General features: G+C 69.0%; 35 protein-coding genes and 3 pseudogenes. 18 read left to right on the plus strand and 20 right to left on the minus strand.

Annotated elements, in window-relative coordinates:
* Window positions 1–51: 51 nt before the first annotated feature.
* From ACJ8AT_RS16415 to ACJ8AT_RS16450, 8 genes and pseudogenes are all read right to left on the minus strand, one after another.
* Window positions 52–1,083 carry an L-erythro-3,5-diaminohexanoate dehydrogenase gene (locus ACJ8AT_RS16415; RefSeq protein WP_407738680.1) on the minus strand — a complete coding sequence of 344 codons (1,032 nt, stop codon included), beginning with the start codon at window positions 1,081–1,083 and terminating at the stop codon, window positions 52–54.
* A 96-nt stretch (window positions 1,084–1,179) separates the two neighbouring features.
* The gene (locus tag ACJ8AT_RS16420) at window positions 1,180–1,764 is read right to left on the minus strand and encodes an aspartyl/asparaginyl beta-hydroxylase domain-containing protein (protein WP_407738681.1); all 585 of its coding nucleotides are present in this window, start codon (window positions 1,762–1,764) and stop codon (window positions 1,180–1,182) included.
* 15 nt (window positions 1,765–1,779) lie between these two features.
* On the minus strand, window positions 1,780–2,787 hold the full coding sequence (locus tag ACJ8AT_RS16425) for an alpha/beta hydrolase (RefSeq protein ID WP_407738682.1): 1,008 nt from the start codon (window positions 2,785–2,787) through the stop codon (window positions 1,780–1,782).
* Window positions 2,788–2,812: 25 nt separating this feature from the next.
* Window positions 2,813–3,832: a uracil-DNA glycosylase family protein gene (locus tag ACJ8AT_RS16430; protein WP_407738683.1), complete on the minus strand. Its 1,020-nt coding sequence runs from the start codon at window positions 3,830–3,832 to the stop codon at window positions 2,813–2,815.
* 153 nt (window positions 3,833–3,985) lie between these two features.
* Window positions 3,986–5,230: a bifunctional phosphopantothenoylcysteine decarboxylase/phosphopantothenate--cysteine ligase CoaBC gene (coaBC, locus tag ACJ8AT_RS16435; RefSeq protein ID WP_407738684.1), complete on the minus strand. Its 1,245-nt coding sequence runs from the start codon at window positions 5,228–5,230 to the stop codon at window positions 3,986–3,988.
* A gap of 1,054 nt (window positions 5,231–6,284) precedes the next feature.
* Window positions 6,285–6,359 (minus strand): annotated as a pseudogene (locus ACJ8AT_RS16440) (hypothetical protein); the annotation flags it as partial.
* A pseudogene (locus ACJ8AT_RS16445) lies at window positions 6,328–8,250 on the minus strand (carboxypeptidase regulatory-like domain-containing protein); the annotation flags it as partial. The pseudogenes ACJ8AT_RS16445 and ACJ8AT_RS16440, both read right to left, overlap by 32 nt.
* Before the next feature lie 172 nt (window positions 8,251–8,422).
* Entirely contained in the window at window positions 8,423–9,457 is a 1,035-nt protein-coding gene (locus tag ACJ8AT_RS16450; protein WP_407738685.1) for a hypothetical protein, read from the minus strand.
* 74 nt (window positions 9,458–9,531) lie between these two features.
* Here ACJ8AT_RS16450 and ACJ8AT_RS16455 point away from each other — a divergent pair, with 74 nt between their 5' ends.
* Entirely contained in the window at window positions 9,532–10,698 is a 1,167-nt protein-coding gene (locus ACJ8AT_RS16455) for an oxygenase MpaB family protein (protein ID WP_407738686.1), read from the plus strand.
* Here ACJ8AT_RS16455 and ACJ8AT_RS16460 read toward each other — a convergent pair.
* The 3 genes from ACJ8AT_RS16460 to ACJ8AT_RS16470 form a co-directional block, all read right to left on the minus strand.
* Entirely contained in the window at window positions 10,693–12,081 is a 1,389-nt protein-coding gene (locus ACJ8AT_RS16460; protein ID WP_407738687.1) for a ribonuclease H-like domain-containing protein, read from the minus strand. The genes ACJ8AT_RS16455 and ACJ8AT_RS16460 overlap by 6 nt on opposite strands.
* A gap of 12 nt (window positions 12,082–12,093) precedes the next feature.
* On the minus strand, window positions 12,094–14,508 hold the full coding sequence (locus ACJ8AT_RS16465) for a DEAD/DEAH box helicase (protein ID WP_407738688.1): 2,415 nt from the start codon (window positions 14,506–14,508) through the stop codon (window positions 12,094–12,096).
* Between the two features lie 63 nt (window positions 14,509–14,571).
* Window positions 14,572–17,016: a transglycosylase SLT domain-containing protein gene (locus ACJ8AT_RS16470; protein ID WP_407738689.1), complete on the minus strand. Its 2,445-nt coding sequence runs from the start codon at window positions 17,014–17,016 to the stop codon at window positions 14,572–14,574.
* A 352-nt stretch (window positions 17,017–17,368) separates the two neighbouring features.
* Between ACJ8AT_RS16470 and ACJ8AT_RS16475 the strand changes: the two genes are divergently transcribed.
* The 5 genes from ACJ8AT_RS16475 to ACJ8AT_RS16495 are packed head-to-tail and all read left to right on the plus strand — an operon-like array spanning window position 17,369 to window position 22,860.
* Window positions 17,369–18,019, plus strand: a complete 651-nt coding sequence (locus ACJ8AT_RS16475; protein ID WP_407738690.1) for a serine O-acetyltransferase — start codon at window positions 17,369–17,371, stop codon at window positions 18,017–18,019.
* Window positions 18,020–18,033: 14 nt separating this feature from the next.
* Complete coding sequence (gene nadE / locus ACJ8AT_RS16480) at window positions 18,034–19,008, plus strand: NAD(+) synthase (RefSeq protein WP_407738691.1); 975 nt, start codon at window positions 18,034–18,036, stop codon at window positions 19,006–19,008.
* A gap of 2 nt (window positions 19,009–19,010) precedes the next feature.
* Window positions 19,011–21,023 (plus strand): asparagine synthase (glutamine-hydrolyzing), encoded by a 2,013-nt coding sequence (gene asnB, locus ACJ8AT_RS16485; RefSeq protein ID WP_407738692.1) that lies wholly within the window; start codon window positions 19,011–19,013, stop codon window positions 21,021–21,023.
* Window positions 21,020–22,576: a class I adenylate-forming enzyme family protein gene (locus ACJ8AT_RS16490; protein ID WP_407738693.1), complete on the plus strand. Its 1,557-nt coding sequence runs from the start codon at window positions 21,020–21,022 to the stop codon at window positions 22,574–22,576. The genes asnB and ACJ8AT_RS16490 overlap by 4 nt, the downstream gene beginning before the upstream one ends.
* A 14-nt stretch (window positions 22,577–22,590) precedes the next feature.
* Window positions 22,591–22,860 (plus strand): acyl carrier protein, encoded by a 270-nt coding sequence (locus ACJ8AT_RS16495; RefSeq protein WP_407738694.1) that lies wholly within the window; start codon window positions 22,591–22,593, stop codon window positions 22,858–22,860.
* A gap of 24 nt (window positions 22,861–22,884) precedes the next feature.
* On the opposite strand, the gene ACJ8AT_RS16500 is transcribed toward ACJ8AT_RS16495, so the two are convergent.
* Together ACJ8AT_RS16500 and ACJ8AT_RS16505 are read right to left on the minus strand one after the other, a co-directional pair.
* Complete coding sequence (locus ACJ8AT_RS16500; protein WP_407738695.1) at window positions 22,885–24,159, minus strand: Stp1/IreP family PP2C-type Ser/Thr phosphatase; 1,275 nt, start codon at window positions 24,157–24,159, stop codon at window positions 22,885–22,887.
* 120 nt (window positions 24,160–24,279) lie between these two features.
* Window positions 24,280–24,897, minus strand: coding sequence for a hypothetical protein (locus ACJ8AT_RS16505; protein ID WP_407738696.1), 618 nt, complete (start codon window positions 24,895–24,897; stop codon window positions 24,280–24,282).
* Between the two features lie 92 nt (window positions 24,898–24,989).
* Here ACJ8AT_RS16505 and ACJ8AT_RS16510 point away from each other — a divergent pair, with 92 nt between their 5' ends.
* From ACJ8AT_RS16510 to ACJ8AT_RS16545, 8 genes are all read left to right on the plus strand, one after another.
* Window positions 24,990–25,628 (plus strand): BMC domain-containing protein, encoded by a 639-nt coding sequence (locus tag ACJ8AT_RS16510; RefSeq protein WP_224242749.1) that lies wholly within the window; start codon window positions 24,990–24,992, stop codon window positions 25,626–25,628.
* Between the two features lie 64 nt (window positions 25,629–25,692).
* Window positions 25,693–25,995 carry an ethanolamine utilization microcompartment protein EutM gene (eutM, locus tag ACJ8AT_RS16515; protein WP_407738697.1) on the plus strand — a complete coding sequence of 101 codons (303 nt, stop codon included), beginning with the start codon at window positions 25,693–25,695 and terminating at the stop codon, window positions 25,993–25,995.
* A gap of 56 nt (window positions 25,996–26,051) precedes the next feature.
* The gene (locus ACJ8AT_RS16520; RefSeq protein WP_407738698.1) at window positions 26,052–26,342 is read left to right on the plus strand and encodes a EutN/CcmL family microcompartment protein; all 291 of its coding nucleotides are present in this window, start codon (window positions 26,052–26,054) and stop codon (window positions 26,340–26,342) included.
* An 8-nt stretch (window positions 26,343–26,350) separates the two neighbouring features.
* Complete coding sequence (locus tag ACJ8AT_RS16525; RefSeq protein ID WP_407738699.1) at window positions 26,351–26,539, plus strand: hypothetical protein; 189 nt, start codon at window positions 26,351–26,353, stop codon at window positions 26,537–26,539.
* Between the two features lie 41 nt (window positions 26,540–26,580).
* Window positions 26,581–28,110 (plus strand): aldehyde dehydrogenase family protein, encoded by a 1,530-nt coding sequence (locus ACJ8AT_RS16530; protein WP_407738700.1) that lies wholly within the window; start codon window positions 26,581–26,583, stop codon window positions 28,108–28,110.
* Complete coding sequence (locus tag ACJ8AT_RS16535; protein ID WP_407738701.1) at window positions 28,103–28,669, plus strand: BMC domain-containing protein; 567 nt, start codon at window positions 28,103–28,105, stop codon at window positions 28,667–28,669. The genes ACJ8AT_RS16530 and ACJ8AT_RS16535 overlap by 8 nt, the downstream gene beginning before the upstream one ends.
* A 214-nt stretch (window positions 28,670–28,883) precedes the next feature.
* A complete protein-coding gene (locus tag ACJ8AT_RS16540; RefSeq protein WP_407738702.1) occupies window positions 28,884–30,422 on the plus strand; it encodes an ATP-binding protein in 1,539 nt (512 codons plus the stop codon).
* 103 nt (window positions 30,423–30,525) lie between these two features.
* Window positions 30,526–31,947 (plus strand): DUF3943 domain-containing protein, encoded by a 1,422-nt coding sequence (locus tag ACJ8AT_RS16545; protein ID WP_407738703.1) that lies wholly within the window; start codon window positions 30,526–30,528, stop codon window positions 31,945–31,947.
* Between the two features lie 29 nt (window positions 31,948–31,976).
* Here ACJ8AT_RS16545 and ACJ8AT_RS16550 read toward each other — a convergent pair whose 3' ends face one another.
* Window positions 31,977–32,546 carry a DUF4136 domain-containing protein gene (locus tag ACJ8AT_RS16550; protein WP_407738704.1) on the minus strand — a complete coding sequence of 190 codons (570 nt, stop codon included), beginning with the start codon at window positions 32,544–32,546 and terminating at the stop codon, window positions 31,977–31,979.
* A gap of 120 nt (window positions 32,547–32,666) precedes the next feature.
* The gene (locus tag ACJ8AT_RS16555) at window positions 32,667–34,577 is read right to left on the minus strand and encodes a glycoside hydrolase family 15 protein (RefSeq protein ID WP_407738705.1); all 1,911 of its coding nucleotides are present in this window, start codon (window positions 34,575–34,577) and stop codon (window positions 32,667–32,669) included.
* Here ACJ8AT_RS16555 and ACJ8AT_RS16560 point away from each other — a divergent pair.
* A complete protein-coding gene (locus ACJ8AT_RS16560; RefSeq protein ID WP_407738706.1) occupies window positions 34,576–35,286 on the plus strand; it encodes a hypothetical protein in 711 nt (236 codons plus the stop codon). The two genes, ACJ8AT_RS16555 and ACJ8AT_RS16560, sit on opposite strands and share 2 nt — an antisense overlap.
* A 6-nt stretch (window positions 35,287–35,292) precedes the next feature.
* Here ACJ8AT_RS16560 and ACJ8AT_RS16565 read toward each other — a convergent pair whose 3' ends face one another.
* Window positions 35,293–36,435, minus strand: a complete 1,143-nt coding sequence (locus ACJ8AT_RS16565) for a chemotaxis protein (protein ID WP_407738707.1) — start codon at window positions 36,433–36,435, stop codon at window positions 35,293–35,295.
* 25 nt (window positions 36,436–36,460) lie between these two features.
* Window positions 36,461–37,525, minus strand: a complete 1,065-nt coding sequence (locus ACJ8AT_RS16570; RefSeq protein WP_407738708.1) for a hypothetical protein — start codon at window positions 37,523–37,525, stop codon at window positions 36,461–36,463.
* 193 nt (window positions 37,526–37,718) lie between these two features.
* Here ACJ8AT_RS16570 and ACJ8AT_RS16575 point away from each other — a divergent pair, with 193 nt between their 5' ends.
* The gene (locus ACJ8AT_RS16575; RefSeq protein ID WP_407738709.1) at window positions 37,719–37,895 is read left to right on the plus strand and encodes a hypothetical protein; all 177 of its coding nucleotides are present in this window, start codon (window positions 37,719–37,721) and stop codon (window positions 37,893–37,895) included.
* Window positions 37,896–37,916: 21 nt separating this feature from the next.
* Window positions 37,917–38,888 carry a hypothetical protein gene (locus tag ACJ8AT_RS16580; protein ID WP_407738710.1) on the plus strand — a complete coding sequence of 324 codons (972 nt, stop codon included), beginning with the start codon at window positions 37,917–37,919 and terminating at the stop codon, window positions 38,886–38,888.
* Between the two features lies 1 nt (window position 38,889).
* Here ACJ8AT_RS16580 and ACJ8AT_RS16585 read toward each other — a convergent pair whose 3' ends face one another.
* Window positions 38,890–39,486: an outer membrane beta-barrel protein gene (locus ACJ8AT_RS16585; protein ID WP_407738711.1), complete on the minus strand. Its 597-nt coding sequence runs from the start codon at window positions 39,484–39,486 to the stop codon at window positions 38,890–38,892.
* Window positions 39,487–39,828: 342 nt separating this feature from the next.
* Between ACJ8AT_RS16585 and ACJ8AT_RS16590 the strand changes: the two genes are divergently transcribed.
* On the plus strand, window positions 39,829–40,491 hold the full coding sequence (locus tag ACJ8AT_RS16590; RefSeq protein ID WP_407738712.1) for a DUF4142 domain-containing protein: 663 nt from the start codon (window positions 39,829–39,831) through the stop codon (window positions 40,489–40,491).
* 137 nt (window positions 40,492–40,628) lie between these two features.
* Here ACJ8AT_RS16590 and ACJ8AT_RS16595 read toward each other — a convergent pair whose 3' ends face one another.
* The gene (locus ACJ8AT_RS16595; RefSeq protein WP_407738713.1) at window positions 40,629–40,847 is read right to left on the minus strand and encodes an MbtH family protein; all 219 of its coding nucleotides are present in this window, start codon (window positions 40,845–40,847) and stop codon (window positions 40,629–40,631) included.
* 40 nt (window positions 40,848–40,887) lie between these two features.
* Window positions 40,888–41,067 (minus strand): annotated as a pseudogene (locus ACJ8AT_RS16600) (hypothetical protein); the annotation flags it as partial.

A 41,067-nucleotide genomic window follows, 5' to 3' on the forward strand; every position in this document is an offset into this window, starting at 1 on the left:
ACTGAGATGCGTTCACAGGGCCTTGGGCTCGCACCAGACAACCTCGCACCATCAGACGTAGCGCGTCTCAAACAGCTTGCGCAGGGCGGGCTCGGAGCGCAGCAGGTCCAGCGTGAGGTCTGCGTGGCCGGGCGCGTAGCCGTTGCCCACCAGCATGGTCACGTCCTTGCCCACGCCCTCCGCTCCGAGCGCCGCCGCCGTGAAGCTCGTCGCCATGGAGAAGAAGATGACCGTGCCCCCGTCCTTCACGGACAGGATCGAGGCCATCTCCGTATTGCCCACGGAGGCGCAATTGATGACGAGATCGCACAGCGCGCCACCCGTGGCCTGGGACACTGCCTCCATCACGTCCACCGCCTGCGTGGCATCCACCTTCAGCGCCGTATCGCACAGGCCAATCCCGGACAGCGCGGACAGCGCCTTCTCGGAGATGTCGAGCGCCAGGACCTTCCCCTTCCCCTTCAGGTCTCGCCGCGCTTGGGCCAGGCAGAGCGCTCCGCTCTTGCCCGCTCCCAGCACCGCCACTGTCATCCCCGGCCTCACGTAGCGCGCCACCAGCGCTGGAGCGCCGCATACGTCCAACGCCGCCAGGGCCAGCGTGTCCGGCATGTCCGAGGGCAGCTTCGCGTAGATGCCCGAGGCGAACAGGATGGCGTGGCCCCGGATGTCCACCCGATCAATCTCCGGGTGCACCGCCTTGATCTCCTCGATCACGAGCGGCGTCAGCGACAGGCTCACCAACGTGGCGATGCGATCGCCCGGCTTCAACGTCTCGCGCGCCGGGTGCTTCGGGCCGATCTCCTTCACCCGTCCCAGCAGCATGCCTCCCGAACCCGTGACGGGGTTCTGCATCTTGCCCCGCTCCCGGACGATCTCCTGGATGCGCGCGGCGATGCGCTCGGGCGCTCCGCCCACCTCTTCCTTGATTTGCTTGAAGGAGGCGGCGTCGATGTTGAGGCTCTCCACGTCGATGAGTAGCTCCGCCTCGCGGCTCGGCAGCGACGGGTCCAGCTTGCGCGCCCGTTGCGGCAGCACGCCCTTCTCACCGACAACCCGAGACAATCCGTAGAGATCGATGCTCATGTTCCCGTCTCCCTCAAGGCCCGGCCAGTGAGGCGGCTCGCGCTCACCCGCGCCGCTGGCTGGCTCTACCTGCTCCCTCAATGGATGGCCAGCGCTTCACGATCCCCGCTCCCAGGTTTCGGGCCCGAGCTGCTGGCGAATCCCAGGGCCATTGACGACATCAATCACCAGGTGGACCCGCTCCGTCGGACCATGGTTGAACACCTCGTGGTCCTTGCTCGTGTTGAGGTACCACAGCTCGCCCGGCCGCATGTCGATGCGCCGATCCTCCAGCAGGAACTCCACGCCCGCGTGCGTGGTGACTGGAATGTGCAGCCGGAGGATGGGCAGCTCCCATCCGTAGAGCCGATCCCGGTGCCTGCCAATGTGGCCCCCCACCTCGAGCTTCATGAAGCGCACCCGGAGCTTGGGCGCCTCGAACGCTTCGAGCAGCTCACGCACGTAGGGACAGGCAGCTCCCACCAGCGTTGGCGCGCACTGCTCCGCCAGCCACTCGCTGACGTGCACGTCCACGGCCTCGGGGCTCATGCTCCCGTGCAGCGTGTGCAGGGGTATGGCCGACCACTTGAAGTACTTCCCCTTCTCGGGCTTGGCGATCCAGCTCGCCGCCGACACGGCGGCCTCCAGCTCGGCGCACAGCCGGACCGTGTCGAACCTCCGCTTGAAGAGGATGGCGTCCATCCCAGCTCGGAGGCCCTACTCCCGCGCCATGCGCGGCACCAGGAACCCCAGCGAGCGCTCGAAGCGGTAGGCCACGCCCGTGTGCGAGTCCTCGAACTCCTCGTGGCACAGCTCCACGCCGCTCGCCTTGAACTCCTCGGCCAGCATGCGCGTGCCCCAGCGCAGGTTGAACTCGTCTCGCGTGCCGCAGTCCAGGAACACCGACTTCACCTTGCGGAACGCATCCAGGAACTTCGGCACGAAGCGCACCGGATCGTGCACCAGCCACCGGTTCCACACGTCCAGCTTCAGCCGCGCCGTCTGCGGATCGAACGGGAGCTCGATGTTCAGCGGCTCGCCCTTCTTCGGCGAGTACGCCGCCGCCATCGCCAGCACGTTGATCACCGTGAAGTCCTCGCCGCGCGGCTTCGTCTCCCGCGAGCGCTTCTTGAAGTCCTGGTACCAGGCCTCCACCCCGCCCGCCTTCAGCAGCGCGCTGGCCGCCTTGGGCAGGTCCGGCATGTAGCAGTATTCGAAGTAGCAGTCCCCCGCGTGGCTCCCCAGGTGGCTGAACAGCTCCGGGTGGTAGCGCCCCATCACCAGCGCGCCGTAGCCGCCCGAGCTGTGCCCCACCACCGCTCGCGAGGCCGCCTTCGCCAGCGTCCGGTACGTGCGGTCCACGAAGCCCACCACGTCCTTGGCCACGTAGTCCCGGTAGCGCCCGATCGCGTCACTGTTGATCCACTGGCTCCCCCCGAGCGCCGTCCACCCGTCCGGGAACACGCCGATGACGGGGGGAATGGTCCCCGCCTCGATCATCGCGTCCAGCCGGTCCAGCGCGCTCAGGCCGAACGCGGAGACGTTCGTCCACGAGGCCCCACTGTTGGAGAAGGAGTGCAGGAAGTAGACGACAGGGTAGCGCTGCGTGCCCTCGCCGTACCCGGGCGGCAGGTACACCCTCAGCTGCCGGCGAGCCACGTCCGCCAGCGGGTTCGACTCCAGCGCGGGTGCCTGCAAGTCGCGCGTCTCGAGCACTCCCTTCATCCGTGCATCCCCCTCAAGGCCCCGCTCAGGAGCGGGAGCCGGGTTGCTTACCGAAGATCTTCATCACCTGCTGCAAATCTTCCCACGCCTTCTTCTTCTCTTGGGGACTTCGCAGCAGGTACGCGGGGTGGAAGGTGGGCATCAGCTTCACCCCCTGGTACTCCCGCCAGTTCCCCCTCAGCCGTGTAATGGGCGTGGGGTCCCGAAGCAACGTCTGCGCCGCGAATTTCCCCAGCGCCACGATCACCTTGGGCTGCAACGCCAGCAACTGCGCGCGCAGGAACGGCTCGCAGGCGGCGATCTCGTCCGGCTCCGGGTTGCGGTTGCCCGGCGGCCGGCACTTCACCACGTTGCAGATGTAGACCTGGTCCCGGCTGAAGCCCATCGCCTGGATCATCTTCGTCAGCAGCTCGCCCGCCGGACCCACGAAGGGCACTCCCTGCAGATCCTCTTGCTCTCCCGGGCCCTCGCCCACGAAGACCAGCTCGGCGCGCGGGTTGCCCACTCCGAAGACGATGTTCTTGCGCCCCGTGCACAGCTTGCAGCGGCGGCAGTCGCCCAGCTCGCGCCGGATCTGATCCAGCGTGGGGCGCTCGCCCTCCACCACCCCCGGCAGCGGTCCCGGGTACGGCGGAGCCTGCTGCGGCACGTCAATGAGCCTCTCGCTGCTTGCCTCCGCGGCGGGACGGGCCGCCGGGGCGCGAGCGGGAGTCTCGGCTGGCGGAGCCCGGGGAGCCGGGGCCGCGCTCGGAGCTGCCGGGGGAGCGGAGGACCGGGTGGGAGCGGACTCCGGACGAGGTGTGGGACGTGGGTCCGGTGTGGCAGACGCCGTGGGTGCAGGCGCGGCAGGAGCCTCCGCGGCTGGCGGAGACTTCGCGCCCCGAGGAGGCATCATCGCTCTCAGTGAAGCCGAGCGCTCGGCGGCCTGCTTCGCCGCGTCCACGAGCAGCACTCGGCCTCCCGTCTCCTCCTGCCACAGCAGGTGGCGACGCAGGTCCTCAACGACTTCACCCAGCTCCTCGGTGGATTCGCGCGGGTCGTTCACGTTAGCCCGATGGGTAATGGAGGCAGTGCCTCCGGTTCAATGAGCCAGCCTGGGCCCGCTCCCGCACGCTTACCGCACGGGCGAGCACGGCGCCACGGTCAACGGCACCCATCCTATAGGTAGGCGGGCTCGTTTCCAACGTGCCACGTCACTTCACGCTCCGGTCGCCTGCTGCCCGGCCGGCGCGGGAGCCAGGCTCAGGAGCAGCTCCAGGATGCCCTGGGCGACCTCGCGCTTGGTGCCGTCCAGGTCCTTCTGCACACCCGAGCGCATCAACACGGTCACCCGGTTGGTGTCCGTCCCGAAGCCCGCGCCCGGCGCCGTCACATCGTTGGCCACGATCGCATCCAGGCCCTTGCGCTCCAGCTTCTCCCGAGCGTGCTCCAGCACGCGCTCGGTCTCCGCGGCGAACCCCACCACCAGCGGCCGCTTCCGCGCTCCCGCCACCTTGCGCGAGGCCTCCGCGAGCACGTCCGGCGTGCGCACCAGCTTCAGCACCTCCGGGCTCTCGCCCTTCTTCACCTTCTGCGGGGCTCGCGTCTCCGGCCGCCAGTCGCTCACCGCCGCCGAGGCGATGAACAGGTCCACGGACTCCACCCGCGAGAGCACCTCGCGCGCCATGTCCTCCGCGCTCACCACGTCCACCACCTCGAGCCCCGTCCGGTCCACCGCGCCCACCGGCCCCAGCACCACCGTCACCTTCGCCCCGAGCGCCCGCGCCGCCTCCGCCAGCGCCAGCCCCATCTTCCCCGTCGAGGGATTCGAGATGAACCGCACTGGATCCAGGAACTCCCGCGTGGGCCCGGCCGTGATCAGCACACGCTGGCCCGCCAGCGGCCCAGTGCCCAACCGCGCCGCCGCCGCCGCCACGATCGCCGGCACCTCCGCCAACCGCCCCGCGCCCACGTCGCCGCAGGCCAGCATCCCCGCTCCCGGCCCCACGAACGCGAAGCGCGGATCCGCGGCCAGCGCCGTCACGTTCTCCTGCGTCAGCCGGTTCTCCCACATGGCCACGTTCATCGCCGGGGCCAGCAGCACGGGGCCGCGGAACGCCAGCAGCGAGGTCGTCACCGCGTCCCCGGCCATCCCCACTCGCACCCGCGCGAGCAGATCCGCCGTCGCGGGCGCCACCACGTACAGCTCCGCCCAGCGCGCCAGGTCCAGGTGCCCGAAGTTGCCTTCCTGGTTGGGATCGAAGTAGTTCGTGAGCACCGGGTGCCCGCTGAGCGCCTGGAAGGTCAGCGGCGTGACGAACTCCTTGGCCGCCTCCGTCATGGCCACGCGCACCTCGGCGCCGGCGCGCCCCAGCTCGCGCACGAGCTCGCACGCCTTGTACGCCGCGATGCCTCCGCCCACTCCCACGACTACCCGGCGGCCCTGCAGTGCCGATGCGTCCATGGGACTTCCTTATGCGCGAGCGGGCGGGCTCGCAACCTCACAGCGCTTCTTCACCTCAAGAGCGAGATTTCTCCCGAGCCCGGCACATCCACCGTCCGCACCACCGCGCCGTCCGGCGTCTCCGAGTGGAAGTTCGCCCACACCACCGTGTAGTGCCCCGGCGGCAGCCCCTGCAGCGTCACCCGCTCGGAGCGCGGCTGGTAGATCATCTGCCCGTAGCTGGCGTGCATCAGCTCCATGGGCGGACTGCCCACCGAGGACATGTCGCCCGCCACCACCCAGAGCGCCTTGCCTCGCTCGGGCTTGAGCACCACGTTGATGGACCCCGAGCCCGGCACCGGCCCGATGTTCAGCCGCTGCTCGGCGCCCTGGATCTGCACCAGCAGCGCCGGCTCTCCGACGAACTCGCGGTCCGCGCCCAGCATGAAGCGGTAGTTGCCCGGAGACAGGTCCGTGCTGAACGAGCCGTCCGGTCCCGTCACCACGATGACGGGATCTCCGCGATCGGAGTTCACGCCCTCGAGTTGGAAGCCCGCCGCGGGCTGGCCGCTTGGCAGGTACACCGAGCCCGTCACATGCGTCGCGGGCCGCAAGGTCAACTCCACCGGTGCCTCGTTCCCGCGGGTGATGGACTGCGTCGCGCTCAGCCGGCCCTTGCGCGCGGACACCGAGAACTGCGCCACATAGGGCGGGCTGGAGAGCGTGAAGTGTCCATCCGCCCCGGAGAGCACGGACTCGTCACACACCTCGCACGTCACCACCGCGTCGGCCACGGGACTGCCGCTCTCGTCATGCACCAGCCCGGTGAGCGTCGGCGCCCGCTGCATCACCAGATCTCCCAGATCCGGCGCCACGGGCCGATCCACCATCAGCGGCTCGTACCCCGGCGCGTCCACCGAGACGATGATGCGATCTCCCGCCACGGCCAGGGCCACCTCGAAGCGCCCATCGGGAGAGGACACGTCATGCTCGTCCAGGCGGAAGCGCTTCACGGGCGCCCCATCGTCGCCCACCACGCGCCCCCGGAACATCGGACGCCGCTTGAGCACGACCTTCACGGGCGGGCCTCCGGGGCTGCCCTCGGCGTGGTCCACCTGATCGTAGCCCGGGTGCCGGGCCTCCACGCGGTAGGTGCGATCCGGACGCAGCGCGCGGATCTCGAAGTGCCCGCGCCCATCGCTCGCCACCGGCTCCGCGCCGCGAGGCATCACCACCAGGGTGGCTCCGGCCACGGGCGCGCCCTGATCATCCACCACGTCTCCCGAGAGTGAGGCTCCCGGCTTGAGCTCGGCGGTGACCTTCACCACCTGCCCGTCTTCCACCTGCACCTGCTTGCGCTCCGAGGGCAGGTAGTCCGGGTGCGAGGCCACCATCCAGTAGGAGCCCGCCGGCAGGCCTCGCATGGGCACCACGCCGTCCGGCCCCGAGGGCCGATCGCTGCGGAAGATGCCCTGCTGATCCACCCAGAGGACGACATCCGCGCCCTCGACCCGGCGGCCCTCGGACGTCACCGTGACTTCCATCGCCGCGGCCGGCTCCAGCTCCAGCCGCACTCCGGACGCGGGCGCCGTCACCTTCACCTTGCCGCCGCCCCACTCCGAGTGGTGCGCGTGCAGCTCATACAGGCCCGGCGTGGGCACCTGCGCCGTGAACCGCCCGTCCACGTCCGCGATCACGTTGTCGCCCGTGGGCTGGATCAGCACCGAGACATTGGGCGCGGGCCGCCCGTACTCGTCGATCACCTGCCCGGAGATGAGGATCGCCCGCGTCATCTCCAGCTCGAGCGACGTCTCGCCGGCCTTCACTCGGGCGGGGATGTCCACGTCCTTGAAGCCCTCGGCTTGCCCGAGCAGCAGGTAGTCGCCCACGCCCAGCGGCCCGAACTCCACGAGCGCTCCCGTGGAGGCCTTCACCTTGCGGATCACCTCGCCCTTGGACGTGCGCAGCGTCACCTCGGGCTGGGGCACGGGCTGGCCCGCATCGTCCACCACCGTGACGAGCAGCCGCCCCGCCTCCTCCAGCTCCACCGTCACCTGGGTGAGCTTGTCCTCCAAGGTGAGGATGCGCGGCGCCGAGCCCAGGCTCCCCGCCTCGGCGGAGATGACCACCTCGTCCGGGTACAGCCCGGTGAAGCGCGCCGGCTCGCCCTGCGTGCGCAGCTCACGCGCGAGGTGATCTCCCTTCAGCCGCACCGTGGCCGCCACGGGCGCGCCGTTGTGCACCACCTTCACTTCCAGCGTCCGCGCGGGCGTCAGCTGCAAGCGCACCGGCTGCGGGCCCGCCTCCACCTGGGGCTCCACCGCGGGCAGAAAGCCCTCCGCGCTGGCGACGATGTAGAAAGGCCCCTCGCCCAGCCCATTCAGCGTGAAGAAGCCCTCCCCTCCCGCCACCGCGGTGTCTGGCAGCGACGTACGGCGGGACACCGCGTAGACATGCGCGGCCGCCACCGGCTGCCCCGCGTCATCCACCACCTGCCCGGTGATGCTGCGAAGGGCGGGCAGGTACAGATCCACCGGCTCGCCCGGAGCCGCGCGCTGCCGCATCGCCACGCCGTAGCCCGCCGCCTTCGCCCACACCGAGAAGGACACACCCGCCAGGTGCTGAAAACGGAACCGGCCCCCTGAGTCCGTATGCTCGGTCGCCCGGGGAGTCAGGAAGCCGTGCTGCTGCTCGAAGAAGGCCAGCGTCTGCAGGCCGCTCTCGCGCGCCGGGCAGGAGAGCAACGGCAAGCCGCACTCCTCGCAGCGCACGGAGGTGATCGTCTTCTGCGCGCTCGCCGCGAGGAACACCTCCGCGCCGGCGATGGGGTGTCCGGTCGCATCCAGCACCCGGCCCGTGAGCCCCAACCCCTCGGCGTCTCCGGAGGAGATCTCGACCGCCTGGAACTCAGGCAGCGCACGCGCCGCGGGGGCCTCCGGCGCTGAGGCTCGGGCAGAGTGCGCGGGCTCCGGCCGCAGCCAGAACACGGCCGCGCCGACCACCAGCAGAGACGCAGCTCCTATGACGAGCCATTTGCGCATCGGATACCAGGCCGGACCTTAATCCGCGGCGAGCCCCCGAACGTCCCTTCTTTGCTGGAAATTCCCTGCTCGTCACCCTGTGGACTCCATGCACTTTCGGACACAGCCGCCCTTTAGGGCACAGCCTCCCACACACCGCGCGACGGAGCGGGTCGCCCGGGCTCAGACCTCCTCAGGGCTTCCGCGCGGGTGAGTAGCGCTCATCCGGCGACAGCGCCGCGAGCAGCGTCGAGAGTGGGACGGACTTCGACTCCTGCCGGAGCTCCACATCACGGAAGAAGACGAGCGGATCGGTGGGCTCCGGCGAGTCCAACCGGATGACCAACCAGGCGTTTCCCCCCGGCAGGCTGCCCGCTCCAAGCTCCGGGCCATCGGACACGTGAACGGGCCCGAACTCAAGCCAGTTCACCTCGAAGGTGGGCAGAGCGCCTCGGAAGCGAGCATCCGGCCACTGGGTGTCATACAGAAAGCTGCGAATCGGCTCCGGGATCTCCCGGCCCACATGCAGCTTGGGCCTCAGCGGAGACACCCACCGATAGACGCCCCCGAGCCGGGCGATCTCCTTCTGCACCTGGGGCGAGGGCTTGCCCGCGTTGTGCGATGTCGCCATCACCCGGGCCGACGCCGGGCTCCCGAAGGCCCACCCCTTCTGCGCCGTGGCGCTCGAGGGTGCCTGCTGGGCCGCGGCAGGCGGAGGCGGCTTCACCAGAGTCGCCAGGACGGCCAGAGCCGCGCTCGCGTTGACCATAGTGCCCACGAACAGCCAAACCGCCATGCCTTCGGACTCAGCGCGGCCCGCAGTCACCGACTGCAGCTGCAACAGCACCCACCCTGTCGAAGCCGCCAGCAGCCCACTGGGAATCAGGACTTCCAGGAACGCACTCCACCGCAACCGCTGCCCGACATTCGAGCGGATCGCGCCGAAGAGCACAACGAGCGGCACAAACCAGAATCCGATGAAGCCGCCCACGAGCCCCTCGAGCAACCCGCGAAGGTCAATGTCGAAGATCCCCGTGTCTCCCCAGCTCTTGCCCAACGCTCTGCCCACCCACGCGAGCGCATAGCCCGCGCCCTCGCCGAGTGCGCTCGCGATGAGCAGCCACGCCCACAAGCTCCCGATCGATCCCAGCCGGCGATGTGCGAACAGGAGCGCGCTGGCGTACACCACGAGCGCCAGAACGCTCGGGAGAAAACTCACGGTAGGCATTGGCACCTTCTCCCCTCTGTCACGCACTCCCGGGCGTGTGCCACACTAATCGAGCATCCCTCTTCTTTCGAAGGATGTCCGACCTGGGGGGCGACATGGTGGAGCAGCGCTGGACGAATGATTTCCTGGATGCCATGCGGGAGCAGTGCGACCCCCTGGCGGATGAGGCGGTTCGCACCCTGTTCCAGGAGGGAAAGGTCCCCGCGGCCAACGCGCTGATGAAGCAGCTCGTGGTCAACGAGAACGTCTCCGTGGAGCTGCTCGCGCCGCCGCTGCGCAGCTACTTCGAGCGCAGCGGCCAGCTGCCCACCTGGATGGACGCGGATCTCGTCCGCCAAGGCGAGGAGCTCTTCGAGCGCTATGGGCCTCACATCGTCACCGCGCTCTTCTGCGCGTCCCTGCCCTCCTGCTACGCCGCCGCGAAGGGCGTCCAAGTGCTCCATCTCACGGCGCGGCTGGAGACCGACTCCCACCGCCGGATCGTCGAGACGGCGCAGCTGATCGTGGACGTCATGTCTCCCGGAGGACTGGCGCCGGGAGGCCGCGGGCTGAGATCAACCCAGAAGGTGCGCTTGATGCACGCCGCCGTGCGCCACCTGATCCGGCAGAGCGGGAAGTGGAACCCCGCGTGGAATCAGCCCATCAACCAGGAGGACCTCGCGGGCACGCTGCTCACCTTCTCCACCGTCGTGCTCCAGGCCTTGGCGAAGATGGGCTGCGAGCTCTCGGAGGCCGAGCGCCGCGCCTACTACCACGCGTGGCGCGTGGTGGGCTTCGTGATGGGCATCGACGAGCGCTTGCTGCCGGAGGCGCTGGATGACGGCCTTCGCCTGCAGGGGCTCATCCAGCAGCGCAACTACGGAGCCACTCCCGAGGGGCATGCGTTGACGAAGGCCCTCGTGGAGCTGCTGGACCGCATCACTCCCGGGAACCTCTTCGACGGCATGTCCATCACGCTCATCCGCCACCTGCTGGGCGATGGCGTCGCGGATCTGCTCGCCGTGCCTCCCTCGGACTGGACGCGCGTGCTCGTCGGGCCGCTGCGGATGCTCGGCTGGGTGGGGGATGAGCTGGTGGACCTGCACGGGCCGCGAGCGGTGAAGCTCGTGGAGCTGATCGGCCGCAAGATCCTGGAGGGGCTCGTCTGGGTGAACCGCGGACCGGAGCGGCTGCCCTTCCGTCTGCCCACGCAGCTTCGCGAGTCCTGGAACGTGCGCGGCTGGGAGCGTGCCAAGCTATAGGCCCGCGCGAGGCAGCGGCGCGCCGGGGACCCGCGTGGGCTGTCTGGCGCCTCGGGCGAGCTTGCGCTCCAGGCGCGAGATGCGGTGGCGCTGATCCTCGGCGGGCTCGGCGGTGGTGGTGAGCCGCGCGTGGTGCAGCGCCCGAGCCACATCCTTGATCGAGTGCTCGTACAGCTTGGAGAGCGCCAGGTGGAGCGGCGCGGCCTGGGCCCCTCGGGCCGAGGTGAGGGCCTGCTCCAGCAGCGAGACCGCCGACTTCGCGTCTCCCGAACGGCGTGACAGGCGGGAGGCCAGCGTGAGCGCCTCAACGCTCACCGTGCCCCCACCCTTCGCGGCGGCCCGAGCGAAGGACTGGGCCCGCTCGTAGTCGCCTGCTCGCAAGGCCACGCCCGCGAAGCCCAGCAGATCTCGCGGGTCCTCCTCCTCCGAGCGATTCGAACGGAAGCGCCGCACCAGCTCGCCCAGCAGCGCCGCCAGGAGCAGGAGATCGTTCGCGTTGTGCTCCAGCACCGGCGTGAGGGCCGCGCTGCTCCCGCCGCGAAGGAAGCGGAAGTAGAGGTCCGGGATCAGCGCCCCATCCACGTCGCCGATTCGGCGGTGCCCGAGGATGTGCTCCTCCAGCTGCACCAGGCGCGTGCCAGAGCCGCGGTGCTTGAAGACCCGCCGCGAGCAGTGCAGCAGATCCAGGTGTGGCAGCTCTGCGGGCACGGGTACTCGGTTGAGCACGAAGCGCGTGCGCAGCAGCGGCCAGTCGAAGCTCTTCCCGTTGAAGGTCACCAGACAGGAGGACTCCGCCATGCGCTCGGCCAGCATCCGGAGCATGGGGCCTTCCTCTCCCAGCCGGCGAAGGAAGAGTTGCTGCACTCGAAGCGAGCGCTCCTCGAACCACGCCAGACCCACGAGAAAGGGCACGGTGCCCGTTCCCCCCGCCAGCCCCGTCGTCTCTGTGTCCAGGTAGAGCACTCGCCGGAAGTCCACGCCCGCAAGTCTCGGGTCCAGCGCGAGGCTCGCCACCAGCGGAGCCTCCACGTCCCAGGCGCCCACCAGCGGAGCCGAGCCATGGAGATGCTCCGGCGGCAGCACGCGCTCGGCGATGTGGACCAGCCCATGAGCCGTCATCCGTGGCTCGGCCGGGAGCGGGCCCGGAGGCGGCGTGACCGTCGCCCTCCGACGCCCCGTAGAGGAGTCCTGCCGCTCGGACCAGTCGCTGAGCATCCGCTTCAGCGCCGCGATGCGAGGATCCTGGGACTTCGGCGCTTCAGGCCCGGCAGACACCGGCGCAGCAGGAGCAGGCTCCGGCTCGGGAGCCGCAGGCGGCGCCTCCGCCGGCTTGCTGCCGGGGCCGACGCTGGAGAGCCGTGCCAGCTTGCGCTTCAGATCCACCAGGCACCTCGCCTACTGCGTCCGCACTCCGAGCGCCGACAGAATCTCCAGACCCAACGCCTTGCGAGGATGGGGCTCTGCTCGCACACCTCCCGGCAGTGAGCCCGCGGCGGGGCCAATGCACGCGGGACAACCATCCTCACACGGGCACGCCTCCAGGAGCCGCTGCGCCCGCCATAGCAACTCCTGGCGCTGATCAAAGAGCCGCGCGGCCAGCCCGACTCCGCCCGGCACGTTGTCATAGAGGAAGATCGTCGGATCGAACCCTACCGCCCCATCCTTGCGCGGAGGCCCATCAGCGTCGTCCTTGCTTCCAAGCGTCTTGCCCAGATCGCGCGGATCGATCATCAGCCCCACGCAGGCCACGGTCCGCAGCGCGTTGGCGAGCCCACGCAGAGCGTCGATGACCGCGGGCCGCGGCGCGTTCATGGAGCGCACCACCGTCTCCGGGACGGTGAGCCAGAGCGACGTGGTGTGCATCTGCATCTCGGGCAGGTTCACGTCGCCGTAGCCCACGTTCTCGTGGGTGTGGAACTTGATCTTCTTGTAGCCCACCACCTTCTCGATGACGCTCACCTCGCCGAACCCCGAGCGCAGCTCCGCGCCCATGGGCGCCTCCTGGTCGCGCTGGATGACGTTCACCCGGACGTAGGTCATCGCGTCGGTGAAGTAGTCCGGCGCCACCTTGCGCACGTAGGCCTTGTGGTTGTCGTAGTCGAAGCGCTCGACCTGATACTGCTCGGCCTCGTGCTGGTAGATGGCCTGCTCGTGCAGCATCGTGTGCGCCGAACGGAAGTCCATCTCCGCGAGCGTCCGGTCGGTGCCCAGCTCGATGATGACCACGTTGTCCCAGCCCACGCTGCGCAGGGAGACGTGGTTGGCGGGGTACGCATCCGCCGACCAGTGGAACACCTGTTTGCCCTCGGGGCCCGGTGACGGGTGCACCACCTGGTGCTGCGTGAGGAACCCGAGCGCGTCCGTGGTGGCCTCGGCCGGCACGTCCCCGAAGGAGTCCCCTTGCTCGAAGGGCAGCTCGAAGGCGGCGCACTTGAGGTGCTGGACCAGGATCTCCACGTTGTCCGGATCGATGCGCGCGTGCTCCACCGGAGCGCCAATCAGGTGACGCGGATCCGCCGCGAGGTATTGATCCAGCGGCGCACTCGAGGTGACGAGGAGCGCGAGGCTGCCCGCCCCTCGGCGCCCAGCCCGGCCGAAGCGCTGCATGAGCGCCGCCACCGAGCCTGGGTAGCCCGCGCACACCACCGCGTCCAGCGAACCGATGTCGATGCCCAGCTCCAGCGCGTTGGTGGCCACCACGCAGCGCACCTCGCCCGCGCGCAGGGCGGCCTCGGTGGCCCGGCGGGTCCCCGGCAGGTAGCCGCCGCGGTAGCCCTGGATCAGCGCCGGGTCCAGCTTCTCCTCGACGAACCGATCCCGGAGGTACTTGAGCATCACCTCCACCGAGTTGCGCGACTGGCCGAACAGCAGCGTGGACACGTTGGAGCGCACCAGATCCGCCACCAGCCGCACCGCGCTCTTGAGGTAGCTGGCGCGGATGCCCAGCTCCGCGTTCACCACGGGCGGGTTGTAGACCATGATCCGGCGCTCGCCCGAGGGAGCACCGCTCTCGGACACGAGCGCCACCTCGCGGCCCAGCATCCGCTCGGCGTGCGCCTTCGGGTTGCCGATGGTCGCCGAGGCGAAGATGAAGACAGGCGACGAGCCATGGAACCGCGCCACGCGCTGGAGCCGGCGCAGCACGTTGGCCAGGTGCGAGCCGAAGACGCCCCGGTACGTGTGCAGCTCGTCGATGACGACGTAGCGCAGGTTGGAGAAGAGCCGCGCCCAGTTCGCGTGGTGCGGGAGGATGCCCGTGTGCAGCATGTCCGGGTTGGTGAGCAACACGCCGCTGCGCTCTCGGGCCGCCCGGCGCGCATCCGCCGGCGTGTCTCCATCGAAGGTGATGGCGCCGTGCTCCAGCCCCGCCTCGCGCAGCAGCACGCGCAGGGACTCCTCTTGGTCGCGGGAGAGCGCCTTGGTGGGAAACAGGTAGAGCGCCCGCGCCTGAGGCTCGCGAGCGAAGCGCTCCAGCAACGGGAGGTTGTAGCAGAGGCTCTTGCCCGAGGCCGTCGGCGTGGCGATGACCAGGTTCTTCCCCGAGCGCGCCAGCTGGAAGGCCTCGGCCTGGTGAGAGAAGAGCTGCTCGATGCCTCGGCGCTGGAGCGCTCCACGCACCGCGGGTGCCACGTCCTCGGGAAGCGAGGCGTAGACGCCCTCCCGAGCCGGGGTCACCTCATCCAGCGCGAAGCAGGGCCAGAGCTGCTTGTCAGCGCGCCACCCTTGGAGCACGGCATCGAGCCCGCGAGGCCCTGCCCAGGGGATGCGCCGAGCGCCCGCGAAAGCTGCCTCTTCCTTCTCAGGCTTCATGGGGTCGGGCACTGTACAGACGTGCACCCCACGGAAGCAACTGGAGTTCCCGCCGTCCCGGGTTCACCTCTGGGCCGGTGCGGAGACGCCGCCGGCCTCTGAGTCGCGCGCCGCCACTCCGGTGCCCTTGGCGGGGCTCGCGGTGCTGATCTGCAGCAGCGGAGACTGGGTCGTGTAGAGCAGCTTGTAGGCGTTGTAGCTCCCGAGCACCTTCTTCACGTAATCGCGCGTCTCCTCGAAGGAGATGTGCTCGACCCACTCATCGAGGTCCGCCTGCGGCAAGGCCTTCTGCCAGCGCTCCACCGCCTCGGGCCCCGCGTTGTAGGCGGCCACCGCGAAGGCGGTATTCCCGCCGAAGTGCTTGAGGAGCTGACGGAGGTAGGCGGCGCCCAGGCGGACGTTCTGGGCCGGATCCAGCAGCGCCTGCTCCCCCACCTTGGGAATCTTGAGCGAGGCCGCCACCTCCTGCGCCGTATCCGGCATGAGCTGGGTGAGCCCGAGCGCCCCCGAGGAAGAGCGGGCCCGGGGGTTGAAGCGGCTCTCCTGCCAGATCAGGCCCTGGAGCAGATCCGGATCCAGGCGGTTGGCCTTGGCCTGGCGCTCGATGAGCGAGCGATACGCGAGCGGCCACGTGGCCTCCCAGATGGGCCGGGACACGGGGCTCAGCGGACCACTCATCGCGTCCCCCAGCGTGGAGCGAGCCACCTTGCGCGCCGCCCAGCCCCGCCCGGTGTGCTGGAGCACCTGGTAGAGCAAGCGCGCCGGCCCCTCCGGGAGCGCTCGCTGATCCACCGCGAGCAGCTCATCCACGGCGCCGGGCATCCCCAGCCGGATGAGCTCCACGCCCGCCGCGAAGTGCGAGTCCTTCGCGAGCCGCCCGAGCGGCAGCGGCCAGACCACGCTGGGATCCGCGCCGGGCTCCGAGGCGGGCTCCACGCTGGAAGCCAGCGTGGTCTCGGGGACGGCGGGCGACGCGCGGACCAGCCGCCCCGGAGCCAGCAGCGCGAGGCGCGAGCGAGCCAGCATCCCGTACCAGATGGCAGGGCGCTCGGTGGCGATGCGCTCATAGGTAGCGAGCGCGGTCTCCACCTGGTTCTGGCTCTCCATCACGCGCGCATACCAGTACCGGGCGCGCCAGAGCGCCTCGTCCGTCCGCGCGGCGGGCGGGAGCTTCTCCACGGCTTGCAGCGAGGCCAGCGCCGCCTCCTTCTCGCCGCGGCGCTGGTGGAGCCAGAACGCCCGGAACAGCGCCTCGGACGCGAAGTTGCCGCCGGGGTAGCGCTGAGCCAGCTCCTCATAGCGGGCCAGGGCGGTGTCCGGCTGTCCCCGGCGCTGGAGGAACCACGCCTCGAAGAAGAGCGCGTCATCCGCGTAGCCGTGCTCCGGATAGTCGCGCGCCAGCGTGTCGTAGGTGGCGATGGCGGCGTCCGGATCCATCACCGACTGCGAGTAGCCCAGCAGGAAGAGCGCCTGGGGCCGCACCTCCGGCAGGTTGCACTGCTGCACCACGGGCGTGAGCACCTGGATGGCCTTGCGATGCTGGCGCTCCTTCCGCAGGGCCTCGCCGTAGATGAGGCGCGCGTTGCAGGCCAGCGGGTCAGGCAGCGCCACATGGGGGAGCACCCCGTCGAGCAGCGCCATCGCCGAGTAGTTGTGGTGGATCTCCAGGAGCGCCTCCGCCCGGCGCACCTTCCACTTCAGGGGCAGCGACAAGCCCCGCAGCCGCTTCTGAGCCTGCTCCGCCTCGCGAGACAGGGGGCTGGTGGCCCACACCTCCAGCAGCGCCCGGTGCTCCGCGTTGTACTGGCCCTGCTTGCGCGCCAGATCGCACGTCGCCATCAGGGCCTGCATGCGGATGGAGTCCGGCCCGCGCGCCTTGCGGCTCTCGATGAGCTCCGAGAGCGCGCTCAGCGCTCCGTTGATGTCACGCCGCCGCTCGAGCACCCGGGCCAGGCTGAACCGCGCCTCGGGATAGAGCGTGGAGTCCGCGCTGACGGCCCGGTACTGGGTGGCCGCCAGCTCCAGCTTGCGCAGCTCCTCGTTGGCCTGGGCCGCGCGCAGCAGACAGTGATCACGCAGGGGCCCATAGTCCTCCGCCAGCGCGGCGAACTCGTCGGCCGCGGTGGCGTAATCCTCCATGTTGAACGCGCTCTGGGCCTTCAGGAAGCGGACCGGGAGCGTGGCCTCTTCAGCCTCGAGCAGCGCCCGCGTGCGGCGATAGCGAAACCGCTCGTACTCGGCCCGCGCCTTGGCGAGGTTTCCTTCCGCGAAGTAGGGCGCGAGCTGCTCCAGCCCGAACGTCGCCCCGTTGAGTTCGCCCGTGGAAGGTTGCGCGGTGGGAACGTCGAGCAGTTGCTCGAGCTGCTCCTCGGAGAGCACCCCGTCCGAGGGCCCCTCCTCACCGCCAGCCTGCGCCCACGCCGCCCTGCCCCCAAGCACGCCCACCCACGCCAACAGCACCACCGCGGTCCCCGAACAAAGAGAGGAGCCCTTCCGCGCGCGACCCATTCCAACCATGACAGCCCCCGCCCGTAGTCCTGGGCTGACATGGATGAACACGAGTGGCGCGACCGGAATTGGGGCCCGCGCGGAGAATTCTCGCGTCGTCGTCCAGAAGATACGCAGCGCCAAGAGCCGCACTGCCGGTGCACAAAACACGACGGCTCACGGTGACGCGTTCCCTACCTCCACCTCGCGCCAGGGCTGGCTTTGTGAGCCCTCGAACCAAACATGCCTCCCTCAGGGCTGTTTTTATCGAGGCACATGTTCCCTACCTTGCGCAGGTCGCTGGGGGGTCTCAGACATGGATGCATTATCACTGTGGAGCCTGGGACGAAGGCTGGCGCAATGGCGCGTGCCCTTGGCTTCGCGAATCGTGCGCAAGCTGGGGACCCTGCTCTACAGCGCATATCTCCCCGACGAGGCGGAGATCGGCGAGCACACGGTGCTCGGGTACAGCGGCATCGGGGTCTTCATCCATCCCCGAGCGCGCATCGGCCGGCACTGTTTGATCTCGCATTTCGTCTCCCTCGGAGGCATGGGCGGCAAGGAGGGAGCACCGGTCCTCGGGGACTACGTGCGCATCGGCACGGGGGCGCGGATCCTGGGCCCGGTCCGGATCGGTGACTTCGCGGTGGTGGGCGCCAACTCGGTGGTGGTGCGCGACGTGCCCGCGGGCACGGTGGTCTTCGGCATCCCGGCCCGGGTGGTGCGGACCTTGTCGGATCCCGCCGGGGACTACGAGCGGGAGACGGGGCTGCCCGTCGCGGTGGCGGATCGTGATCGCGCCCCGAGGCCCCGGCCCCAGCGCTCCAGGCCGCCCGGCGCATCCGTGTCCGGGCGCAACGAGCTCCGGACGGATGAGGATCCAGGCCTGTTCGACATCGGCGCACCACTGCTCTCCGAGCAAGAAGCACCGGCCCCCAAGCCCCCGCCCGTGCCCCCCCCGGAGTCCGTCACGCTGGAGTGGCCCGCCGGCGAGCCCTCCCCTCCGGATTCCCCCACGACCTGAGAAAGGACACCCCCATGCTGTCTCCCCAGATGCTTGCCATCAACGCTCCCGCGGTCGTGGAGCAGATCTCTCAATCCATCCGGACCCAGGTGCTCGGCACGCTGCGCCGGCGCGGAGTCGTGGTGGGGCTGTCCGGAGGCGTGGACAGCGCGGTGGTGGCGGCGCTGTGCGTCCGCGCGCTCGGGCGCGACAAAGTGCTCGCGCTGTTCATGCCCGAGCGGGACAGCTCGGAGGACGCGCTCCGCCTGGGACGCCTGGTGGCGGACAGGCTGGGTGTGGAGTCGCTGGTGGAGGACATCACCGCGGCCCTCCACGGCGTGGGCTGCTATCAGCGCCAGCAGGAGGCCATCCGCCAGGTCTTCCCCGAGTACGACGAGGGGTGGCGCTGCAAGCTGTCCCTGCCGCCCGTCCTCGAGGGGGAGCGCCTCAACGTCTTCCAGCTCACCGTGCAGGGACCGGACGGCGCGCAGCAGACCCGCCGGCTGCCCGCGAGCGCCTACCTCCAGCTGGTGGCGGCCACCAACTTCAAGCAGCGCCTCCGCAAGATGATGGAGTACTACCACGCGGATCGCCTGCACCGCGCCGTCGCGGGCACTCCCAACCGGCTGGAGTACGACCAGGGCTTCTTCGTGAAGCAGGGGGATGGGGCGGCGGACATCAAGCCCATCGCGCACCTCTACAAGAGCCAGGTGTACGCGCTGGCCGAGTACCTGGTCCTGCCCGAGGAGGTGCGCAGCCGCCCGCCCACCACGGACACCTTCTCGCTGCCGCAGACCCAGGAGGAGTTCTTCTTCTCGCTGCCGTACTCGCAGATGGATCTGTGCCTCTTCGCGCATGACCACGGCTTGCCGGAGGAGAAGGTCGCGAATGCGCTCGACCTGACGGTGAAGCAGGTGTCCGCGGTGTACCGGGACATCGAGGCCAAGCGCCGCGCCACCCGTTACCTGCACGCGCCGCCCCTGCTCGTCCAGCCACGGCAGGAGGGCTGAGCATGTGCGGCATCGCGGGAGTGTTCTCACTCGAGGAGGGGCTGCCTCCACCGACAGTCGAGCAGCTCGGCCGGATGGCGGCGGCGTTGCGGCACCGGGGGCCCGATGCGTCCGGCCTCTTCCGCGATGAGCGTACCGGCCTGGCGCACACGCGGCTGGCCATCGTGGATCCGGCGGGTGGGCAACAGCCCCTGGGCAACCCCGAGGGCACGGTGTGGCTCGTCTTCAACGGTGAGATCTTCAACCACGTGGAGCTGCGCGGAGAGCTGGAGAAGCAGGGCCACACCTTCCGGACGCGCTGCGACACCGAGGTGGTGCTGCAGGCCTACGAGCGCTGGGGGCCCTCGGCCTTCGAGCGCTTCGAGGGACAGTGGGCCGTGGCGCTGTGGGACTCGCGCGAGCGGAGGCTCGTGGTCTCGCGGGATCCGCTGGGCATCCGGCCCCTCTACCTCTGTGTCCACCGAGGGCGGCTGTACCTCGCCAGCGAGGTGAAGGCCCTCTTCGCGGCAGAGCCCTCCCTGCGGCGCGAGCTGGATCCCGTGGGCCTGGACGAGACGTTCACCTTCTGGAGCACCGTCGCGCCGCAGACCGTGTTCCGCGGCATCACCGAGCTGGAGCCGGGCCACACGCGCATCTACAGCGCCAGCGGGGTGCGGGATCATTGCTACTGGCGGCCTCGCTTCCCGCCCGAGGTGGAGCCGTTCCCGGGCTCGCTCACCGAGGCCGCGGAGGCCGTGGGTCAGGCCCTGCGCAACGCGGTGCGATTGCAGGTGACACGCGCGGATGTGCCCGTGGGCAGCTACCTGTCGGGAGGCCTGGACAGCTCGCTGGTGGCGGCGATGGGCCGCCAGATGGTGCCTGGGCCCTTCTACACGTTCTCGCTGCGCTTCGCCGACGCGGAGTTCGATGAGACGGAGTACCAGCGCCTGGTGGCGCAGCGAATCGGCAGCGAGCACCGGGAGCTGCTCGTCTCGCGAGCGGACATCGCCCAGGCCTTCCCGCAGGTCATCACTCACACCGAGCGCCCCCTGCTGCGCACCGCGCCCGTCCCCCTGTACCTGCTGTCTCAGCTGGTAAGGGACTCGGGGCTCAAGGTGGTCCTCACCGGCGAGGGCGCTGACGAGGTCTTCGCCGGCTACGATCTCTTCCGCGAGGCGAAGGTGCGCCGCTTCTGGGCGCGGCAGCCCCACTCCACGCTGCGGCCCCTGCTGCTGTCGCGGCTCTATCCGTACCTGGCTCGCTCTCCGGTGAACGAGCGCGCCATGGCGCAGCGCTTCTTCGGGCGCAACCTCGCGGGCTGGCGCTCGCCAGGGTTCTCTCACGAGCCGCGCTGGAACACGACCTCGGCCCTCAAGCGCCTCTTCAGCCCCGGGACTCGGGAGGCCTTGCAGGGAGTGAACGCCATCGATCGCCTGCGGAGCTCCCTGCCCGCGGCCTTCGAGCGCTGGGAGCACCTCGCGCAGGACCAGTACCTGGAGATGCGCACCCTGCTGTCCGGCTACCTGCTGTCCGCGCAAGGCGATCGGGTGCTCATGGCCCACTCGGTGGAGGGGCGCTTCCCCTTCCTGGATGCCAGCGTGGTCGCGCTGGCCGCGGCGCTGCCGCCCTACTTCAAGCTGCGCGGCCTGGACGAGAAGCACGTGCTCAAGCGCGCGGGCCGAGCCTGGCTGCCGCCCGCGATCCTGGAGCGAAAGAAGCAGCCCTACCGCGCCCCGGACGCCAGCTGCTTCTTGGAGCCTGTGGCGAGGGGATGGGTGGAAGAGCTGCTCTCCGAGCACTCGCTCGCGGACAGCGGGCTGTTCGAGCCACGCGCGGTGGAGCAGCTCTGGCGCAAGTGTCTGGCCCAGGGAGACCGAGCCCCCCTGTCCAACGCGGACAACATGGCCCTGGTGGGCGTGCTCTCCACCCAGCTCCTCCACTTCCAACTGGTGCGCCGCGCTCCCGACTGGAGCGCCACCGCCCGCCCCGACTCGCTGACGGACCTCCTGACCCCATCGATGAGAGCAATCCCATGACCGAAGCCATCCCCCTCCTCCATGACTACCTCAGCCACTCCGCGCGGCGCCTACCGGGCAAACTGGCTCTGGTGTGCGGCGATCGCCGCCTCACCTACGCCGAGCTCGAGCTGCGCTCCAATGCCCTGGCCCATGCGCTCGTGCGCCGAGGAGTGACGCGCGGAGACCGCGTCATCGTCTTCGCGGAGAACACCGTCGAGGCCGTGATCTCCTTCTGGGCGGTGCTGAAGGCCAACGCGGTGGTGGTGATGGTCAACCCGCAGACGCGTGCGGACAAGCTGACCTACTACCTCAACGACTGCCGCGCCGCCGCGCTCATCTCCGAGGCACGCCTCTCCTCCGAGTTCCTCCCCGCCATGGCTCGGACGCGCCACCTGCGCGCCGCCATCATCGCCGGCACCCTGCCCCCGCCATTGGTGGACGGCTCCGCGCCGCTGACGTCCTGGGAGGATGCGCTCTCCGGCGAGATCTCCGCCGTCCCACTCCCACGCCAGTGCATCGACATGGATCTGGCCGCCATCATCTACACCTCGGGCAGCACCGGCGAGCCCAAGGGGGTGATGCTCACCCACCGCAACATGCTCACCGCCGCCACCTCCATCTCCACCTACCTGGGGATGGTCGAGGACGACGTGGTGATGAACGTGCTGCCGCTCGCGTTCGACTACGGCCTCTATCAGCTCATCCTCACCACGCGCGTGGGAGCACGGCTGGTGCTCGAGCGCTCCTTCGCCTTCCCCGCCCGGGTGCTCACGAAGCTCGTGCAGGAAGGGGTGACGGGGTTCCCCGGCGTGCCCACGATCTTCTCCATCCTCGCGGAGATGAAGGGCCTGTGGGGTCAGGACTTCTCCCGGCTGCGCTTCGTGACGAACACCGCCGCGGCGCTCTCGCTCAAGCACATCCGCATGCTGAAGGAGCTCTTCCCCCACAGCCGCATCTATTCCATGTACGGGCTCACCGAGTGCAAGCGCTGCACGTACCTGCCGCCCGAGGATCTGGAGCGCAAGCCCACCAGCGTGGGGATCCCCATCCCCAACACCGAGGTGTGGGTGGTGGATGAGCACGGCCAGCGGGTGGAGCCGGGCCAGATCGGCCAGCTCGTCGTGCGAGGCGCCACGGTGATGCGCGGCTACTGGGAGAAGCCCGCCGCCACCGCCGAGCGCCTCAAGCCCGGCCCGCTCCCGGGCGAGTCCGTCCTCTACACGGGAGATCTCTGCCGCATGGACGAGGAGGGCTACGTCTACTTCGTCGGGCGCATGGACGACATCATCAAGTCCCGCGGCGAGAAGGTGGCGCCCAAGGAAGTCGAGTCCACGCTGATGAACATCCCCGGCGTGAAGGAGTCCGCCGTCATCGGCGTGCCGGACCCGACGCTCGGCCAGGCCGTGAAGGCGTTCGTGGTGCTCGAGCAGGGCGCCACGCTCACCGAGAAGGAGCTCCAGCGCGAGTGCCTGCGCGCCCTGGAGCCCTACGCCGTGCCCCGCTACATCCAGCTCGTCCCTCAACTGCCGAAGACGAGCACCGGGAAGATCAAGAAGACGGAACTGAGCTGACGGAGGACACCGGTATGCAAATCCAACGCGTGCTGTGGCAGTTCATCACCACCAACTTCTATCCGGGCGAGAACTTCGTGCTCACGGATGACGTGTCCCTGCTCGACTCGGGGCTCATCGACTCGACAGGCGTGCTCGAGCTGATCACCTTCCTCGAGGCCGAGTTCGGCATCACCATCGACGACACGGAGGTGGTGCCCGAGAACCTGGACTCGCTCGGCCGCATCACCGCGTTCGTGGCGAGCAAGCAGGCCGCGCGGGCCCCACGCGCTCAACTCGCGTGAGGCCACCGGCGGCCACGCCGAGGCTCACTCCTCGGCGAAGGGCTGGACGGACTGCGCCACGGCCAGCTCCTGGCGAGCCTCGCTGAGCTCCGAGTTCGTCGCGCGCAGCCGGTCCGACAGCACCTGCACGAAGCTCCAGAGCATCTTCACCGCGAGGATGGACTCGCGCTTCATCAGGCTCATCAGGTCCGGCCGGGAGATGACCATGGTCCGCGTGGGCTCGGTGGCGCGCACCGTCGCCGAGCGCGGCGCGTTGTCGATGAGCCCCATCTCGCCGAAGTGCCCACCGGCGCGCAGCTCCGCGATCTCCACGCCGTTCTTCTCGATCACCACGCGGCCGCGGATGACGACGAACAGCTCCTCGCCCGGCTGGCCCTCCACGACGATCTCCCGCCCCGCGGGGAAGGTGCGCGTGGTGGCGATGGACAGCACCGCCGTCTGCTCCTTGTAGGTGAGGTGCCGGAAGAGCGGGATCTTCCGCAGCGCCTCCATGCGCGACTGCGCCTCGCTCGTCTCCTCGCTGGCCACCGCGCCGTCGCCGGCCACCTTCACCACCACGGCGGTGATGTTGTCCTTGCCGCCGCGCTCGTTGGCCGTGTCGATCAGCTTCTTGGGCAGCTCGCCCGCCGCCACGGTGCTCACCAGCGGCAGCATCTCCTCGTCCTCGATGTAGCCGTGCAGGCCATCCGAGCAGAGGATGAACACGTCGCCCGGCATCAGGTCGACGATCAGCGTGTCCACCTGCACGGACTCCTGGATGCCCACCGCGCGAGTAATCACGTTGCGGTACTGCGAGCTGGCCGCCTGCTCCTTGGTGATGGTGCCGGCCTTGAGCTGCGCGGCCACCAGCGTGTGGTCCTCGGTGAGCCGGTGGCACTGCCCGTGGCGCACCAGGTACACGCGCGAGTCACCCACGTGGCCGATGACACCCTTGTTCCCGCTGAGCGCCAGGCACACGAAGGTGGTGCCCATGCCGCGCTTGGCCGCGTCCGCCAGGGCCATGCGGTAGATGTCCGCGCACGCGCGCTGGATGGCCACCTCCACCAGCGCCGCCGCCGCCGCGCGGCTGTCCTGCGATGGGTTGGAGGCCAGATCCTTCAGCAGGTGCTTGTTGGAGGTGATGTGCTGCTTGACCACCTCGGTCGCACGCGCGCTGGCCACTTCGCCCGCGGCGTGGCCGCCCATGCCGTCAGCGACGATGTAGAGGCCCAACCCCGGGTCCACCAACATCGCATCTTCATTGTGCTGGCGCTTCCGGCCGACGTCGGTCAAACCGAACGCTTCTGTGGTCAATGCCACTGCGACACTCCCAAGGACTCCGAAGGATGGCTGCGCACGTTACGCAGCCTGCCGAAGACCTGGCAAGGTGGACCCCCCAAACCCGGCAACGGCCACCCGGTCATAGGCGACTCGTGGGGGTCAACGCCAGTCCGCGAAGAGCCCCAGCAGCGCCCCGCCCGCGAACAGCCGGGCCACGCTGTGCTTGCTGTAGCTGAAGGGCTCGCCATACCCCCCGCTCACCCCCAGGACGACCGGCCCAAACGTGTAGCCCACCTGAATCCGCCCCTCCACCAGCCCCACCGTGTAGTGCTCGTTGTCCACGTTGGTCAGGTGCGCCCCGTACCAGAGGGGCCCGCCCGTCACCTGGAACCCCCAGTGGATTCCTTCTCGATCCTGGTTGCGGTAGCCGAACCCCGTCATGACGGTGTGCTCATAAAAGGTGTGAATGGGGATGTCGTATCCCTCGATGGCGGTGTCCGGCAGCGCCACCGCGTAGCCAATGCCCCCTTCCAGCAGGAACACCAGCGCATCCTGGCGATCCTCGAAGAACGTGAATTGCCACTGGAGCCGGGGCTGCGGCGTCACGGCTCCACCGCGGAGGTACGTGCCGAGAAAGGCGGCGCGAGGCAGCCAGAAAGGCGTCCGCCCGGCCTTATGGAAGGTGGGCACGTCGGGGTCCGGAGAGACGTCGGAAGCCGTCTGGGCAGACGCGGACAGCCCGAACAAGAGGGAAAACAGGAGCAATTTGCGGGACATGCCACCTTTCCGCCACCACAGACGGCGCTTGTCAACGAAGTGTTCGGAACGCTATAGCAGCGACCTCCACCGGCTGTACCGGGAGGCTGCTTTTGGCCACGTCGCTCCGGGCGTTCGTTTTCCTCGACTCACTGCAGCCGCAGCTGGCCGCGCACATCTGCACGACGTGCCGCGGCTACTTCCCGGTGCCCTACGTGGCGTCGATCTTCGTGGAGATTGCCCCAGGCATGGCGATCCACGGGCTGATCGACACCGCGCTCAAGAGCACGCGGGTGCACCCGGCCACCCTGGTGGTGGAGCGCGCCTACGGCATGCTCGAGGTGCACCACGAGGACAAGGGCGAGGTGCGCAGCGCCGGTGACGCCATCCTCACCCACCTGGAGGCCAAGGAGGAGGACCGGATCAAGCCGAAGCTGGTCTCCAACACCATCATCCGCGGCATCGAGCCGATGCACGCGATGATCCTCGACAAGATCCGCTTTGGCTCCATGATCGAGCCGGGCCAGTCGCTCTTCATCCTCGAGTGCGAGCCCGCGGCGTACGCGGCGCTGGCGGCCAACGAGGCGGAGAAGGCGGCCAACGTGAAGCTGGTGGATGTCACTCCGTACGGCGCCTTCGGCCGGCTCTACATGGCGGGCGATGAGGCGGAGATCGACGCGGCGGCGGCGGCGGCGGTGGCAGCGCTCAAGGGCATTACCGGCAAGGAGCCGGCGTCCTTCAAGGACAAGTGATTCGGCCGGCCCTCACGGGACGGCGTGACGTGGTTTCAGCGCAGCAGCGGAGAGGAACACACAGATGGCGGATGCACTCGGGCTGATCGAAACGAAGGGCTTCGTCGGCATGGTCGAAGCGGCGGACGCGATGGTGAAGGCGGCCAAGGTGGAGTTCGTCGGCTACGAGAAGATCGGCGGCGGCTACGTGACGGCCATCATCCGCGGCGACGTGGCGGCGGTGAAGGCGGCCACCGAGGCCGGCGCGCGTGGCGCCGAGCGCGTGGGGGAGCTGGTCTCCGTGCACGTGATTCCGCGTCCCCACGGCAACCTGGACATGGTGCTGCCGCTGGGCCGCAAGGGCGCCGCCAAGGCCGAGAACACCTGAGCCCCTGGGCCCTCTCCTTCTGGGAGCGGGCCGGGTGAGCCAGCCAGGAGCCGCGCATGCTGATGGGAAAAGTGGTGGGGACGGTGGTCGCCACCCGCAAGGAGCAGGAGCTCGAGGGCCTGAAGCTGCTCGTGCTTCGCGGCATGGACCTGGAGGGCAAGGTGAACGGGCCGGTGGTGGTGGCGGTGGACGCGGTGGGAGCGGGCGTGGGCGAGGTGGTGCTCTACTGCTCCGGCTCCAGTGCCCGGCAGACGAAGGTGACGAAGGACCGCCCCGTCGACGCGACCGTCATGGCCATCGTCGACCAGTTGGAAGTGGGCGGAACACTGAAGTACGTCAAGGAGTAGGCACCCCCATGCCAGTCGTGAAAGTCCGGGCCTCCAAGAGCCCGGCCAAGGGCAACTCCCTGGTCCGCAAGGTGACCGAGACGACGAGTGATCTGCTCGCGCAGAGCGATCGCGTCCTCGTCGTGTACGGCAAGGAGACTGCCAGCATCTACTACGAGGGTTCGGAGCTGCCCCCGTCCCTGCCCCGCGCCTCGTGAAGTGAAGCGGCGGGCGCCCTGCCCCGCCGGGAGCCCTGCCGATGAGCCTCGACTCGAAGCAAATCGACGCCATCGTCGATCAGGTGGTCCGCAAGCTCTCCAAGGAGCTGTCGGATCTGCCCCAGCCCGTCCCCGCCCCCGCGCAGCCGCCGCATGGCCACGCCGATGACCGGCGCGGCAGCGAGCGCCGCTACGGCACCGCTCCCCTCACCCCCGAGGCCCGGCCTCCCGTGCCCACAGGCCGCGCGGCCGCCTTCCACCGGGGCCGCAAGGGCATCTTCGATGACTTGGATGCCGCCACCGAGGCCGCCCGCGCCGCCTTCGAGATCTGGAGCGAGGCCCCGCTGGAGCTGAGGGGCCGCGTCGTCGAGGCCATGCGAGAGACGACCCGCCGCGCCGCCCACGAGCTGTCCGAGATGGCGGTGAAGGAGACGGGCCTGGGGCGCGTGGAGGACAAGATCAAGAAGAACCTCCTGTGCGCCAACAAGACGCCGGGCCCGGAGATCCTCCGGCCCGGGGCCTTCACCGGCGACCACGGGCTGGCGCTGATCGAGCGGGCGCCCTATGGCGTCATCGGCTCGATTACTCCGACCACCAACCCCACCGAGACGATCATCAACAACGGCATCGGCATGATCGCCGGGGGCAACGCGGTGGTGTTCAACGTGCACCCGAGCGCCAAGCGGGTGAGCGCGCACCACATCCAGCTGCTCAACGAGGCCATCGTCTCGGCGGGCGGCCCGGAGAACCTGCTGTGCGCGCTGGCCGAGCCGACGATCGACTCGGCCCAGGCGCTGATGAAGCACAAGAACGTGCGCCTGCTGGTGGTGACGGGCGGGCCGGCGGTGGTGCGCGCGGCGATGAACTCGGGCAAGCGCGCCATCGCGGCCGGCCCAGGCAACCCGCCGGTGGTGGTGGACGAGACGGCCCACCTCGCCCGCGCGGCCAAGGACATCGTCGACGGCGCGTCGCTGGACAACAACATCGTCTGCATCGTGGAGAAGGAAGTGTTCGCGGTGGCCTCCATCGCGGACGAGCTCAAGCAGCAGATGGAGCGCCACGGCGCCTTCGAGGTGACGGGCGCGGCCATCCACCGGCTGGAGAAGCTGGTGGTGCACGACGGCCACCCGGTGAAGGACTGGGTGGGCAAGGACGCGGAGAAGATCGCCGAGGCCGCGGGCATCCGAGTCCCTCGGGGCACGCGGCTGCTGTTCGCGGAGGTGGATGCGACGCACTCCTTCGTGCAGGCGGAGCTGCTGCTGCCGGTGCTCGGCTTCGCGCGCCTGCGCAACGTGGAGGACTGCATCGCCGCGGCCGTGCAGGCCGAGCACGGGTTTGGCCACACGGCGACGATGCACTCGACGAACCTGGACAACCTCAGCGCGATGGCCCGCATCATCAACACGTCCATCTTCGTGAAGAATGGCCCCTCGTTCGCGGGGCTGGGGATGACGGGCGAGGGCTACACCTCCTTCACCATCGCCTCTCCCACGGGTGAGGGGCTCACCACGGCGGTGAACTTCACCCGCGAGCGGCGCTGCACCCTCAAGGACTCGTTCCGCATTGTCTGAGCCCACGCCACTTCCCGGCCCCGCGCTGGCGCTGCTGGAGCTGGACTCCATTGCGCGCGGCTACGTCGTGGCTGACGCGGTGGTGAAGCGCGCGACGGTGACGCTGTCGCTGGCCGAGGCGGTCACGCCGGGCAAGTACCTGCTGCTCTTCTCCGGCGAGGTGGCCGAGGTGCAGGAGTCCTTCCAGGCCGGCGTGGAGGCCGCGGGCCGCACGCTGCTGGACAAGCTGCTGCTGCCCATGGCGGCCCAGGGGCTGGTGGACGGGCTCCAGGGCCGCTTCCCCGGCACGTTCGGCGAGAGCGTGGGGATCGTCGAGACGCACACGGTGGCGGCCGCGCTGCTGTGCGCGGACGTGGCGCTCAAGCGGGCCGACGTGGTGCTGGAGCGGCTCCAGCTGGCGCGCGGAATCGGCGGCAAGGGCGTCTTCGTGCTGGCCGGAGAGCTTCACATGGTGGAAGCAGCGCTCGAGGGCGCCGCCACCGCGGTGGAGTCCCACCTGCTGCTGACGACGGAGCTCATCCAGCGCCCCAGCCCCGAGCTGCGCGGCCGGGTGCTCTAGTTCCCCACGCTCCCGCTGATCCGACTTCAGCGGAGCGCGTCCCCCGCACGTCCGGCACCTGACCGAAGGCTCATTCGCCACGTCTGCTGGTCGACGGATATGGGCCCCTCAGGATTTCCCGTACTCCCGGTGTTTCAAGGCCGAGGGTACACATTTCCACATGAATCACGTGCACGCCCCTGCCGTAACGGAGGAAAGAGAATCGGAACATCCTTTGCAGCGGCAGACCGTGCCGGGCGTGGCTCGTGAGCCGGCCGTCGCGCAGGCCCCGGAGCTGCCCTACCGCGAGCTCTTCCTGGCCCTGGCCGAGGAGCTGCCGGACGCGATCTTCACCAAGGATCTCCAGGGGCGCTACACGTTCATCAACAGCGCGGGCGCGCGCTTCATCGGGCTGCCCGCGGAGAAGATCCTCGGCCGCAAGGACAGCGCGCTGATGGGGCCGGAGGAGGCGCGGAACACGCAGGAGTTCGATCGGCAGACGCTGCTGGCCGGGCGCATCCTCCGCGCGGAGATGAGCGAGTGGATGGCGGGAGTGCGGCGGGAGTGGCTGTCCACCAAGGGAGTGCTGCGGCGCCCGGATGGGCAGGTGATGGGGCTGTTCGGCATCAGCCGGGATCTGTCGGATCACCGGCGCAGCGAGGCGGCCCGGAACCAGAGCGAGGCGCTCTTCCGGACCGCGACCCAGAGCAGCTTCGATGCGTTCTTCATCCTCCGCAGCGAGCCCGAGGGGCTGCGTCTGCTGCACGTCAACCCCCACGCCGAGGCCCTGCTGGGCTGCGAGGCGCGAGCGGCGGAGGGGCGCCTGCTGTCCGAGTTTCCCCACGCGGCGTTCATCGCGCCGCTGCCGCTGTGCCAGGAGGTCTGGCGGACGGGAAAGCCGCATGACGAGGAGCTGAAGCAGGTGCTCCCGGGGCATGGCCACCGCTGGTTCCGCCGCCAGCTCAACGCGGTGGGCGAGTGCATGTCCGTCATGGTGAGGGACATCACCGAGCACCGGGAGAACGAGCTGCGCCTGCGGCTCAACGAGCGGATGGCCGCGGTGGGCATGCTGGCCGCGGGGGTGGCGCACGAGATCAACAACCCGCTGGCCTTCGTGCTGAGCAACCTGCACTACATCGAGAAGGAGCTGCACCGGCTGAAGCTCGTCCAGAGCGACATGGGCGAGATGATGGAGGCCATCACCGACGCGCGCGAGGGCGCCGAGCGCATGCGCGGCATCGTCCAGAGCCTGCGGGCGCTCGCGCGGGGCGACGCGGTCACCACCCAGCCGCTGGATCTTCACGAGGTGCTGGACAACTCGGTCCAGCTCGCGTGGGGGCGGCTGCGCAGCCGAGGGCACCTGGTGCGCGACTACAGCGATCTGCCGCTGGTGCTGGGCAACTCGGTGCAGCTCTCCCAGGTGTTCGTGAACCTGCTGGTGAACGCGGCGCAGGCCATGCCCGACTCGGGCGGCGGAGAGATCCGGGTGGTGACGCGGCAGCACAGCGCGTCGATGGTGCGCGTGGAGGTGCACGACACCGGCTGCGGAATCCCCGCGGAGAACCTGGAGCGAATCTTCGAGCCCTTCTTCACCACCAAGCCGGTGGGAGAAGGCACGGGCCTGGGGCTGTCCATCAGCCACGATCTCGTCCGAGGGCTGGGGGGAGAGCTCTCCGTGAGCAGCACGCCTGGAGTGGGCACCACCTTCCGCGTCCTGCTCCCGGTGGCCTCCGAGGCCGTGGACGAGGCGCCCACGCAGGAGGAGGTGCACTGATGGCCGGGCGCCTGCGCGAGCCGAGGCCCAATGTCCTGCAGCGGCAACCTCCCCCGACCTTAGGGGCATTGGGGCGCGAGCCCCAGTGCCTCAGCATCCCTGTGTGAGCATCCCCCTCTCCATGCCTCCGCTGGCGCTCCTGCTCGCGGTCATGGGCACAGCCCCCGAGAGGGCGCTCCCGTTCCCAGCGGATGCGCCGCTCGCCTTGCGTGAAGAGCCCTCGAGCCAGGGAGCGGCCCCGGCCTCACAGCCCGCGGAGCCACCTCCCGCCCCGAGGCTCTGGACCTCGCTCGGCGAGGTGACCGCGATCAACGTGGGGATCTGGCTGACTGACCGATACTTGCTCAATAAAGAGTGGGCCCACGTCACCCTGGAGTCCTTGGGGCAGACCCTGCGCGCTGGCTTCGTCTGGGACACCGACAACTTCGGCACCAACCAGTTCGCCCACCCGTACCACGGCAGCCTCTACTACAACGCCGCGCGGGACAACGGCTTCGGCTACGTCGGCTCCAGCCTCTTCACCTTCCTGGGCAGCGTCCAGTGGGAGCTGCTCTCCGAGACGGAGCCCGCGGCCATCAATGATCTCGCCAACACCAGCCTCGGGGGAATCGCCCTGGGCGAGATCCTGTACCGGCTCTCCTCGGAGGTGCTGGATGACAGCACCACAGGCCTTGACCGGGTCGGCCACGAGCTGGCCGCGGCCGTGCTGAGCCCCAGCCGCGGCTTCAACCGCCTGGTGCACGGCGAGTCGTGGAGGGTCGGCTCGGAACCGCGTCAAGAGCCGCCGTTTCACCGCCTCCTCCTCGTGGGGCAGTTCGGCTACCTGAAGCTCGCGAACGGCACAGCCGTGCTGCAGGGCACGGATCAGCTCTTCGCGCAGATCGTCATGCGCTACGGCGACCCGGTGTACGCTGAGATCAACAAACCGTTCGACGCCTACTCGGTCGAAGCGCAGTTCACCACCAAGGAGCACCGGCTCGTCAGCCATTCCCAGATACGAGGCGTGCTCGCGTCCACCCCGCTGCTGAGCACCGAGTCCTCCCGGCTCGTGCTGGGCGCGCTCCAGCACTTCGACTACACGAACGTCCAGGCCTACGAGGTCGGCGGCCAGTCCTTCAGCGGCAGCCTCCTCTACGCGCGCCAGCTCTCCCAGGTGGATTCCTTGCGCGCGGCGCTCCACCTCAAGGGCGTGGTGCTCGGGGGGATCTCCAGCGAGCACTCCGTCAGCGTGGGCCGCAACTACGACTATGGCCCTGGCCTGGATCTCCAGCTCGAGGCCCGGTACCTGTACCGAGGCTGGGAGATCGCCACCGCCGAGGCGGGGATGGCCTGGCTTCACACCCTCAACGGATCCAAAGGCCAACACCTGACCCTGGCGGGCAAGGTCCAGGTGGACTTCCCCATCTACCGCTCGCTGGGGGTGGGCATGGCCGGCACCCTCTTCCAGCGCAACAGCTTCTACCGCAACTTCCCGAACACCATCCAGAACACCTCCCAGCTCCGCGTCTTCCTCTCGCTGCATTGAGGCGCCCACGGCCGTGCTGAGCGCGCCTCCTACTCGCCGGGCTTGGGCGGGAAGTCCTCGAGGATCTTGTTGATGGCCTCGCCGAGCCTCTTCTGCTTCTCCGGGGCGGTGGAGTCGTTGGACAGCTCGGCCTGGGCCGTGCCGCGCCACACGAGCTTGTTGCTGGCCGCGTCCACCACGTCGATGATCAGCGTCCCCTGGTCGTACTGCCGAACGTAGGTCGACGGCGCCGCGGCGCCCGCGTAGTAGGGGGCATACCCGGGACCCCAGCCGTAGCCGTAGTACGTGTCCACGGTCTGGATATCGAGCTTCCGGTCGATGGCGCCTTGCCAGCCGAGCCGGAAGTCCGGGTTCTGATCGACGAGCCGGTAGCCACGGGACTGCAGTTCCCGGTCTACCGCCTGCTTCACGTTCGCCTCGACGACGTCGTTATAGACGCGCGTGTCCTTCCCTTGCGGCCTCGCCAGCCAGGAGTAGGTGCGGTACTGCGACAACTTGCCGACGGCGCTGGGATCGTAGTTCGTGTTGGTCTCGATGCCCGCACAGGCCACGAGCGCCAGCGTCAAGAACAGCAATAGGGAGCGAAGCGGGTGGGACATGCTGCCTCCGTGTTCACGGCCCGGCGGGCCTGTTTCAGTCATCACATTGGAGACGATCCGCTTGAGACCCTAGCTGCGCCTGGCCAACCGCCACCCTGCTCGCAGGGTGCGCGGTGCCGCTTACGCCGACGGCGGCGGAGCGGGCTCGGCGTCACGCCCGGCATCCACGCCGGGCACCACGGCATCCTGCGCGGGCATCTGCGTGGGCCGCTGCTCCTGCGTGAGGATGTAGGCGCAGTTGACGAGGGCCAGGTGGCTGAAGGCCTGGGGGAAGTTGCCCACCTGCCGCGAGTGGCTCGGCAGGTACTCTTCCGCCAGCAGCCCTACGTCGTTCCGCAAGGCAATGAGCTTCTCGAAGAGCGCGCGGGCGTCGTCCTTCCGTCCCATGATCTGGTAGGTGTCCGCGAGCCAGAACGAGCACGCGAGGAACGTCCCCTCCTCCCCCGACAGCCCATCCACGCTCTCCTCGGTCCGGTACCGGAGGACGAGGCCCTCGGGCATCAGCTCCTCCTCGATGGCGCGGACCGTCCCCACCACCCGGGGATCGTTCGCCGGCAGGAAGCCGGACAGGGGAATGATGAGCAGGCTCGCGTCGACCCCCTTCGAGCCGTAGTACTGCGTGAAGGTGTTTCGCTTGGGATCGTATCCCTGAGAGCACACCTCATCGAAGATGGTCTTCCGCAGCTCGATCCATCGGGCGGCGTCCTCCTCGAGCTGGAACTTCTGGATGGCGCGGATCCAGCGATCGATCGCGACCCAGGCGGAGACCTTGGAGGCGGTGAACGGGTGCTCCGGTCCTCGCATCTCCCAGATCCCGCGGTCCTTCTCCCTCCAACGCCCCGCCACGACGTTCGCGATCCGCTGCAGCGCATTGGTGGCGCCGAGGGGGACCTCGCTGGATCCCTCGACTGCCGCGTAGAGGACCCCCGCGAACTCGCCAAAGACGTCGAGCTGGAACTGATCGTAGGCTCCGTTGCCGATGCGGACCGGCCGAGAGCCCTCGTAGCCCGAGAGCCAGCCGAGCTCGACCTCGGTCAACCGCCGCTCCCCGCGGATTCCGTACATGATCTGAACCTCGCGCGCGGCACCGCCTATCGCGGTCACCAGCCACCTGGAGAAGCGCTCCGCTTCCGAGCGCAGGCCGGCGCGCAGGAGCGCGCTCAGCATCAGCCACGAGTCGCGCAGCCAGCAGAACCGGTAGTCCCAGTTCCGCGCGCCGCCCAGCGTCTCGGGCAGGCCGAAGGTGGGCGCCGCGACGATCGCGCCCGTGGGCTCGAAGGTGCACGCCTTCAGGGTGAGCAGCGAGCGGATCACCACGTCCGCGTACTTGGACGGAGGGCGGATCCGCGAGGCCCAGTCTTCCCAATACCGCTCGGTCTCTCGCAGGGCTGCCTCCGGATCGATGGGCTTGGGGACCGCCTCGTAGGGGCGTGCCCACGACATCACGTACGCGATGCGCTGCCCTGCCCGCACGATGAACTCCTCCGAGAACGCGGGAAGGCCATCCCCCGAGCCGCCATGGAGATAGAGCCCATCCGGGCCCGCCACGGCGCCTCGCGCGCCATCGTATTGGGCCACGCGCGGGCGCGTGAGGCCATGGGCGAACCGAGGCTTGAGCTCGGCGCGGATCGGGACCTCTCCTCGAATCCCCTCGATGATGCGCACCACCCGCGGAGCACCCGCGCGGACGGGCATGAAGTCGATGAGCCGGACCGCGCCTCCGTCCGTCACGAACTCGGTCTCGAGGATGAGCGTCTTCCCCCGGTATTTCCGGCGGACCTCCCGGACCGGGACACTGGGAGCGATCTTCCAGCGGCCGTTCTCGGGGGTGCCGAGGAGGGCCGCGAAGCACGCATCCGAGTCGAAGTCCGGCAGGCAGAGGAAGTCGATGGAGCCGTCTCGAGCCACCAGGGCAGCGGTGTGAAGGTCTCCGAGCAAGGCGTGATCCTCGATGAGCAGCCGAGGCTCCTCGCGGTTCTCGCCCGCCCAGCCCGTACGAGGCGCTTCGGTGGTGCGTGAGGTCTCAACCATGGCGATCTCCTTGGGCCCCACCTGGGGGCTCTCGCTATTGCAAGGTGGGTTTCCCTGGACGGGTGCGCCACGACGCTTCCAGGCACGCCTGTCGCCGTTGGGACAGGGAGAGCACCTGCCCGTGTGCGTACCTTCAGCGTGGGGGCTCGCCATCCCGCTCGCCCGCGAGATGGAGGCCAAGGCTGCGCTCTCACCGCCGCCCGGCCTCTCGCGCCACCGGGCAGGGCCGCCAGGAAACGCCGGCGAACTTACATTCGAGATCGCGTGTCTCAGCTTTGTAAGAGGAGAAGCCTATGGAGCGAGGTCCGAGATGGCAGACGTAGGATTCTGGGAAGGACTCGTGCGCGGCCTCTCAGGGAAGGGCCAGTTTCGCCTGATCCTCCAGCCCGCGATGGCCCTCTTCCTCGGGCTCCGCCTTGGCATCGCGGACGCCAAGGAGGGCAAGGCGCCGTTCCTCTTTCGCTTGTTCACGACGCGGCACGGGCGATGGACGGTGTTCAAGCAGTCGTTGTCGGACGCCGCGATGCCATTGATCCTGGCGCTGATCATGGATGGGATCCTCCAGTACCTGACCCTCAATCGCGTCCGCCCGCTGCAGGCGGTCGTCGTTGGCGCGTTGCTGGTGTGGTTGCCGTTTTCGATCATGCGCGGGCTGACGAACCGGGTCTGGAAGCACGCCCACCCAAGGAAGGCCGCGCGGGCCAGCTGAACCCTTTCAGGGCAGGGAGGCCCTGGTCCGACGCCAGCCCCAGACCAGCAGCGCCGTGAGGAGGAGGCCTCCCAGCACCAGCAGGCCCGTCAGCGCCAGCAGCCACCGGAAGACGCGGTCCACCAGGCGGTCCGTCCGGTCGAAGGTGTGGTCCACCCAGCGGTCGCCCATCGCATCGATCTGCTGGAGCGCCTCCACGCGCTCGGTGTGGAGGGCCGCCAGCACCGCCTCGCGCTCATGCGCGACGTCCGTCATGAGCGCCTTCCTCTCGCCGGAGGCGAACTCCTGAAGCGACAGGCGGCTTCGATCCAGCCCGTCCAGCACGGCCACGCGCTCGCGGGCGACCAGCGCCGGCACCCTCTCGGCCAGCCCGCCCATGCGGTCGAGGATGTCCACCGTGCGGCCCATGTCGTCCACGGCCGACTGGAGCGAAGGAGCGCTGGCGGCCTGCCCCATCAGCAGCTCCGCCTGCCAGCGGGCCTCCCGGGGAAGGCTGGCGGCGTACAGGTCCACTCGGGTGGCGATGTCCCGGGTGTCCTCCATCAGGATCGCCGCCGCGCCCAGCGGGCTCACCCGGGAGATGTCCGTGACGGTGGCCAGCAACGGCACGGTGGACTCGCGCGTGATCAGAGGCCCGGTGAGCGGATGCTCCGCGGCCCACGCGTGGACGCGCTCACGGGCCTGGGAGACATCCTCGTTGCCCGAGAGCTCCTTCCAGAGCGCCTCCACCTCCCCCTCCAACCCTTCGAGCGACTTGTGGGCATGGGCTATCAGCTCCGGCGGCGCATGGGCCGCTCGCTGCGGCAGCACATCCTGGAGCTGGGCCAGCAGCGCCCAGGCATCCACGAGGGAGGCCACAGGATCCGGCTGGAGGAGCGCTCCCTGCATCGCGGGCACGGCATTGCTCTTGAACTCGAGCATCGTCCGCCGCATCTCCTCCTCACCCGAGCGCTCGGCGATCTCGTCCGCCGCGGTCTCCAGCACCGCGGGGAAGCGCCGGGCCATGTCCCGGACGCGGGTGCGCAGCGCGCCCACGGAGAGATCGGATTTGCCTACGCGCTCGAAGAGGGGCGAGCGCGGCTTCACGGTCGCGCACGCCGTGGAGAGCGCGGCCAGCAAGACCGCCAGGCCCTGGGCACCCCGGCTCATGGTCACGCTCCGGCGGGGCTCGGGCTCACCAGATGTAGCGGAGGACGAGCTGGCCATAGTCGAGCGTAGGATCCCCAGACAGGAGCTCCTCTCCGAGCGTGCCAACCCCCCGCAGAGGCTCGGCGTGAAGCGTGGTGGCCAGCCCCACGCCGAGCTGCAGGTGGGGGCGGCCCGTGTAGTAGACGCCGAGCGCCACCGTGCTGGCCCCCAGGCTCCTGTCCGCTCGGTTCTCCTCGTGATCGCGGCCCGCGATGAGCTGATACTCGCCCATCACCCCCACGGGGACGCCCTTCGGGCCGAAGTCCGCCGCGAGCGCGAACGCGAGCAGGACTCGCAAGGCGTCACCCTTCTGGGTGACTCGCGTATCCAGCATCCCGCTGAACGGCTTGCGCGTCAGCCAGCCGTACTCCATCGCGGCCGAAGCCTGCAGCGAGAAGAGCGCGCTGAAGGCCTGGGCCAGATACAGGCCTCCCCTCACGCTCATCTCGGAGGTAGGCACGACGATGAGCTCCCTCAGATTGCCATCCAGCACGGCCCCCACCGTCTGCACCGGGCTGGTCACCAGCCCATTCAGGAGCGGGTTGATGTTGATCTCTGCTCCGTCTTGATAGCTGCCATGGGCTCTGAAGGAGAGCTGCGTGCCTGTCTTCTCGCTGCGCAGCAGGCGCGCCACCCCGCCAGCCTGGCCTACCAGGCTCCTCTGGGCGCCACCGAGCAGGAGTTCGGTCGGGGTGGCCCCCATGACGAGGGTGCCCCGCGCGAAGCCCTCGAGCCCCAGCCAATCCGTGAGGCCCAATTCCAGCTCCAGGGTCTGCTGGAAGCCCTTGAGGGAGACGTCCCTCAGCCCCAGCGTAATGACAGGCAGATCCGGTACGTCGAAGAACGCCACTCCCTCATGGAGTCCAAACTGGGTGGTGATGAGCGCGCTCTGCTGGAGGATGGGGTACAGGAAGGTATGCCCGCCAAGCTGCCTTGAGTGGGCCACGTGACACGTCTCGGCCCCAGCGCCAGGGGAACACTCGGGCGCCTGCGCACCGGCAGCCGGAACGGCGCTCAGGATCAGCACCAGGGACAAGGTCTCGAGGTTCATCGCCGCGAAGAGTGGGAGCGAGCACGCCAGGCGGGTATTGCCCCGTGGCCGCCCGCACATGTGCAGGGCGGCACGATCTGGGGAGCGGTGGCTCGCCGGTAGGACGTGCAGGGCGAGAGCCCGTGTAATGCCTGCGCGGGCGCTCATTGCCATCTCATCCCTGTGGGGGCCCCAAGCCCGAGGAGGACAGAAGATGGCGACCCGGCGCGAGGTGATGGGTGAACTCTTGGCACTGTTGCTATTACCCCTGACGGGGACCCAGGCGCTGGCCCAGGCGCCCGCCCAAGCCCAAAAGGCTCAGCAGGAGCGTGTTGCCTTCAATGGGTCGTTCGGGGCTTGCCTGGGCGGGCGCGGCTATTCCGTGAAGTAGCGGCGGCGGACAGGGGGGCGAATGGGGAACGAGCAGCACACAGGGGCCGTCGCGGCGCTTCGCAACCTGGCCTTGTCGCTGGAACGCCTTGCGGCCAGCGAGGCCGCGAGCGGTGCGGTGCGCGGTGCGGCCGACGGGCTGCGCAAGGAGCTTCCAGCGCTCGACGGGCAGTTGCGCACCCTGGTCCAGGATGCGCTCACGGTGCTCGGGCGGCTGGCGCATGAGGCGGCCGAGCACGAGCGCGTAGAGCCAGGGGCCGCGGCCCACACGCTGGCGGCCGCGGCCATGCGGGGAGCGCTCAAGGTGCTGGAGGAGGAGTGGCGGGATGGCGGCTTGCCCCTCCGTGCCTTCATCCGGAACCTCGATCACCTCTTTGACGTGGTGGTGGAGTTCGCCCACTCCCGCACCCGCGAGATTCTCGAGCCGGGGGAGCGGGCCCGGCGCATGGTCCAGGGCTTGGTGCAAGAGGCCTCCGCGCAGCTGCACACGGCGTTGCCGACGCTCGCGGAGGACGCGCGGGTGCTGGCCCCGCTGGGGACGGAGGTGGCCTCCCGGGTCGGCCAGGGGCTCGTCGAGGGCATCGAGTCGAAGCTCCGTGAGGACTCCGATGCGCTCATGGGCCTGCTCGAGCGCGCCGGCCGGAGCGTGGTGCGGGGGCTGGCCGCGGGCATCCGCGATGAGCTGGCGTCCAGCCCGGTGCCCCCGGGCGAGGCCCTGAGCGCCTCCCTGGAGAAGCTCGCCGAGCGCTCCTCTGCCGCGGCCATCCGGGGCATGAGCGGAGCGCTGGAGGAGGATGGGCGCCGCTGGCTGGACGCCCTGCGGAGTGGTGGGGCGCTCCGGCGGTTGAGCCGGGAGATCACGGGGGGTGTGATGGAGGCGCTCGGGGCAGGACTGCGTCGTCCCCTGCTGTTCGTGGCAGGGGCGGGAGGTGCGCTGGTGGCCCTGTCCTGGCGGGCGGTGCGCGGGCGCGGCCCATGGCCGCGGAAGGGGTGAATCAGAGGCGGAACCCGAACACGATGGGCAGGTACTGCCCCGTGGCTTTTTTCGGCCCATCCGGGGTGTCGATGTCGCCACTGAAGATGTAGTGGTAGCGCGCCTCCGCATAGAGGCTCATGGGGCCTCCCGCCAGTTGGAGCGACACCCCGAGCCCGGCGTTGAGCCCGAAGTCCGTCCTGCTCCTCGAGCCCAGCACGTCGGTGACCGTGACGGGCGCTCCGTAGCAGTAGAACAACCAGGGATCGCAATAGGGCGCGACGGTCGTGCCCAGGACCTCGGTTATCTGCACCCTGCGGTAGTAGATGCCGGGGCCTCCCACGACATAGATGCCGAAAGGCCGCGGCTGCACGATCTTATAGATAACGTTGAGATCGCCATACTGCATGACATGGTTACCTTGGACGCCACTGATGTCCAAGAGGTTGGATTTGATGCCGTAGCCGCTGTACAGGTACTCGGCCTGAAGGCCCAGCCGGCCCATGAAGTAGTAGGTGCCGCCCAGCTGGAAGGATCCCCCCGTCTGGAAGCGGTCGCCTGCATCCGAAAAGGGGATGGAAAGCCCACCGCCGATGTTGAAGCCGACGTGGGGGACCAAGGTCTCGTCTTTTGGCGCGAGTGGCAGGGGCGCCCCCGGCTCCTCGGCCAGCGCAGGCCGGGCACCTACGAGAGTGATCACCCCAAGCGCTATCGCGGAAATGAGACGCATGGACTTCCTCCTTAGGCCATGCAGGGTAGGAACAGGGGAGACCCCAGGCCATGCGACCCCAGTGTGACGGAAAAGCTCATCTCCATGCTTTGGAGGACGGAGCTTGCCCTGGAGGGATGGAGGAGGAGCCATGCCAGCGCCCGCGGTCACGGCCAGGGGGCCTTGTGACTCCCCGCATCGCATCCCAGCTTTCTGCGCGAGCCATTGGAGGCGAACGGAGGGTCTGACTCTATGAAGATGAGACGCTATCTGCTGGGAACAGGGCTGATGATGATGATCGGGCTGGGGGGAGCATGCAGCCACGAGAGCAAGTACGAGGCCGCGAGGAAGACGGGGCAACAGGTCGGCGAGGCTGTCGCCACCAAGGTCCAGTTCGCGGATCAGTTCGCCATGCTCGACAAGAAGGAGGTGGCCCTGGGCAAGCTGGCCTTGAAGAAGTCCAGCAACTCCCAGGTGCGTGCCTTCGCGCACCAACTGATCGAGAACCACGAGCAGCACCTGGCCAGCTTGGATTCGTACGCTGACGCCTCGGCGCTCCGTCTGGCCCAGATCGATCTCTCCACGGAGCCTGGCGTGGGCGGCTCGGGCGGACCCGGCTCCATCGGCGTCAAGGAGGCCGCCAAGAAGCAGTCCGCGCAATATGACGAGAAGCTGGACAAGCAGATCGAAAACTTCAAGGGACAGCTCCGAGATCTCTCGGCGAAGAGCGGCTCGGAGTTCGACAAGGACTTCCTGGCGCAGATCGAAAAGGACCAGAAGACTGGGACGGAGCTCACCGAGAAGGGCCTGAAGGAATACAGCGATGACGCGTCGCTCGCCCTGCTGCTGGGCAGAAACGCTCCGATCTTCGAGCGCCAGCTGGAGCAGGCCAAGGCGCTGAGCGCGTCAATCTAACGGGCGTTCGACTCGCGATGAGCCCAGGCGTGGGCCGGATGGGGGGCTGCTTCCTCTCCCATCCGGCCGTGATGGCAAGGGCTTAGCCCGCGAGGACATCTACGCAGGGGCCAAACTCCGCCACCCCTCATCGTCCATCACCCCTGGCCCTGCTGCTCCGACATGCGCTTGCGCAGACTCAGCGGGCGCATGTCCGTCCAGACCTCCTTGATGTAGGCCAGACATTCCTCTTTCGTACCCTGCTTCCCCGCGTCCTTCCATCCCAGCGCGTTCTGCCGATCTGCTGGCCAGATGGAGTACTGCTCCTCATGGTTGACGACGACCTTGTACAGCGTCTTGTCCTCTTCCGCGCTCATCTACACTCCCTTAGTTCGAGTTTCGCAGTTTTAGAGCCGGTCACGCGGCCACCGCGCGCAGGGTATCGGGCAGCAGGACCAGGAGGTTTTGACGATCCTGCTCGTTGGCAGGGTTCGCCGAAACCGCCGGCCGCAGGCATGAGTAGCGAAGGGTGGCGAGCATGTCGGCAAAGGAGGGGCGCACCTTGTGGCGGTACCAAGGACGGCACGGCGGCTTGTA

Origin of the sequence: Hyalangium sp., from assembly GCF_045802625.1 — a bacterium.
In the GTDB taxonomy this organism is placed as follows: Bacteria; Myxococcota; Myxococcia; order Myxococcales; family Myxococcaceae; genus Hyalangium.

Bases quoted from the DNA above. Each gene is read 5' to 3' on its own strand.
- ACJ8AT_RS16465 (WP_407738688.1), bottom strand. From the start codon at position 14,508: ATGAAGCCTGAGAAGGAAGAGGCAGCTTTCGCGGGCGCTCGGCGCATC.
- coaBC (WP_407738684.1), bottom strand. From the start codon at position 5,230: ATGGACGCATCGGCACTGCAGGGCCGCCGGGTAGTCGTGGGAGTGGGC.
- ACJ8AT_RS16560 (WP_407738706.1), top strand. From the start codon at position 34,576: ATGGCGATCTCCTTGGGCCCCACCTGGGGGCTCTCGCTATTGCAAGGT.
- ACJ8AT_RS16505 (WP_407738696.1), bottom strand. From the start codon at position 24,897: ATGTCCCGCAAATTGCTCCTGTTTTCCCTCTTGTTCGGGCTGTCCGCG.
- ACJ8AT_RS16565 (WP_407738707.1), bottom strand. From the start codon at position 36,435: ATGAGCCGGGGTGCCCAGGGCCTGGCGGTCTTGCTGGCCGCGCTCTCC.
- ACJ8AT_RS16420 (WP_407738681.1), bottom strand. From the start codon at position 1,764: ATGGACGCCATCCTCTTCAAGCGGAGGTTCGACACGGTCCGGCTGTGC.
- ACJ8AT_RS16580 (WP_407738710.1), top strand. From the start codon at position 37,917: ATGGGGAACGAGCAGCACACAGGGGCCGTCGCGGCGCTTCGCAACCTG.
- ACJ8AT_RS16415 (WP_407738680.1), bottom strand. From the start codon at position 1,083: ATGAGCATCGATCTCTACGGATTGTCTCGGGTTGTCGGTGAGAAGGGC.
- ACJ8AT_RS16575 (WP_407738709.1), top strand. From the start codon at position 37,719: ATGGCGACCCGGCGCGAGGTGATGGGTGAACTCTTGGCACTGTTGCTA.
- nadE (WP_407738691.1), top strand. From the start codon at position 18,034: ATGCTGTCTCCCCAGATGCTTGCCATCAACGCTCCCGCGGTCGTGGAG.
- ACJ8AT_RS16570 (WP_407738708.1), bottom strand. From the start codon at position 37,525: ATGAACCTCGAGACCTTGTCCCTGGTGCTGATCCTGAGCGCCGTTCCG.
- eutM (WP_407738697.1), top strand. From the start codon at position 25,693: ATGGCGGATGCACTCGGGCTGATCGAAACGAAGGGCTTCGTCGGCATG.
- ACJ8AT_RS16425 (WP_407738682.1), bottom strand. From the start codon at position 2,787: ATGAAGGGAGTGCTCGAGACGCGCGACTTGCAGGCACCCGCGCTGGAG.
- ACJ8AT_RS16530 (WP_407738700.1), top strand. From the start codon at position 26,581: ATGAGCCTCGACTCGAAGCAAATCGACGCCATCGTCGATCAGGTGGTC.
- ACJ8AT_RS16555 (WP_407738705.1), bottom strand. From the start codon at position 34,577: ATGGTTGAGACCTCACGCACCACCGAAGCGCCTCGTACGGGCTGGGCG.
- ACJ8AT_RS16550 (WP_407738704.1), bottom strand. From the start codon at position 32,546: ATGTCCCACCCGCTTCGCTCCCTATTGCTGTTCTTGACGCTGGCGCTC.
- ACJ8AT_RS16495 (WP_407738694.1), top strand. From the start codon at position 22,591: ATGCAAATCCAACGCGTGCTGTGGCAGTTCATCACCACCAACTTCTAT.
- ACJ8AT_RS16525 (WP_407738699.1), top strand. From the start codon at position 26,351: ATGCCAGTCGTGAAAGTCCGGGCCTCCAAGAGCCCGGCCAAGGGCAAC.
- ACJ8AT_RS16490 (WP_407738693.1), top strand. From the start codon at position 21,020: ATGACCGAAGCCATCCCCCTCCTCCATGACTACCTCAGCCACTCCGCG.
- ACJ8AT_RS16455 (WP_407738686.1), top strand. From the start codon at position 9,532: ATGTCCGACCTGGGGGGCGACATGGTGGAGCAGCGCTGGACGAATGAT.
- ACJ8AT_RS16470 (WP_407738689.1), bottom strand. From the start codon at position 17,016: ATGGGTCGCGCGCGGAAGGGCTCCTCTCTTTGTTCGGGGACCGCGGTG.
- ACJ8AT_RS16595 (WP_407738713.1), bottom strand. From the start codon at position 40,847: ATGAGCGCGGAAGAGGACAAGACGCTGTACAAGGTCGTCGTCAACCAT.
- asnB (WP_407738692.1), top strand. From the start codon at position 19,011: ATGTGCGGCATCGCGGGAGTGTTCTCACTCGAGGAGGGGCTGCCTCCA.
- ACJ8AT_RS16590 (WP_407738712.1), top strand. From the start codon at position 39,829: ATGAAGATGAGACGCTATCTGCTGGGAACAGGGCTGATGATGATGATC.
- ACJ8AT_RS16450 (WP_407738685.1), bottom strand. From the start codon at position 9,457: ATGCCTACCGTGAGTTTTCTCCCGAGCGTTCTGGCGCTCGTGGTGTAC.
- ACJ8AT_RS16520 (WP_407738698.1), top strand. From the start codon at position 26,052: ATGCTGATGGGAAAAGTGGTGGGGACGGTGGTCGCCACCCGCAAGGAG.